At 35.2% G+C, this 57671-nt stretch carries 48 protein-coding genes and 1 rRNA gene (1 of these 49 running past the window's edge); 28 read left to right on the top strand and 21 right to left on the bottom strand.

Annotated features, from left to right (window positions below; genetic code table 11):
• The 6 genes from J3U14_RS04340 to J3U14_RS04315 form a co-directional block, all read left to right on the top strand.
• A protein-coding gene (locus J3U14_RS04340) for an ABC transporter permease (protein ID WP_267350399.1) crosses the window boundary here: on the top strand, window positions 1-424 show its final stretch. Its footprint begins 800 nt before the window's first position; only the last 424 of its 1224 coding nucleotides appear in the window; its start codon lies off the left edge, out of view; the stop codon is at window positions 422-424.
• Complete coding sequence (locus J3U14_RS04335; RefSeq protein ID WP_267350401.1) at window positions 381-1988, top strand: SUMF1/EgtB/PvdO family nonheme iron enzyme; 1608 nt, start codon at window positions 381-383, stop codon at window positions 1986-1988. The genes J3U14_RS04340 and J3U14_RS04335 overlap by 44 nt, the downstream gene beginning before the upstream one ends.
• Window positions 1988-2674, top strand: a complete 687-nt coding sequence (locus tag J3U14_RS04330; RefSeq protein WP_267350403.1) for a hypothetical protein — start codon at window positions 1988-1990, stop codon at window positions 2672-2674. The genes J3U14_RS04335 and J3U14_RS04330 overlap by 1 nt, the downstream gene beginning before the upstream one ends.
• Window positions 2674-3159 (top strand): hypothetical protein, encoded by a 486-nt coding sequence (locus J3U14_RS04325; protein ID WP_267358827.1) that lies wholly within the window; start codon window positions 2674-2676, stop codon window positions 3157-3159. Before J3U14_RS04330 ends, J3U14_RS04325 begins: the two co-directional genes overlap by 1 nt.
• A 65-nt stretch (window positions 3160-3224) precedes the next feature.
• A complete protein-coding gene (locus J3U14_RS04320) occupies window positions 3225-4538 on the top strand; it encodes a vWA domain-containing protein (RefSeq protein ID WP_267350406.1) in 1314 nt (437 codons plus the stop codon).
• A gap of 104 nt (window positions 4539-4642) precedes the next feature.
• On the top strand, window positions 4643-6115 hold the full coding sequence (locus J3U14_RS04315; protein WP_267350408.1) for a VWA domain-containing protein: 1473 nt from the start codon (window positions 4643-4645) through the stop codon (window positions 6113-6115).
• A gap of 103 nt (window positions 6116-6218) precedes the next feature.
• Here the strand turns inward: J3U14_RS04315 and gyrB are convergent, their stop codons facing one another.
• The 7 genes from gyrB to J3U14_RS04280 form a co-directional block, all read right to left on the bottom strand.
• Window positions 6219-8630: a DNA topoisomerase (ATP-hydrolyzing) subunit B gene (gene gyrB / locus J3U14_RS04310; protein ID WP_267350409.1), complete on the bottom strand. Its 2412-nt coding sequence runs from the start codon at window positions 8628-8630 to the stop codon at window positions 6219-6221.
• Between the two features lie 43 nt (window positions 8631-8673).
• Window positions 8674-9747 (bottom strand): DNA replication/repair protein RecF, encoded by a 1074-nt coding sequence (gene recF / locus J3U14_RS04305; protein WP_267350411.1) that lies wholly within the window; start codon window positions 9745-9747, stop codon window positions 8674-8676.
• A 44-nt stretch (window positions 9748-9791) separates the two neighbouring features.
• Window positions 9792-10895 (bottom strand): DNA polymerase III subunit beta, encoded by a 1104-nt coding sequence (gene dnaN, locus J3U14_RS04300; RefSeq protein WP_267350413.1) that lies wholly within the window; start codon window positions 10893-10895, stop codon window positions 9792-9794.
• 16 nt (window positions 10896-10911) lie between these two features.
• Window positions 10912-12270 carry a chromosomal replication initiator protein DnaA gene (dnaA, locus tag J3U14_RS04295; protein WP_267350415.1) on the bottom strand — a complete coding sequence of 453 codons (1359 nt, stop codon included), beginning with the start codon at window positions 12268-12270 and terminating at the stop codon, window positions 10912-10914.
• 152 nt (window positions 12271-12422) lie between these two features.
• Window positions 12423-13520, bottom strand: coding sequence for a porin OmpA (gene ompA / locus J3U14_RS04290; RefSeq protein WP_267350416.1), 1098 nt, complete (start codon window positions 13518-13520; stop codon window positions 12423-12425).
• A 191-nt stretch (window positions 13521-13711) separates the two neighbouring features.
• Window positions 13712-14620: a recombination-associated protein RdgC gene (locus J3U14_RS04285; protein WP_267350418.1), complete on the bottom strand. Its 909-nt coding sequence runs from the start codon at window positions 14618-14620 to the stop codon at window positions 13712-13714.
• 105 nt (window positions 14621-14725) lie between these two features.
• Entirely contained in the window at window positions 14726-15475 is a 750-nt protein-coding gene (locus J3U14_RS04280) for a MipA/OmpV family protein (protein ID WP_267350419.1), read from the bottom strand.
• Window positions 15476-15646: 171 nt separating this feature from the next.
• On the opposite strand from J3U14_RS04280, the gene J3U14_RS04275 reads away from it, so the two are divergent.
• From J3U14_RS04275 to J3U14_RS04265, 3 genes are read left to right on the top strand one after another with little or no spacing between them, the layout of a single operon-like run.
• Complete coding sequence (locus J3U14_RS04275) at window positions 15647-17056, top strand: aspartate aminotransferase family protein (RefSeq protein WP_143425959.1); 1410 nt, start codon at window positions 15647-15649, stop codon at window positions 17054-17056.
• Window positions 17057-17103: 47 nt separating this feature from the next.
• Window positions 17104-18180: a GNAT family N-acetyltransferase gene (locus J3U14_RS04270; protein WP_267350422.1), complete on the top strand. Its 1077-nt coding sequence runs from the start codon at window positions 17104-17106 to the stop codon at window positions 18178-18180.
• On the top strand, window positions 18177-19049 hold the full coding sequence (locus J3U14_RS04265) for an arginase family protein (RefSeq protein WP_267350423.1): 873 nt from the start codon (window positions 18177-18179) through the stop codon (window positions 19047-19049). Before J3U14_RS04270 ends, J3U14_RS04265 begins: the two co-directional genes overlap by 4 nt.
• Window positions 19050-19109: 60 nt before the next feature.
• Here J3U14_RS04265 and J3U14_RS04260 read toward each other — a convergent pair whose 3' ends face one another.
• The 4 genes from J3U14_RS04260 to J3U14_RS04245 are packed head-to-tail and all read right to left on the bottom strand — an operon-like array spanning window position 19110 to window position 21440.
• Window positions 19110-19508 (bottom strand): DMT family transporter, encoded by a 399-nt coding sequence (locus J3U14_RS04260; protein WP_267350424.1) that lies wholly within the window; start codon window positions 19506-19508, stop codon window positions 19110-19112.
• 1 nt (window position 19509) lies between these two features.
• Window positions 19510-19866: an EamA family transporter gene (locus tag J3U14_RS04255; RefSeq protein WP_065558652.1), complete on the bottom strand. Its 357-nt coding sequence runs from the start codon at window positions 19864-19866 to the stop codon at window positions 19510-19512.
• Window positions 19866-20699: an alpha/beta hydrolase gene (locus J3U14_RS04250; RefSeq protein ID WP_267350426.1), complete on the bottom strand. Its 834-nt coding sequence runs from the start codon at window positions 20697-20699 to the stop codon at window positions 19866-19868. Before J3U14_RS04250 ends, J3U14_RS04255 begins: the two co-directional genes overlap by 1 nt.
• 12 nt (window positions 20700-20711) lie before the next feature.
• Window positions 20712-21440, bottom strand: a complete 729-nt coding sequence (locus J3U14_RS04245) for an MtnX-like HAD-IB family phosphatase (RefSeq protein ID WP_081299083.1) — start codon at window positions 21438-21440, stop codon at window positions 20712-20714.
• A gap of 159 nt (window positions 21441-21599) precedes the next feature.
• On the opposite strand from J3U14_RS04245, the gene J3U14_RS04240 reads away from it, so the two are divergent.
• From J3U14_RS04240 to glnS, 3 genes are all read left to right on the top strand, one after another.
• Complete coding sequence (locus J3U14_RS04240; RefSeq protein WP_267350428.1) at window positions 21600-22328, top strand: winged helix-turn-helix domain-containing protein; 729 nt, start codon at window positions 21600-21602, stop codon at window positions 22326-22328.
• Complete coding sequence (locus J3U14_RS04235; RefSeq protein ID WP_267350429.1) at window positions 22325-23668, top strand: ATP-binding protein; 1344 nt, start codon at window positions 22325-22327, stop codon at window positions 23666-23668. Before J3U14_RS04240 ends, J3U14_RS04235 begins: the two co-directional genes overlap by 4 nt.
• Window positions 23669-23836: 168 nt before the next feature.
• Entirely contained in the window at window positions 23837-25513 is a 1677-nt protein-coding gene (gene glnS / locus J3U14_RS04230; RefSeq protein WP_267350431.1) for a glutamine--tRNA ligase, read from the top strand.
• A gap of 50 nt (window positions 25514-25563) precedes the next feature.
• On the opposite strand, the gene J3U14_RS04225 is transcribed toward glnS, so the two are convergent.
• Together J3U14_RS04225 and J3U14_RS04220 are read right to left on the bottom strand one after the other, a co-directional pair.
• A complete protein-coding gene (locus tag J3U14_RS04225; protein WP_267350432.1) occupies window positions 25564-26082 on the bottom strand; it encodes an endonuclease V in 519 nt (172 codons plus the stop codon).
• A 243-nt stretch (window positions 26083-26325) separates the two neighbouring features.
• Entirely contained in the window at window positions 26326-28653 is a 2328-nt protein-coding gene (locus J3U14_RS04220) for a DUF2339 domain-containing protein (RefSeq protein ID WP_267350434.1), read from the bottom strand.
• A gap of 605 nt (window positions 28654-29258) precedes the next feature.
• Between J3U14_RS04220 and purL the strand changes: the two genes are divergently transcribed.
• Window positions 29259-33161 carry a phosphoribosylformylglycinamidine synthase gene (gene purL, locus J3U14_RS04215; protein WP_267350436.1) on the top strand — a complete coding sequence of 1301 codons (3903 nt, stop codon included), beginning with the start codon at window positions 29259-29261 and terminating at the stop codon, window positions 33159-33161.
• Between the two features lie 51 nt (window positions 33162-33212).
• Here purL and J3U14_RS04210 read toward each other — a convergent pair whose 3' ends face one another.
• Both J3U14_RS04210 and aroB read right to left on the bottom strand, forming a co-directional pair.
• The gene (locus J3U14_RS04210) at window positions 33213-34298 is read right to left on the bottom strand and encodes a 3-deoxy-7-phosphoheptulonate synthase (RefSeq protein ID WP_267350438.1); all 1086 of its coding nucleotides are present in this window, start codon (window positions 34296-34298) and stop codon (window positions 33213-33215) included.
• A gap of 470 nt (window positions 34299-34768) precedes the next feature.
• The gene (gene aroB / locus J3U14_RS04205) at window positions 34769-35848 is read right to left on the bottom strand and encodes a 3-dehydroquinate synthase (protein WP_267350439.1); all 1080 of its coding nucleotides are present in this window, start codon (window positions 35846-35848) and stop codon (window positions 34769-34771) included.
• A 120-nt stretch (window positions 35849-35968) separates the two neighbouring features.
• On the opposite strand from aroB, the gene J3U14_RS04200 reads away from it, so the two are divergent.
• Window positions 35969-37570: an NAD+ synthase gene (locus J3U14_RS04200; protein WP_267350441.1), complete on the top strand. Its 1602-nt coding sequence runs from the start codon at window positions 35969-35971 to the stop codon at window positions 37568-37570.
• A gap of 23 nt (window positions 37571-37593) precedes the next feature.
• Window positions 37594-37932 (top strand): nitrogen regulatory protein P-II, encoded by a 339-nt coding sequence (gene glnB / locus J3U14_RS04195; RefSeq protein ID WP_065558663.1) that lies wholly within the window; start codon window positions 37594-37596, stop codon window positions 37930-37932.
• 11 nt (window positions 37933-37943) lie between these two features.
• Here the strand turns inward: glnB and J3U14_RS04190 are convergent, their stop codons facing one another.
• Window positions 37944-38567, bottom strand: coding sequence for a hypothetical protein (locus J3U14_RS04190; protein WP_267350443.1), 624 nt, complete (start codon window positions 38565-38567; stop codon window positions 37944-37946).
• Between the two features lie 342 nt (window positions 38568-38909).
• Here J3U14_RS04190 and J3U14_RS04185 point away from each other — a divergent pair, with 342 nt between their 5' ends.
• Entirely contained in the window at window positions 38910-39524 is a 615-nt protein-coding gene (locus J3U14_RS04185; RefSeq protein ID WP_267350444.1) for a TfoX/Sxy family protein, read from the top strand.
• Window positions 39525-39646: 122 nt separating this feature from the next.
• Here the strand turns inward: J3U14_RS04185 and rhlB are convergent, their stop codons facing one another.
• Window positions 39647-40876: an ATP-dependent RNA helicase RhlB gene (rhlB, locus tag J3U14_RS04180; protein ID WP_267350474.1), complete on the bottom strand. Its 1230-nt coding sequence runs from the start codon at window positions 40874-40876 to the stop codon at window positions 39647-39649.
• A gap of 154 nt (window positions 40877-41030) precedes the next feature.
• On the opposite strand from rhlB, the gene trxA reads away from it, so the two are divergent.
• From trxA to nrdG, 5 genes are all read left to right on the top strand, one after another.
• On the top strand, window positions 41031-41357 hold the full coding sequence (gene trxA, locus J3U14_RS04175; protein WP_267350445.1) for a thioredoxin TrxA: 327 nt from the start codon (window positions 41031-41033) through the stop codon (window positions 41355-41357).
• Between the two features lie 390 nt (window positions 41358-41747).
• The gene (gene rho / locus J3U14_RS04170) at window positions 41748-43010 is read left to right on the top strand and encodes a transcription termination factor Rho (protein ID WP_025314498.1); all 1263 of its coding nucleotides are present in this window, start codon (window positions 41748-41750) and stop codon (window positions 43008-43010) included.
• A gap of 179 nt (window positions 43011-43189) precedes the next feature.
• Window positions 43190-44605: an NADP-dependent phosphogluconate dehydrogenase gene (gene gndA / locus J3U14_RS04165; protein WP_267350448.1), complete on the top strand. Its 1416-nt coding sequence runs from the start codon at window positions 43190-43192 to the stop codon at window positions 44603-44605.
• A 378-nt stretch (window positions 44606-44983) separates the two neighbouring features.
• A complete protein-coding gene (nrdD, locus tag J3U14_RS04160; RefSeq protein WP_267350450.1) occupies window positions 44984-47119 on the top strand; it encodes an anaerobic ribonucleoside-triphosphate reductase in 2136 nt (711 codons plus the stop codon).
• Between the two features lie 17 nt (window positions 47120-47136).
• Window positions 47137-47601 (top strand): anaerobic ribonucleoside-triphosphate reductase-activating protein, encoded by a 465-nt coding sequence (nrdG, locus tag J3U14_RS04155; protein WP_267350452.1) that lies wholly within the window; start codon window positions 47137-47139, stop codon window positions 47599-47601.
• 14 nt (window positions 47602-47615) lie between these two features.
• Here nrdG and can read toward each other — a convergent pair whose 3' ends face one another.
• From can to J3U14_RS04135, 4 genes are all read right to left on the bottom strand, one after another.
• A complete protein-coding gene (can, locus tag J3U14_RS04150; protein ID WP_065558670.1) occupies window positions 47616-48275 on the bottom strand; it encodes a carbonate dehydratase in 660 nt (219 codons plus the stop codon).
• A gap of 80 nt (window positions 48276-48355) precedes the next feature.
• Window positions 48356-49414 (bottom strand): FAD-binding protein, encoded by a 1059-nt coding sequence (locus J3U14_RS04145; protein WP_267350454.1) that lies wholly within the window; start codon window positions 49412-49414, stop codon window positions 48356-48358.
• A 378-nt stretch (window positions 49415-49792) separates the two neighbouring features.
• Window positions 49793-50833, bottom strand: coding sequence for a CobW family GTP-binding protein (locus J3U14_RS04140; protein ID WP_267350455.1), 1041 nt, complete (start codon window positions 50831-50833; stop codon window positions 49793-49795).
• A gap of 16 nt (window positions 50834-50849) precedes the next feature.
• Window positions 50850-51047, bottom strand: coding sequence for a YbdD/YjiX family protein (locus tag J3U14_RS04135; RefSeq protein WP_065558673.1), 198 nt, complete (start codon window positions 51045-51047; stop codon window positions 50850-50852).
• A 306-nt stretch (window positions 51048-51353) separates the two neighbouring features.
• Between J3U14_RS04135 and murA the strand changes: the two genes are divergently transcribed.
• The 7 genes from murA to J3U14_RS04100 form a co-directional block, all read left to right on the top strand.
• Window positions 51354-52613: a UDP-N-acetylglucosamine 1-carboxyvinyltransferase gene (gene murA, locus J3U14_RS04130; RefSeq protein ID WP_267350456.1), complete on the top strand. Its 1260-nt coding sequence runs from the start codon at window positions 51354-51356 to the stop codon at window positions 52611-52613.
• A gap of 50 nt (window positions 52614-52663) precedes the next feature.
• Window positions 52664-53239, top strand: a complete 576-nt coding sequence (locus J3U14_RS04125) for a DJ-1 family glyoxalase III (RefSeq protein WP_267350457.1) — start codon at window positions 52664-52666, stop codon at window positions 53237-53239.
• A gap of 11 nt (window positions 53240-53250) precedes the next feature.
• Window positions 53251-54156, top strand: a complete 906-nt coding sequence (locus tag J3U14_RS04120) for a cation diffusion facilitator family transporter (RefSeq protein WP_267350459.1) — start codon at window positions 53251-53253, stop codon at window positions 54154-54156.
• Between the two features lie 87 nt (window positions 54157-54243).
• Window positions 54244-55206, top strand: coding sequence for a 6-phosphofructokinase (gene pfkA, locus J3U14_RS04115; RefSeq protein WP_220216427.1), 963 nt, complete (start codon window positions 54244-54246; stop codon window positions 55204-55206).
• A 368-nt stretch (window positions 55207-55574) separates the two neighbouring features.
• A complete protein-coding gene (locus tag J3U14_RS04110; protein WP_267350462.1) occupies window positions 55575-55829 on the top strand; it encodes a GNAT family N-acetyltransferase in 255 nt (84 codons plus the stop codon).
• A 118-nt stretch (window positions 55830-55947) separates the two neighbouring features.
• Window positions 55948-57021 carry an acyltransferase family protein gene (locus tag J3U14_RS04105; protein WP_267350464.1) on the top strand — a complete coding sequence of 358 codons (1074 nt, stop codon included), beginning with the start codon at window positions 55948-55950 and terminating at the stop codon, window positions 57019-57021.
• A gap of 588 nt (window positions 57022-57609) precedes the next feature.
• A 16S ribosomal RNA gene (locus tag J3U14_RS04100) occupies window positions 57610-57671 on the top strand; the annotation flags it as partial.

Here is a 57671-nt window from a genome sequence, read left to right as displayed (position 1 = left end):
GCAAGCGATAGATCGGGTTCTCAATTTTATATTTAGTGTCATTGCAATAACGGCTGTATTAGGGTGTATTTTATCTTTTACAGGATCATTTCTATCTAATATTGAACGTAAACGCAAAGATATCGCTTTGATGCGATTACTTGGATTTAAATCTAAAGGGATTATGCTGTATTTAATGACTCAAGCCATGATGCTAAGTTGTTTGGCATTTATCATTTCTTGCCTACTTTTTTTATTTGGCAACTATGCCTTTAATTTTGTGTTAGGTAAAAATTTAGTTTCACATCCAGTAGTTAGCCAATTACAATTTTATCATTTTATTATCGCATTTTTACTTACTTTATTGATATCAGCTATTGTAGTAACGGTAGGAGGTCGACGTGCTGTTAAGATTCAGCCAGCAGAAAGCTTGCGCGAAGTATAATCATAAAAAATGGCATTATTGGGGACTAATCTTAAGTTTTATCCCTTTATGCAGTTATGCTGAGCCTTGGGAGAGTAAGTTTTATAATCCTAAACCTGCCAGTGATGATGTGATTTTGCCGATGCCTTGTGATGGGCGTTTGGTGATGAAAAGGGTATTTACGTCTACCAATAAACCACTTGAGGATGTAAAAGTAATTTTAGGCAGTAATCAAAAAGAGTTAGGTTTTGCTGAATACGCAACACCTAATTATATTTCTGGTAGCTTTTCTAATGAAAACGAAGAAAGGTATTATTTAATCGGTAAATATGAAATTACAGCACTACAATATCAAGCGGTGATGAATGATACTTGTCCAACGGCTAAAGTGAATTTGATTTTCCCTGTGACTAATATTAGTTGGTTTGATGCTATTGCATTTAGTAATAAATATAACCAATGGTTACTGGAAAACCAATCTCAATTAAAAGCGTTGCCAAAAGGCTATGTACGTTTGCCAACGAATACCGAATGGGAGTACGCTGCACGGGGTGGCATGAAAGTCACTGAATCTGAATTTCGCGAGACAGTTTTTCCTATTACGAGTGGTTTGGAAAACTATGCCTGGTTTTCAGGGGCAAAGTCAGCCAATGGAAAATTACAACTTATTGGTCGGTTAGCTCCTAATCCACTGGATCTTTATGATATTTTAGGTAATGCCAGTGAAATGATGTTTGATTCATTTAGAATGAATAAATTAGATCGTTATCATGGACAACCAGGAGGCATGATTATTCGGGGCGGTAGTTATTTGACTCCTGAATCTTCAATAACAACTGCCTTTCGTAGTGAAAAGCCTTACTATGATAATAAAGGTGCTTATCAAAGCAAAGATGTTGGATTTCGTTTAGTGTATACCACTGAAGTTATGCACTCTAAAGTTTCGATTAAAGAATTAGAAAAACAGTGGAACGAACTTGGTAATGAAGTCGAATCGTCAAATGATAACAATGTGGTGAATGAACTGGAAAAAATTACTAAACAAGTTGAAGATGAAAAAACTAAAAAAGAGTTAAATCAACTTAATCTACTTTTACGAAGTGCGAACCAGTCACGGGATGAGCAGCGAGATCGTTCCATTCAATCTGCCTTACAATTGGGGGCTTTTTTATGTGCGAATGTCTCTGATCTTAATGATAAATATGAATATAATCATAATTTATATAATACAATGATTAATGAAATTTGTGATGCAAGCGACTCAAGTGAGCTAGAGAGTACAGATATGTGTTCTAAAACAAAGTTAAATAATTTAAATCAAGTTGTTATTGATTCAAGAAATGCACGCAATTTTATATTAAAATATTATGCTGATACTATTGTTAGCACTGCATCAAATTACGAAAAAAACACAATTAATGAACAAGCTAAAGCAACACAATTTATTTTACAAAGTAGTGGAAAGGCAAATATGAGCGATTATTTAAAGCTCTATTTAAAACATATCAATCAATACATTGTATCGGGTAAAATAGAACAATCAGTTTGGTTACAAACCTGCAATGAAATTAAAGGAAGGAAATAATGAAAAAAATAGTTGTCATAATAACATTATGTTTATCTGTTGTCTTAACTGGATGTCAATCATCAGGGTGGAGAACTAAAGACGTTGATCCTGCATTAACCAATAGTAATACATCTCAATTTTTTAGTAAATCAGCCTGGCAATCGTGTGTCGTTGGTGCAGGATTTTCTGGTCTTAGCTGTATTTTAGTTGGCGGAAAACCGGGTGTTTGTCTGGCTACAGCAGCGGTAGGGTGTGGTGTATTAATGGGCGCTAATTATTATCTTGATTCTAAGCGTGCTGAGTATGCAGATGAAGAAATGCGCATTGATGCTTATATTTATGATATTCAGCAAAATAATATGGAAGTACAAGCTGTCACTCAAAATGCGCAAGCTGTATTGGATAAAAATTTAGCAACTTTGAAAGTGTTAAATAGTCAGATTGAAAATAAAACGTTGAGTAAAAGACAGATTAAAAATGAGTTGAAGCAAATCGATGCAAATATTGCTTACTTAACTGACAAATTAGATCGTATGAAAGGCATTGAAAGTGATTGGGTTATGCTTTCAGCAAGGGAAAAACAATCAGGGATTAATATGTCAAAATTAGATAAACAAATTAATCAGCTTCATAAACAGATAGCATTACTTGAAAAACAAATTAATGTGGTAAGTCAACAACGTTCAGCAGTACAGGTGAGCTAATGATGAAAAAAAGATACCTTATATTATTCAGCCCTATTTTGTTGTTAATGGGCTGTTCAACCACAACCGAACAGTGTGATCCAACGAATACGAATATCGGTTTTTTTGATAAGATAAGTTGTCATTATTCTGGCAACTATCAAGCCCGAATTGATCAAAAACAGCAAATTTTAGAAGATGAAAAAAAGGCAAATCAACAATTTAAAGCGATCTATGCCAATATCGAACGACAGAAAAATGACACTGCCTTAAGTATTAAGCAAAAGCAAGCACAACAACAAAAATTGAAAGATGATTTAACGAGTTTAACCAACGAAATTAAAGAAAAAGCGAAAGATCGCGCAGACTTGCAAGCACAAGTCGATGATATTGAAAAACAACTTAAGCAAGTGAATAATTCAAATTCTTCAGAAATTGAAAAGAAAGTTGAGTTAGATAAATTAAATAAAAAACTTCAACAATTACAGAAAGCTTTGAATATCTAAATTTGCGTATTCATTATATCAATAGTTAGCAAAAGCGATGTTTAACATAAGGAAACAAATTAGCAATGCAACGTATAACCAGAATGTTATTTGATCCTAATGATTTAGATAAAATCTCGTTATTTGATCAATATAATTCAGTTTTACAATTGTTAAAGCCTAATGTTAGCGAACGTAGTTTTTCGATTTTAGCAATACCGAGATTAATTGAAGGCGATCATTGTCTTGGTTGGTATACGCATCTTGAAGGTCAACCCGTTGCCATTGAAGAGATTATTAATGAAGCAGATAAAAAGCAGATTGAAAAAACACTTCAAACGCGTTTAAATGATATTGAAAATACTATCAAAATCAAATCATTAACGGAAGATCAACAAACGCTGATTTCGGCTTGGTTACCGAGAATGAGAAGTTTAGGTAATGTGATTTATGTCATTAATAATGAACCTGTGATTGTTCATCATTTTGATGAGCCAATCCTAACTAATGAAGTGGCTCCAGCCTTTCCTGTCAAGACAACAAAATCATTTTGGCGTAGGTGGTGGTTTTTGACCTTAGCACTTGCTTTTGTCGGGTTACTTGGATATCTATATTATTTATATATAAAAGATAAAGCACCCGTACCTATTGCTGAACTATTACCACCAACGACCTCAAACAATCCCACTTCTGAAGTAATTAGCTGTATTTCACAGGAAGAAATCCAAAAAAACGAGCAAACCTCTAAAATGGTGATGATATTTGATAACTCCGCTTCGATGTATTTAACGCTTACTGAACCTCAAGCAGAAATTGAAAAATATTTGTCAAATGGGATTGATCATCTTACTTTCGAAGAAGCCAAGCAATATGAAGAAAGAATGACCCGATTACCGAATCGACTATCGAGTAGTAAGCAGGTTGCGTTATCCAGTATTGATAAAATACAACCTAATATCAATATTGCTCTTGTCACGTTAAATAGTTGTCCTGTCGCAAAGGCATCTGCATTTTATCATTTTGATAATAGAGAAAAATTGAAGAATGAAATTAATCGTTTAACACCATTAGAATATGATAGTGCTACTCCGTTATATAGTGGTGTAAAGCAAGCCAGTTCAATGCTTGATGGCGTAAATCATGATGATTATATTTTAATTATCAGTGATGGTGACGATAATTGTTCGGAAGATAATATTTGTACTTTAGCCAATGAAATTGCCAACCAACAACCACGTTTAAAAATAAATATAGTGGACATTGTGGGACAGCATAAGATTGATTGTTTAGCGGATAAAACGGGTGGAAAGGTCTATATTGCTAACAATGTCACCGAGCTTGTTGAACAGATGAATAAAGCGGTTTCTGATATGAATATCAGTAAACCTTTGTGTGAATAAGTAGCATTCGAATAGGATATTATTCAGTGATGATCTTTAATATTTGGATGTTCATGTTGAAGCTGAGGTAAAATTAGAATGATCTGTAAGGAAGTTAATTTATCATGCAGCGAATAACACGGCATTGTTTTGATAGCAGTGATTCACAAAAAATCAATTTATTAGAACAATATAATTCATTACTATCGTTATTAAAATCACATCTGACTGAACGGGCTTTTTCTGTCTTCGCTATTCCAAAATTGATAGAAGATGATCATTACATTGCATGGTCTACCAATCTGGAAGGACAACCCATATTATTAAGCGATATCAGTAATGAACTATATCGACAAACGGTAACGATAACGTTACAAACACGTATTATTGATATTGAAAATACCGTTAAATTGATGCCGTTAACCACTGAACAACAAACACTGGTTTCATTTTGGATACCAAGAATTAAAAGTTTAGGTAATTCAATTTTTGTCATTAATGATGAGCCTGTTATTGTTCATACGTTTGAAGATCCTGTTTTACCGCCTAAAGTACCCGAACCCAAGCTTCCAACCAAATCGACTTGGCGTTGGTGGTCTATATTCCTTTTAGCATTGCTATTACTGGCATTAATTGGTGGGCTTTGGTATGTCTTTTATCCATTTAATAAAGATAGTGTGGATGAAGCAAGTCATGTTTCAGCACCAGTAATAACACCTGCTGATGAAGAGAAAAAACCTCAATTAGAGCCAGTTGATGTTCCTATCCAACCTGATCCAGAAGTTAAGCCGGATCACCAACCTGTTGAGCACACAGAAACAGTGGTTGAGGAGAAAAAACTGGAACCTGAAGAAAAGCCTAAACCAAAAGTTAAAAATCCTGCTAACTGTATTACCAAAGAAGAATTGGTCAGTAATCCCAATCCATCTAAAATGGTGATGGTATTTGATAATTCGTTGTCGATGATTGTGACATTAGCAGAGTCACCCGCTGAGGTTGAACAGTATTTTCAGTATTTGGGTTATGGTTTTCCACGCTATATGTCGGAACAAGACAAGCTAAACTACGAAAAACGTATGACTCGATTACCAAGCCGTTTATCAAGTAGCAAAAAGGTTGCTTTAACTAGCATTGATAAAATACAACAAAATATCAATATTTCACTAGTGACCCTAACGGGCTGTCCATCGGCCGAGGTTTCACCTTTTTATAGTTATAAAAACCGTGGAACACTGAAAAATAAAATTAATAAACTGACGCCAACCGCTGCTGGTAGTGGGGGAACACCACTTTATAATGGATTAGAAAAAGCTAGTAATATGCTTGATGGAGTAAAACGAGATGATTATATTTTAATTATCAGTGACGGTGAAGATACCTGTACTCATAAAAATATCTGTACATTAGCTCATCATATTTCAGTCTCAAAACCTCGTTTAAAAATCAATATTGTAGATATTGCTGGTGAACATAAGATTGATTGTGTTGCAAATGCGACAGGGGGCAAGGTATATATAGCTCAGACACCAAAAGATATGATTAAACAGATGAATAAAGCCGTTTCAGATATGAAAATTAATCGCCCTGTATGCCAATAAAGAATAAGACAGATGAATATTCATCGTAGACTATTTTAGCGATGTGTATTAATAAAAAAACCAGACTATTTTGAGTCTGGTTTTTTATTCCAATTTGAGCTAATTAAAAATCTAAGTTAGCTGCTTTAAGAGCATTTTCTTCGATAAATAATCGACGAGGTTCAACTTCATCCCCCATTAGTGTGGTAAATAGTTGATCCGCTTCAATAGCATCTTTAATGGTCACTTGTAACATTCGACGACTGGTTGGATCCATTGTGGTTTCCCATAATTGTTCTGGATTCATTTCACCCAACCCTTTATAACGTTGGATAGTCAGACCACGGCGTGATTCTTTAATTAACCAATCAACGGCTTCTTCAAAAGAACTAACCGGTTGTTTTCGTTCTCCTCTTTGGATATAAGCACTCTCTTCTAAGAGTTCTCTTAACTGTTTACCCAAATGACAAATGTTACGATACTCATTACTGTGAATAAATACCTGATCTAATGCATAGTTATTATCTACTCCATGCGTTCTCACTTTGATGACAGGTACATAAAGTTGTGTTTTTTCATTATATTCAGCTGAATAACGGTAACTACTACCATGTTGTTCTTTATTCGATAAATTGTCGACAATGGTTTTTGCCCAATTTTCGACTAATTGCTTATCTTTAAGTATATTTTCATCTAATACATCATGGTAAACCAGCTCAGACAGTAATGCTTTAGGATAACGGCGTTCCATTTTCGCAATGAGCTTTTCAACTTTTTGATACTCAGCAATCAATCTTTCTAAGGCTTCGCCAGCCAGTGCAGGCGCATGATCGTTAACATGCAATGAAGCATCTTCAAGCGCTAATGCTATTTGGAATTGCGTCATCGCTTCATCATCTTTGATATATTGTTCTTGTTTCCCTTTTTTCACTTTATAGAGTGGTGGTTGCGCAATATAAACATAACCACGTTCGATAATTTCGGGCATTTGACGATAGAAAAAGGTTAATAGCAATGTTCGAATATGTGAACCGTCGACGTCAGCATCGGTCATGATAATAATGCTGTGATATCGCATTTTATCTGGATTATATTCATCACGACCAATTCCACAACCCAATGCCGTAATCAGTGTAGCAACTTCTTGTGAAGAAAGCATTTTATCAAAGCGAGCTTTTTCTACATTCAAGATTTTACCTTTGAGCGGTAAAATGGCTTGGTTTTTGCGGTTTCGTCCCTGTTTTGCAGAACCGCCCGCAGAGTCCCCTTCCACTAAGTAAAGTTCAGATAGGGCAGGGTCTTTTTCTTGGCAATCAGCCAGTTTACCCGGCAAGCCACCTAAATCTAATGCACCTTTACGCCGTGTCATTTCACGCGCTTTACGAGCGGCTTCACGTGCTCTTGCTGCATCAATAATTTTACCTACCACGATTTTTGCATCAGATGGGTTTTCAAGCAGATATTCCGCTAATTTTTCACCCATTACCGATTCAACAGCCGATTTTACTTCTGACGAAACTAGCTTATCTTTAGTTTGAGATGAGAATTTTGGATCAGGTACTTTGACCGATACAACCGCGATGAGTCCTTCACGAGCATCATCACCGGTCGCACTAATTTTCGCTTTTTTGCTGTATCCTTCCGCTTCCATATAATTGTTTAGGGTACGGGTCATTGCTCCACGAAAACCGGCTAAATGGGTACCGCCGTCTCGTTGAGGAATATTATTGGTGAAACAATAAATATTTTCTTGGTAACCGTCGTTCCACTGTAAAGCGATTTCAACACCTATACCGTCTTTTTCCGTACTGAAGTAAAAGATTTTTGGATGAATCGGGTTTTTATTTTTATTCAAGTATTCAACAAAAGCTTGTATCCCACCTTCGTAGTGGTAATGTTCGCTTTTACCGGTACGTTCATCAAGCAATCTGATTGAAACACCTGAATTTAAGAATGATAGCTCACGTAAGCGTTTAGCTAAAACTTCATAAACAAATTCAATATTAGTAAAGGTTTCTGGGCTTGGCCAAAAACGCACATAAGTACCCGACTCACTAGTCTCGCCAATGATTTTTAACGGCTCTTGAGGGACACCTAAATGGTAAACTTGTTGGTGAATTTTTCCTTCACGATAAATGACCAATTCTAATTTATCAGATAGGGCATTAACGACGGAAACACCCACACCATGTAAACCACCAGATACTTTATATGAATTATCATCAAATTTTCCGCCAGCATGTAATACCGTCATAATGACTTCAGCTGCTGAAACTCCTTCTTCTTCATGGATACCGGTTGGAATACCACGACCATCATCTCGTACTGAGACTGAATTATCAGGGTGAATGATCACTTCAATGTGATGACAATAGCCAGCTAATGCTTCGTCAATGGCATTATCAACAACTTCAAAAACCATATGGTGAAGTCCTGTTCCATCATCAGTGTCACCAATATACATACCTGGACGTTTTCGGACAGCATCAAGTCCTTTAAGTACTTTAATGCTAGAAGAATCATAAGAATTTGACATGGATCTCTCGACTTGTTTGATTTATTTATATCATTCTGTATATTTAGGAAATTATACCAGATTTTATGTGAAAAATCTTATCATTTTCGTCAATCATATGGGTTACTTGGTCTTGGCTAACCGCTGTGATAAACACTTGTGAATTCGCCATTTTTAAGCGTTTAGCTAATAACGCTCGTTTATGATGATCTAATTCTGACGCGAAATCATCAATTAAATAGACACAAGGTTGTGCGCTTTGTTTTGAATAATATTCACCTTGCGCAAGGCGTAGTGCACACATCAATAATTTTAATTGTCCCCGTGATAAGAAATCTTCAACAGGTATATTGTCAATACGCAAACGGATATCGGCTTTATGTGGGCCTAATGAAGTATAGTTGAGTAATCTATCTCGTTCATACTGTTTGTGTAATATGTCGCTATAATTAATGTTTTGTTCCCACCCTTGATAATATTGACAATTAAGCAGATATTCTGGCAAAAAGTCATGGCAGGTTTGTATGATTTCGGGAAAAATATACTGTGAATACTCCGAGCGAATTTGACTTATTTTTTCAGCAATGGGAGCCAGCTCTTTATCCCAAGGTAACAGTTGATTATAACTCGTGGATTGTTTTAATAAGGCATTACGTTGCTTAAATAACCGCTTTAAATTGTTCCATAAATGGATAAATTCAGGATAATGATGAAAACACCCCCAATCAATAAAAGCTCGTCGATATTTAGGCCCACCAATAAGTAAATCAAATCCTTCTGGTGTAATTAATTGAATGGGTAAGAGTTTAGCAAGATCGGTTAATCGAAATCCCTCATCACCATCAATTTTAATTCTATTATCATTATTACGTGCTTTGACTAACCCAATGGTTCGGGTTTGTTGATTAGATGATTCAATTTGGCTAAATAACGTTAATTCAGATTGTTCATGCTGAATAATACGATTGGATTGTATATGTCTAAATGCTCGTCCATGACCAAGCATATAGATAGCTTCAAGTAGGCTAGTTTTACCACTACCATTATCGCCAACAATAAAGTTGAAATGGGGGGATAAACACAGCTCGGTATAAGATATATTACGAAAATGATGGATTTTGATCTGTGAAAGAATCATATAAGCTAAGTTATTCCGGCCTAAGCCGGAAAGGTTAAATTTGATTATAAGCGCATTGGCATCACAACATAAATGGCTGACTGATCATTAATGTCTTCAATTTGTACACTTGATGTGGCATCAGTTAAAAGTAGTTGTACACTATCGCACTTCAACGTATTTAATATATCTAATAAATAGGTCACATTAAAGCCAATTTCAAGTTCTGCTGAAGAGTATTTTACATCAACCACTTCTTCTGCTTCTTCTTGTTCTGGGTTATTTGCTGTAATTTTTAATTGGTTGTTGTGAACATGAAGTCGGATACCGCGAAATTTTTCATTGGATAAAATGGCGACACGTGATAACGAATTTCTAAACTCTTCGCACGAAACTTCTAACGGTTTATCGGGATTACGTGGCAATACTCGTTTGTAGTCAGGGAATCTGCCGTCAATCAGTTTTGAGGTGAAGGTAAAATCACCGAGATTAACTCGTAAATTATTATTACCAATTTGTATATTGATAATATCGTCATTATCACTCACCAATTTTGCCAGTTCAATAACGCCTTTTCTTGGTAAAATTACAGAACAAGACGTTGCAATATTTTGACCAATCGGTTGCGAACAAAGAGCAAGTCGATGTCCATCGGTTGCAACAGATTTTAAAAGTCCATCTTCGATTTCAAATAACATACCATTAAGGTAGTATCTTACATCTTGGTTAGCCATCGAAAACTGGACGGCATCGATAAGACGTTTGATTGTTTTTTGTGGTACAGAAAGTTCGACATCGCTTTGCCAGTTTTCTAAGTTAGGAAAATCACTGGCAGGTAGTGTAGATAAGGAAAATTTACTTCGACCAGATTGAATCATCAATCGATTGTCATCAACAGTTATTGAAATCTGAGCATTGTTGGGTAAATTTCGACAAATATCAAGAAACTTTCTCGCTGGGACTGTGGTTGCACCGGGTTCGTTTGCTTCCGTAAGCGGGATATGAGCAATCATCTCTATTTCAAGATCGGTTCCCGTCATGGATAGTGTACTATCACTTACTTGTAACAATAAATTGCCTAAAATTGGTAGCGTCGGGCGACTGCTTAAAGGCGCACTAACAAGTTGCAATGGTTTGATAAGTTTTTCTCGATCAATAATAAATTTCATAATGTTGATTCTTTTATTAAGTTGATAATGTTCGAATTAAATTGGAATAATCCTCTTTAATATCATTGCTTTCTTCTTTTAATTCAGCGATCTTTCTGCATGCATGTAATACAGTCGTATGATCTCTTCCGCCAAAGCCATCACCAATTTCAGGAAGACTTTTATTTGTTAATTCTTTTGCCAATGCCATGGCAACTTGCCGCGGTCTTGCAACAGAACGGGAACGACGTTTAGAAAGTAGATCTGAGACTTTAATTTTATAATACTCTGCAACCGTTTTTTGGATATTATCAATAGTAATTAATTTTTCTTGTAAGGCAAGTAAATCTTTCAGAGCATCTTTAACAAAATCAATCGTAATGGATTTGCCCGTGAAATTTGCATTGGCAATTACCCGATTTAATGCGCCTTCTAGTTCTCGCACATTAGAACGTAATCGTTTAGCAATAAAAAAAGCGACTTCTTCCGGTAATTTTATATTATTTTCTTCGGCTTTTTTCATCAAAATTGCGACTCGTGTTTCAAGTTCTGGTGGTTCAATCGCAATCGTTAAGCCCCAGCCAAAACGTGATTTTAAGCGATCTTCAACACCATCAATTTCTTTGGGATAACGGTCTGAAGTTAAAATAATTTGTTGGTTACCTTCTAATAATGAATTAAAGGTATGGAAGAATTCTTCTTGCGATCGCTCTTTATTGGCAAAGAATTGGATATCATCAATCAGTAATGCATCAACAGAACGATAGTAAATTTTGAACTCTTCTATCGCATTATTTTGCAGTGCCTTTACCATATCTTGAACAAATCGTTCTGAATGCATATAGACTACTTTAGCATTACTTTTGACTTCCATGATTTGATTGCCTACAGCATGTAATAAATGGGTCTTACCTAAACCTGTTGAGCCGTATAAAAATAGTGGGTTATAAGCTTTTCCTGGATTTTGAGCAACCTGTTTGGCAGCAGCTACTGCGAGTTGGTTGGATTTACCTTCAACAAAGCTATTGAATGTATGTTTATGGTTTATTCCCGAGTGATAGGTATGATTATTGTTACTTTCTTTGGTTGTTTTCCAAGCCGGCATTACGTCCGTTTTAGGCTGATTATTTTTAGTTTTTTTTTCCATTGACAATGTTGATCCCACCTCAAGGTATAGCTTTAGGGAATCATCATTGAAAAGTGTATTGATCAATTGAGATATGTTGTTAAGGTATTTATTTTTTACCCAATCTAATACAAATCTGTTTGGTGCATAAATATAGAGTTTGTTATCAATCATTTCCGCTTGCAATGGGCGAATCCATAAATTGAATTCCGTTGTAGGAAGTTCTTCTTGTAGTTGAGAAAGACATTCTTGCCAGATAGCGGTAGGCACAAATCACTCCTTTAATTTTTATTATTAACAGCACATCGTTAATTATAATCTTTTTTGTGGATAATTTATAGAGTTTTAATGTTTATTCACTAACTTATTAGCAATAAAAAAACCCGGATTAACCGGGTTTTTATTGTTTTGGAAATCGAAAATTAGTGAGTTGTTTCTCTAACTTGTTGAAGGTTAGTTGCTTTCACTTCGATTTGTACACGACGATCTGGTGCTAAACATGCTTTTAATGTAGCGCCACGTTTGCCATTACATTCGCTGCCAGTTACTGGTTGAGATTTACCTACACCACGAGCACTGATGATCTCAGATGGAACACCTTTAGATACTAAGTATTTCATCACAGATTGAGCGCGTTGTTCTGAAAGTTTTTGGTTATAGTTTTCTGAACCGATACGGTCAGTATGACCAATTACTACGATCGCAGTTTGAGTAGGGCTAAGTTTGATAAGATCTTGTAATAATCTATCTAACTCTTCACGACCTTTTTCTTTTAAGTCAGCTTTTGCATAGGCAAATAGAACGTCAGCGTTTAAATCGTAAACTCGTTCAGAAGTTTTAACAACAACTGGAGCTTCAACAGCTGGAGAACCTAAACGGTAAGTGATACCTAAGCTTAAAGTTCCTGCATCTGGAGATGCGTCAGTTTTAGTATGGATGTGGTTAACATATTGATACTCTAAACGAGTAGAGAAGTCTTCTGCAAAACGGTAGTCTAAACCTAATGCATAAACTGGAGAAACGTCAGTTTTTGTTCCGCCTTTGCCATAACTTTCTTTAACGTATCCACCGTTTTTCCATTTAGCGATAGTGATCATTGCACCTGCACGACCATAAACATCTAAATCATCAGAGATGAAAGATAATGGATAGCTTAATTTACCAGTTAAAGAAACACCTTGAGCAGAAACTTTACTATGACCTACGTCATAAGTTTTACCTGCATTGTGGTAAGATCTTTTATATTTAGCAGAACCTAACCAATCATAACCTAATTCGAATGCTAAATATGGGTTAGCTTGGAAGCCAAGGAATGCACCACCAGCAACATTACTTTTGTCAGTTGTGCTGATTTTAACATCACGACTAAATGCACGTACTTTACTTTGATCTAAACTATAAAGTTCTGACCAGCCTAATTTACCACCAACGTAAAAAGTGTTGTCTTCATATGCTGCATTTGCCGCAGTAGCTGTTAAGCTCGCAACTGCGATTGCTAGAGCTAATGTTGTTTTTTTCATTTTGTTGCCTCAACTTGAATGTTGTTATAGACGTTGTTTGCTTTCCTTTTAATTAAATTTTACTTTAAATAAAGGATCGATTACTTATTGTTTTTAATTATGATGCACATAATTTGATTTCAATTATAGCATATATTATACGCAGATCTATAATTAATGACACTTTATGTAAAAAAAGTTTACACAATCTTTTAAGTAATTTTATTGATGACGATATAAAAGTCATTGATTGTTGTTGATAATAAGTTCGCCATGATGAAAAAATCGGCTTCTAATTTTTTATCAAATTCATCAGCGCCAATATCCTCATTCTCATCTAAAACACTCGAATCAAATTTTATTCGCTTCAATGTTAAATCATTATTGACGATAAAATTCACACCTCTTTCGTCGATAATTTTCACTTTTGTTATCCATTTTCCCGAATCAAAATGTATCATCATTTCATCACTGGTGATATCTTGATTTTTGCAGCTAATAATCCCGTTTCCTTCAAGTGGATCTTTTAATTCGGCTTGATCACCTAATATAAAAGGTGCAAAGTTCAGTTTTTCTTTGACCCAAGTTGTCATGATTTGCTCAACTGGTTTTTCAATGGAGAGCGGTGTTAATGCAAGAACTCCCAATTCCTTACGTAGAATAGCCAAAATATCTTCTGCTTGCTTAAAACTGCTGGTATCAAGAATAATACGTTTATTTATGGTGTCTATCCATAACCAATAATGATTGTATTTACTAAATGCTCTAGGCATAAGGTCGATCATGACTTCATCTTTTAACGTTGCCTTTTCATTTTTAGTTAACTTTCTACTCAGTGCTTGTTCTTGTTTATCAATTTTTTCAAGTAGAGCTTGTTTGATAACAGGAGCCGGTAAAAGTTTTGTTTCTTTTTTTATACGTAATAAAAGGTGACCTTGCATATCAACAATAAAATCATCGTGATAATTATCATTATAAGGTGAAACCCAACCCATTTTCATGGTATCTATATTTCCACATGGGGTAAAAGGTACCGATTTGATAGCTTTTTCAATAGCGTTTTTGTCAAGTAAAGTGTCATTATTAAGTTGGTAAATAATGGCATTTTTAAACCAAAGCATAATTTTGATTTCCTAAATTTATTTTAATGATATCCAAACTGTATCAGGATTAATTTGATTAAATCGTTTATCTATATTGTATGGGGTAAATAAAAAGTATTGAAATTAAAATTTATAAGAGACTCCCATATAAAATGAGGTTACAGTGCTTTTGTTAACCATTGGGCTATTAGCTGCATCACCGGTTAATTTGTCGACATGCATGCCACCGAACAGATTAAGATGTTCGGTTAATGCATATTGTGCACCTATTTCGATATAGGGTGTGAAAGATCCGTTAGCATGATAATAGCGTAAACCAGAACGAGAAGATTCTTTATGTGATATCCCATAGTAATAATTATTGTGTTTGTTATTTGCCCAGTTGATACCTATTGTTGGAACAATAATTAAATTACCTAGCATAAATGGTACGCTGTAATCGGCATTGACTAAGATGCTATTACTTTTATTTAGCATGTCTGCTCCAATGCTGCTTGAAAAACTGCCCCAATTGGTATCAATAGAGTACTCAAATTCTGCTAATAATGTTGCATGACGGCTATCAAGCCGTTTTAATTGGCGATTATTTGAGTCGTGTGGTTTGAATTCATTATCAAGATAACGAGCACCGATAGATAAACTTTGATTATCGTTATTAAAAACATACACACCAGCCGATAGATCATCGATAAAAAATGTATCATTATCGTAATCGATATGGGGAACTGGATAGTAACTGGAACGATAACCTTTGTAAGGTGAATTTGACCAACCGCCACCAACACCGATAAAAGTAGGATCTGCTAATGCGGTTTCACCAAATCCTAATGCAGATAACGCTAAAATAGGAATTATGCAGTGTGATTTTTTCATAGGGTTTATATCCATTTGGGTAACAATGCTATCCTCTAGCAGAAAATTATTTCGCTGAGTTTGATACTATCGTCACACAATCTATACAGTAATTGTACATTGTAACAAACAATTTTCTTGAATAATAATGCCACATTTTATCGTGTTTGAATATGGATTAGTGAGATAATTATGAGTAAACCAACTTTAGAAATGATTAATAGTCGTCCTGACGATGCAACATTATTAGCTGATGAAGCTAAATATTGCTCTTTTGGTGATACTGTTCATTATGTTGAACCACCAAAGATTTTTGATGGTTGCGAAGGTAGCTACATGTATGATAAAGAAGGTAAAGCTTTCCTTGATTTACAAATGTGGTATTCAGCATGTAATTTTGGCTATGCTAATGAGCGATTAAACAACGTACTTAAAAAGCAAATTGATACTTTACCACAATGTGCTAGCCAATATTTGCATCCAACCAAAATTGAATTAGCTAAAACCATTGCACAAGGTATGGAACAGCGTTTTGGTTATCAAGGACGAGTTCATTTTAACGTTGGTGGATCACAATGTATTGAAGATTCTTTAAAAGTAGTACGTAATGCTACTGGTGGTAAGTCATTAATGTTTGCGTTCCAAGGTGGTTATCATGGTCGTACACTTGGCGCATCTTCAATTACTTCTAGTTATCGTTACCGTCGTCGTTATGGTCATTTCGGTGATCGTGCTATGTTTGTTCCTTTCCCATATCCGTTCCGTCGTCCAAAAGGCATGACCGCAGAAGAGTATGGTGAACACTTAGTTGCTGAGTTTGCACGTCTATTTGAAACTGAATACCACGGTGTATGGGATCCAAAAGTAGGACAAGCTGAATATGCTGCATTTTATGCAGAACCATTACAAGCAACGGGTGGTTATATTGTTCCACCTCGTAACTACTTTAAAGGTTTGAAAAAAGTATTAGATCAATATGGAATTTTATTGGTTGTTGATGAAATCCAAATGGGCTTTTATCGTACGGGTAAACTTTGGTCAATTGAGCATTTTGATGTTAAACCTGATGTGGTTGTCTTTGCCAAAGCGTTAACCAATGGTCTTAATCCACTAGGTGGTTTATGGGCACGTGAAGAGTTGATTAATCCTGAGGTGTTCCCTGTCGGCTCAACGCATTCAACGTTTGCTTCTAATCCATTAGGTACAGCAGTTGGTCTTGAAGTGTTAAAAATGACGTCAGAAACTGATTACGAAACCATGGTTATGGAAAGCGGTGCTTACTTCCTTGAAGGTTTAAAAACACTTGAGAAGAAACATAAAGAGATTGGTGAAGTCGATGGTTTAGGTCTTGCGCTTCGTGCCGAAATCTGTACCGAAGATGGTTTTACTGCTAACAAAGCGTTAGTAGATAAAATGGTGGATATCGGTATGTCAGGTGATCTTGATTGGAAAGGTAATAAAATGGGCTTGGTGCTTGATATCGGTGGTTATTATAAAAACGTGATCACTTTTGCTCCATCGCTACATATTACTCGTCAAGAGATTGATCAAGGTATCGAACTACTTGATCAGTTAATTACCCGAGCGAAAAAAGAACTTTAATTGTTAATTTCTAACCTTCCCGTCAACTCATGTTGGCGGGACTGCACATGATAGCCAATCGTTTAAATATATTTATGAAATACATCAATCAGCTAGAACCAAATGAATTAGTCGACAATTTTTTGACTTATCCACCGCATGATTTTACGGCGTGGCTGAGTGAAAATGGTGTGCCTGCTTTTGCTGCAAAGTTTGATTTATTAACTACTGCTGATGATGATTTTAAGCATAAGATCCAAAAACTCCCTTTTTTTAAAAAATGGCGACATTGGTTACAGCCGAAAACTTGTTTTATAGGAACAACCGTTTCTGAATATGCTCTATTGACCGATCAGGTAGAAGCAGAACAGTTAGCGGATAACATTAAAACCGCATATACAAAAAAGTATCCTTTTGTTATTGTCAAAGATTTGCCTTTATCCTCGCCTTTACTTAGCGAACAAGACAATCATTATTCGAACCAGCTTATTTCGGCATTAAAAACAAGAGGATTTATTGAAGTTGAAGGACAAGCATTAGCTTGGTTACCGATTGATTTTAGTGATTTAAATGATGTTTTTTCACGATTTTCGTCCAGCCGTCGCAAGAATTTTAGACGTAAATTAAAAGCTCGCGAAAAATTAGAGATTAAGGTTTTGCATAGTGGTGATGAGTGCTTTTTTGATGATGAGGTGTTAGATCATTATTACCAACTTTACCTCAATGTGTATCAACAGAGTGAGGTTCATTTTGATTTACTGACCAAACCGTTTTTTATTCAATTGCTGCAAAGTAAATTTATCCAAGCACGCATTTTTACCTATTATCACGATAATGAACTAATTGGCTACAATATCTGCTTTGTCGTAAATAATATGTTGGTCGATAAATATATTGGCTTGGTTTATCCTCAAGCTCGTGACTTTAATCTTTATTTTGTTAGTTGGTTTTTCAATCTGGAGTATGCCATTGAGCAAGGATTTAGTCACTATATTGCGGGTTGGACAGATCCTGAGGTTAAACGATCGTTAGGTGCGCAATTTACTTTAACCAAACATTTGGTTTACATCCGTAACCCATTATTAAGATTTATTTTAAGCAAATTGATTGGTCATTTTGAAAGTGACAAGGAGAAAGTAGCATGACATATCCTATTATACTCAATTTCGATCAGAGTGTAGGCGAGATTAATAATGCTAAAATAATTGATGTAACTCAGTGGCAAGATACGATTCGCTTTGGTTGCTCTGAAAAAAAATTCTGCCAATTTAAAGCTGAATTACAGCAATCCTTACCTGAACATTATGGTACAGTCTTTATGGGAAGTGGTGATTATCACCATATTTCATTGTTGCTTATTGAACGGTTGGCTAAACACTATTCCGCCGATAATCCAATCCAAGTGATTGTGTTTGATAATCATCCTGATAATATGCGCTATTTATTTGGTATTCATTGTGGTTCATGGGTTAGCTATGTGGCAAGTTTACCTTTTGTCAGTCATGTTCATGTGTTAGGTATCACATCTCATGATATTGGACTTTCCCATTTTTGGGAAAATAGATGGAAACCCCTTTTTCAGAAAAAACTGACGTATTGGAGTTTGGATGTCAATGTGTCGTGGGCAAAAAAAATAGGTTTGGGGCAAGCTTTTCGCCATTTTTCTACTCCAGATGATCTGATTGCTAGTTTCTTATCCGAACAATACCATAGCGCCGAACCTGTGTATTTATCGATAGATAAAGATGTATTAAGTGAAAAGGTCATTCACACTAATTGGGATCAAGGTCAATTACAAACTTATCATCTGCTTGATACCATTACTTCGTTAAAGCAACGTATTGTGGCAAGTGATATCACTGGTGAATTGTCAATATGGCAACCCTCTAATTGGTTCAAACGGTTGCTGAGTTCATTAGATAAACAACCCACTATTGAGGCAGATAACTTACACAATTGGCAACAAGCACAACATCAGCTTAATTTAACATTATTAAAAGCTTTATCAGTATAATGACAAGTTTAGAAGCTGTAGCTGATTATTTAAGAAATCAACTACAGTTTGAATTAACTTTTATTGATGATTATCAGCGTTTTGCTTAGCCAATTGGCTTTCCGCTAAAGCTAAAAATAAGATACCTGATACAATAAGAATGGTGCCAATTAACTTATATAATGTGATTGGTTCATGAAACAGCCATATCGAAGCTATCATAACCGTGACAACTTCAAAGTGAGAGGCAGCAAAAGCTGGCCCAACAGGGGCTTTTTTTAATAAAGTCATCCAAGTAAAAAAAGTTAAAACATAACCAGCGATAGAGATGTATATCCATGGATTAGTAAATACCCTGACTAACCAATCAACACTCATTGCTAGTGGTTCGGCATGGATGGCAGTTAATTTAAAGCTACATTGTGCAATAGTATCGAAAAAAAGTAATACCGTAAAACCGATTAAATAGAATCTAGCCATATTAAGACATCCCTACAAAGATTACGCCAGCAGTAATGAGTAACATACCAATGAGTCGGTAAACAGTTAATAGTTCTTTGAAAAGCACTCGACCAACTAACATAATGGTGATGATATTAAATGATGCCAGCAACACCCCTTGAGAAAGCGGAACCAATGTTAAAAATGCTAACCATAATAAAAATTCTGCAACGTAAGAAATTATACCAATCCAGATCCAATGATTTTTAGCCAAATCAACCCAGTAATACCAGCCATCTCGATTATTAGGGGCGGTTGCTGCGTATTTAAAAGCAACTTGCCCTAATGTATCAAAACAGATATTACTAACCCAAAGTATAATCACTAATAGCGACATTATGAATTGGTTCCTTCTGCTATTTCATTGAAGAATGATGCGCACTCTTTAATGACTTCACGACGTTGGCTATCAATTGTAATTAAATGATAACTATCATTAAGTACCACTAATTTTTTTGATCCTGAAACGTGTTTCTCAACTAATTTAGCGTTGGTTTCAATATCAGCTATGTCATCATGACCAGAATGCATAATCAAACACGGTGAAGTCACCTTAGGTAGTGCTTGGCGAACGTTTTTAGCTAACAATTGCATTTCGGCCAGTGCAGGAAAAGGATTTCCAGCAAGTCCGGCAGATGCCGCATCACCACTCAGCATACTTTCCGATACAACGGCTCGGATCCGCTCATCTTTAAGCCCATAAGGTGGCTTTTCGATGAAAGAAACCTTTTGGAAAAGCCCCAGTTTTTTCAAATACACCAGCAAGAAAAAGAATTTTTTAGCCCAAAATGGCATGCTCCAACCATCATAATAAAAAGTTGGTGCTAAAACACCCACACCTTTAATTTGCTCTGGTCTATCTGATGCAAGTTTAAGCGCAAGGAGTGCGCCCATGGATAAACCGGCAACAAAAACATTATCAACATGTTTTGCTAAAAAATCAGCACCATCTTTTACACTTTGATACCAATCTTGCCAAGTGGTTTTACAAAGATCCTCTTCAGTACCACAGTGACCCGCTAATTGTATAGCATACACGGTAAATTCGGCTTTATGTAAACCATTAGCTAAAATACGCATTTCGTTGGGTGTACCTGTTAAGCCATGTATCAAAAGTACACCATTTTTGTTACCCGGTAAAAAATAAGATAAATCTTCAATTGTACTCATTATTATTCCTAATTATTTTACCATCATGACAGGGATAAGAGCATCTTGAGTTTTTTTCAGTGCTGTCGTGACATCGGCAAAACGTTGAATAGCACAGTGTTCAATCTTGTTGGTTTCACAATATTGAATCAATTTGTCTTTTGCAAATACAAAGTCCACATTATGAGATACACAATAATCGGATGTGCCATCACCTACATACAGTATTTGTGGAAAGAATTGTTGTTTTTTAACATGATTACATTTGCAATTTCCACTTTGTTTAATACAGTTTTTATTCGCATAAGGAAACTCAAGACGCCAACTACGCCCATTATCATGCATTAATTTATTGGCATATATCGGGATATGTGTTATACCGTGTCGTTTTAAAACAAATTGAATTGCGTAATCTAACCCATCACTCACAATATGAACTGGGATATTATTCTGTTCAGTATAATCAATGAATGATTTAAACGTTGAATCAATTTCGATTTGTGATAAAACGTGATTGAGTTCATCTAAACTGGCATCCATTAAGGCAATTTGTTTACTCATGCACTCTTGGGAGCCAATTTTACCGTTAACCCATAACTCTTCAAGCTCATCACAACCATCTTGACCAAAATGACTCAGCAATGTATCTGTTACATCTTTGACACTTATGGTGCCATCGAAGTCACACAAAACAATAGGAGTTTGATGTTGTGTATAAGATGGTGTATATAGATGACTAGTAATTGATGAAAAAGTATTCATATTTGAAATAAAAATAGTCTATTTATATATATTGGCGCAAATTTTCTCACAGAGTCGCTTTGAACATTGTAGGCTCTTTGTATATATTTTGTAACGGAGTTAAAATTGTCTGTATAATAAGGATTCTTTTAGCACAATTTACGGTAATGAGAACCTAAGATGAGTGAACGTATTTTAATCATTGAAGATGATCAAAGGTTAGCTAATTTAATAAAAGTTTATCTGGTTCGCCAGGGATATCTTGTTGATTGGCATAATAGTGGTGAAGGTGCAGAAGAAAAAATTCAAGAAATAAATCCCGATTTGGTTATTTTAGATGTGATGCTTCCCGAAAAATCTGGTTTTGATATCTGTCGAGATATACGGACATGGTTTACAAACTATATTCTTATCATGACGGCGAGTGAAGATAATATTGACGAAATTGTCGGTTTGGAATTGGGAGCAGATGACTATCTGGCAAAACCAGTCGAGCCAAGGTTATTATTGGCACGCATTCGAGCTTTACTAAGACGAAAGCAAATTGAATCCGAGAAAGAAGTAAATAAAGATCCCGTCACGGCAACGAATAATAAAACGTTGATTTTTGATAATCTGATTATCGATGATGAAAATCGAAAAGTATTACTTGAAGGTCAAGAAATCGATCTCACCACAGCAGAGTTCGATCTACTTTGGTTGTTGGCGAATAATGCAGGTAAAATTTTATCTCGTGATGATATTTTTTCTCAAGTTCGAGGTATAGATTTTGATGGAACGGATCGTTCTATCGATGCTCGTATTTCTCGATTACGACGTAAGTTACTTGATGATCCTGATAACCCTTCACGTATTAAAACGGTTCGAGGTAAAGGTTATCTATTTATGAGAGAAGGGGATAATCATTGAGACAATTATTAGCAAAACCGCTGTTTTTTAATCGTCGGATTGTGTTTTATCTGGTTATCTTACTTTCACTACAATGTATTATTGCCTATGGTGCACTACTCGTTTTTGATTCTTTGCCTTCTTCATTAACGGATATTCCTGATGACCACATTGTCTTTCGTGAATCACAACGAGGTACGGTCAATCTGATTCGAATGCAAATTAATGAGAATAAAGATCGTCCTCTGCAAGAAGTGGTAGATGAACTGCAACCCTATTTTGGGTATCCGATTGAAGTTTTACCGAGTCATACTTCGTTACCCCATTCCATCAATAAAGAGCTAGCAGAACTTGGATTTGCCTATGATGGTGACAAAGAAGTGGTCTATATTGATTTAAAAGAGGGGCATCTTCTTCAGCTAGGCCCTATTATGATGCGGGATATTCTAGAATCAAACACGATGTCTTTAAGTGTTTTTCTCGTTATTTGGGCGCTTTTTAGTGCAATTGTCTTTTTTATTTTAATCTATTTTGCGTTTAGTGCTGTTTGGAAGGATTTGGTTAGCATTAGACAGACAGCCGAACAGCTTGGTCAAGGAAACCTTAAAGCGCGCACTGAAAATGTTAAAGGCTGGTTATTTAAACCGTTAGCAAATGTGTTAAATAATATGGGAACACACATTGAGCATTTAGTTAGCACTAATCAAACCATTTCGCATGCAATGGCGCATGAACTTCGTACGCCACTGGCTCGTATGCGATTTGAGCTCAGTATGCTCGAAGAATGTGATGATGTACAAGAAAAGTTATTGCTGCAAAAAGGAATGAGCGATGATATTAATGAACTTGAAACGCTCATTAATGCCAGTTTAAGTTACTTTAAAATGCAGCAAAGTAATATTGAGTTAAATTTAACGTCGGTATCACTCAAGCAGTGGGCGGAAAAAGTTTGTCAATCTCTCGAATTATTCAAACCTAAAGGATTTGAGTTAGTTTGTCACAGTCAAGACGTAAAAGCGCTTATTGATACTAATCTGGTTGAAACCATAGTTAAGAATTTATTACTTAATGCGTTCAAATATGCAACGCATAAAGCGGTTTTAAATATTACAAAACAGAACAATCGAGTTATTATAGAGATTGATGACGATGGTCCCGGTATCCCGTTTGATGCACGTGAAAAAATTTTTATGCCTTTTGCAAGGCTTGATACCAGTCGAACTCGTTCAACAGGTGGATATGGTCTTGGATTAGCTTATGTAAAATTAATGGCAGAGTTTCATAATGGGAAAGCATTTGTTGTCACTAGCCCTTTAGGCGGTGCAAGATTTGTTGTTTCAATAAAGTCTGGTGAAGAATAATTTTATTGGGAATTCGTTTTTAGAAAACAGAAAAGCATATCAATTCAAATCATGCTGTTTTTTCATTTCAGAAAAACAAAAAATTTGTTATATTCTCAAGTCAAATGAGATAAGTAACCAAACTAATAGTTAAAATTTTGTATTAGTTAACAACAATCAGAGGTTTTTATGAGCGGTTCACTACCGACCGAGACAGAGACACGTCCAACTAACTTTATACGTCAAATTATCGATGCAGATCTTGCAGCAGGAAAATATAAAACGACGCATACACGTTTTCCTCCAGAACCAAATGGTTATTTGCATATTGGTCATGCCAAATCAATTTGCTTAAATTTTGGGATTGCTCAGGATTATCAAGGTAAATGTAATTTACGTTTTGATGATACTAATCCTGTTAAAGAAGATGTCGAATATGTTGAATCGATAAAAGAAGATGTTCGTTGGTTAGGGTTTGAGTGGGATGGTGAAATTTGTTACTCATCTGATTATTTTGACCGATTATATGAATATGCGATTGAGTTAATCAATAAAGGATTAGCCTATGTTGATGAGCTTTCGCCTGATGAAATTCGTGAATATCGTGGCACGTTGAAAGAACCGGGTAAAAATAGTCCTTATCGTGATCGTAGCATTGATGAAAATTTAGCATTATTTATTCAAATGAAAGAAGGTAAATTTGCTGAAGGTAAAGCATGTTTAAGAGCAAAAATTGATATGGCTTCACCTTTCATTGTTATGCGTGACCCGGTGTTATATCGTATTAAATTTGCAGAACATCACCAAACAGGCAATAAATGGTGTATTTATCCAATGTACGATTTTACCCACTGTATATCTGATGCGATTGAAAATATTACTCACTCACTCTGTACGCTTGAATTTCAAGACAATCGTCGTTTATATGACTGGGTATTAGATAACATAACGATTGAAGCTCGCCCACATCAATATGAGTTTTCTCGATTAAATTTAGAGTATGCTATTACCTCTAAACGGAAATTAAATTTACTCGTATCAGAAAAAATCGTTGATGGTTGGAATGATCCTCGGATGCCAACTATTTCGGGTCTCCGTCGTCGAGGTTATACGCCTGCTTCAATTCGAGAGTTTTGCCGTCGAATTGGTGTGACGAAACAAGAAAACACGGTAGAGATGAGTACGCTTGAATTTTGTATCCGTGAAGATCTTAACGAAAACGCGCCGCGAGCGATGGCTGTTCTTGATCCTGTTAAAGTGGTAATTGAAAACTATTCTGAAACAATTGATGAAGTTCTCAACGTACCTAATCACCCAAATCGTCCTGAACTTGGTCATCGTGAAGTGCCATTCACTCGTGAGCTCTATATCGATCGTGCTGATTTTAGAGAAGAAGCTAACAAAAATTACAAACGCTTAGTATTGGGTAAAGAAGTACGCTTACGAAATGCTTATGTCATTCGTGCTGATCGGGTTGAAAAGGATTCACAAGGCAATATTCAAACGATTTATTGTAGTTATGACCCTGCCACTTTAAATAAAAATCCGGAAGATGGACGTAAAATTAAAGGCGTTATTCATTGGGTTTCAGCCAAATTTGGTAAACCAGCAGAAATTCGTCTTTATGATCGTTTATTTAATACGCCTAATCCTGGGGCAGCAGACGATTTTTTATCAACCATTAACCCAAGCTCTTTAATCGTTAAACAGGGTTTTGTTGAGCCAAGTTTACAAAATGCTGAAGTTGGACATGCTTATCAATTTGAACGTGAAGGATACTTCTGTTTAGATAGTAAATATGCAACCGATGACAATTTAGTATTCAACCGAACGGTTGGGTTAAGAGATAGTTGGAACGAAGCTTAAATTGACCAGATTTGCCGATATCATGTCGGCAAATCACTTTTTAAATGTGATTACTCACCGATTTTAAACAATTTTGTTTGTTGATCTAAATAACTGAGGATATCTGGCATTCGGTATTTACCTGCCATTGATTGTATATTTTTAGCAGCACTCGTTAGCGTTACCCCAACTGAGGTTACATAAAGCGGATGTTTACTATGACCTCGGACAACTTCCATTAAATATTCACTATTTCCAGCAAAAGGTTTTTTAGCAACGCCGATAATAGGTACTTTTTTATTTAAAGCATTATATAAATGCCCACCCAAACCTATTTTACCCCCATTTAAATGCACATAACCATCAATGACAATTGTTGAAATGTTGCTAAGATCAACTTTATTGAGCAGGGATAAAATGCAAGGTAATTCACGTTGATAAAATTGACCAGATTGATAAGGTGCAACATTATCTTGATAGTCAGTGATTATATTTTGAATGTCAGATTTTGAATCGCACCAATGATTAAATAACACCCCCACTGTTTTTGCTCGAGTATCGATATAATAAACATCAATTGCAAGTATCATATTAAATTCCGTTTCGATAAAACTTATTGATCATTAAATCAATATACTGAGATTAATTTAGTAAAACAAGTCAGTATTTTTAATAATTGGAGTGATTAATTTGATTAAATTTTGTTTTTTTAACATTATAAATAACTTAATTTTTATACTTCATTTTATATTCATAATGAGAAATAGCTATGTAAATAGAAATAATAATCTAACATATAGGGTTAGTTAACCCTATGTTAAATATATAATTTACTATTTATTAGCCTCATTATTCTCAACCTTTATTTTTGGCGGTAATGGTGCTAAATAACCGATGACTAGCATCAGTATTGCTATAGCAATAAATGCAAATGCTTTCAATAATCCCTCAAGTTCAACGCTATCAATCAAAATTAACTTGATTACGACAATAGTTTGGAGTGTTACTCCTGTAAACCATGTAATACGTTGTTGATAACGATGACCAATAGTGACTAAGACAACGGCAACAAGCGTCCATAAAAGTGAAATTGTTGCTTGAATGATTTTGGAATTCCATAATTGATAAAACGACCAAGGTATATCAAGCCATTGACTTAAGCATCTCAAAATCATACTGTTAGTCCATAAACAAGCCATGACAATTAATAGTATGGTAGCAAAATTAGGCAATTTTTGTTTAATGTTAGACAGACTAATTTTCTGATCATCAAATTGTATGAAATAAGCGCTGAATTTTATCCAAATTCGAATCATGAGTAAGGCAAAAATTGCACTCAATTCAAGCGGATTGAATATTGGTATATAAGGCCAATTGATTATTTGACCACTATAAAAGATAAATGTGAATAATTTCACAAATAAAGAAATTATGATAGGGGCTAAACCTATTAACCAATAAGTTTTACTAATCGCAAAATGAGTTAATAATCTTTTTTTAACAAGAAGATAAAATAATAATACAATACCGCTATCCAGGAAGAATAATGTACCGTATTCAATAGTCTCTAAGCCTAGTGGTAATAAACTTAAACAATTCTTAATTTCAAAGAATAACCAATCTAAAGTCATCAAAAACAAACTAATATGCAGGATTAAATAAAAATAATTTTGAACCTTAATTAATCTGTCTTTGATGATATACAAATAAAAATAGCAACTCAAAAAGGCGACTGCCCAAACCATGTTCCAGTTAGTCGTCAATAAATTCGTATTAAACAAGAACGTTTCATTGATTAATAGTAAAAATAACATGATCGGCCAGAGCAGTAAAACAGCAAATTTGAGCATAGTCCATTTTAGTTTTTGACCGATGTAATACCAGACCCATGTAGCAATTAGGAAAGCTAAGAGTAAAATTGGTAGTTTATGTGTTATTTGGTTAATTCTTATAATACTATATAGAATCCAGATTACCCAAGCGTGGCTAGCCAATACAAAAAAAACGATTTTGAAAATGTTACCCAAATTATTTTGATTACAGTAATAGTGCCAAATAAGAGCATTAATTAGTAAAATCAGGCTAATCAATCCTAAAAAGAGTATATTTTCTGTGACGGTAAAGACTAAATTAGGCAAATTATTACAGAAGTATAGCAAACTAAATGCATTAATGAATGCCCCTAGCATGGCAAATTTGAACTGTCTGTTATTGAGCATTACCCAACTTAATGCAGTGCCTTCAAAAAACCAAATTAATACTGTCCATTCAAGATTAAACCAAAGAGCAATCGCTAATGTAATAAAAGAGAGTCCTATTGCAATACCAAACAATGAACTTGTTCTTGATGTAAATCGATTATAATGTAACGTGATAAAAAATATTGTTAAATAAAATATTCCAAATCCTAACGAAGAAAATGTCGGTCCAAGCGACCATTGTCGCGTAATAGCATATTGCAACATAAAGGCAGTTATAGGGGTGCCAAAAAATAAAATAATATCAATAATATGTGGATGATTTTTTTTATTAGTTTTAGGGCCAGCTAATGAGGTAGCTAAAATGCCATAGATTATCATGTTAACGATGATAAAAAACTGGCATTCAGTATAAAACTCGGGGCGAAAATTAATTATTCCCCATAATGAGGTAATTACAAAAGTAAATACAAATCCTATTAAGTTAAGTATTCGCCATGATTGCCAAATACTAATTACTAAAATTGCACTCGAAATGACGGAATAATAACTGAATAATGTAATGTGATTATCTGAATTTGTTGATAACAATATCGGGGCTAGATAGCCACCAATACTGGCAATAATTGCCAAACTCATTGCGCGTTGTAAAACAGCGAATAAAACGCTCACTGAACAGAGGGTGATTAATAAAATAATAGCAACTAAGAATGGAATAAGTGCATAAAGTCTACAGGCTGCAAATATAGTTAAATATAAAATACCTACAGAACCGCCTTGTAATATTAGGGCATATATCCGTTTTTTTGTGCGTAAATACCAACCAAACACAAATAATACTAAACCTAAGATCAGTGCACCAACGATACGAACATTAGGTAAGATTAATTGATTTTCAATACTATACTTAAATAAATATGAAAGACCAAAAAATAGGATAATAATGCCAACTTTAGCTATCAAATTGCCTTGAAAAAGCCAGGTAAAAAACGAATTGATAACACTGGGGGTTTTGCCTTGTTTGGTTGATTGATTTCTTGATTGTGAGCTTTCCCATTGTTGATGTTGTGATGTTTGGATTGACGTTACAGGTTGAATATTCGTTAGTTGTAGTTGCGAAACATTGGTGTTTTCTGATTGCTCAACATATTCAGATTTTTTTTCAGCGATTTTTACATCCTGTTCAATAGTGGCTTTGAGGTTGGAATGAACAAGATCAGATTCTACCGACTTAGTATTGTTTTCTGTTAATTCATAACGTTGAATTTTTTTTTTAGCTCATTAATTTGAGATTGTAAATTGTCTAAGGTTGAATTTAAACACGAACTGATTATTATCACTATTGAGATCAGTACAATGAAAATCAATAGTATTGTAAATGTGCTTATCATATTTCTTATATTTCCGAGATATTATTTTATTAGTTATGGTATATTATATGTAATCGATAACAAATAACAAGGTGAATTACAACACAATAAATGTTTTAAAGATAGCCACATTGTTTACTTTCTTTTATACTATTACTCTATTTTTTACCTATTTTTGGCTTAAAAAGAGTAATTAGCATGAAAATTTTAGCTGGTTCTTCTGCTGTATCTGCATTTCGTATTCATAAACTTCTCTCTGCTTGTTCTGAACAATCTATCCCTATTATGAGTGTTGAAGCACAATATTTGCATTTTATTGATTTGAAAGGTGAATTAACTTCTGCCCAGCAGCTAACCCTTGAGAAATTATTACAATACGGGCCGAAATCGGCTCAGATCACTATTTCGAACAAATCAAACAAAACGCTTTTTTTAGTTATACCAAGAATAGGGACAATTTCACCATGGTCATCAAAAGCCACCGATATAGCGCATAATTGTGGTTTACGACAAATTCAACGCATTGAGCGAGGCATTGCTTATTATATTCAAACGAGTTCACCGTTGACTGATATACAAAAAAATGATTTTTTGGCATTCATTCATGATCGAATGATGGAAACAGTTTTGACTTGTCTGGAACAAGCAGAACAGTTATTTAAAGTCGAACAACCTGTTCCTGTGACTACTATTGATTTGTTAGGTCAGGGGCGTAAGGCATTAGAAGCGGCAAATATTAAATTAGGCTTAGCGTTAGCGTCAGATGAAATAGATTATTTAATTGAAAACTTCCAAAAACTCAATCGTAATCCAACGGATGTCGAGCTTTATATGTTTGCCCAAGCAAATTCAGAACATTGTCGACACAAAATTTTTAATGCCGATTGGATTATAGATGGTGAAAAACAGCCTAAATCGCTGTTTAAAATGATTAAAAATACTTATGAAAAGACACCCGATTATGTTTCTTCTGCATATAAAGATAATGCGGCGGTGATGGATGGCTCTCAAGTTGGACGTTTTTTCGCTGATAGTGGTAATCAAACCTACAGTTATCATCAGGAATATGCCGATATTTTGATGAAGGTTGAAACACATAATCATCCCACAGCGATATCACCTTGGCCAGGCGCAGCAACGGGTAGTGGGGGGGAAATTCGTGATGAAGGCGCAACCGGACGAGGCGCAAAACCGAAAGCGGGTTTAGTCGGATTTTCAGTTTCCAATTTGCGTATCCCCCATTTTGAGCAACCGTGGGAACACGATTTTGGTAAACCTGACCGAATTGTCAGTGCGTTAGATATTATGCTCGATGGCCCATTAGGTGGTGCTGCATTTAATAATGAATTTGGTCGCCCTGCGCTATTGGGGTATTTTCGTACCTATGAAGAATACGTTAATAGCCACAATGGTTATGAGCTTCGTGGTTATCATAAACCAATAATGCTTGCCGGAGGCATGGGCAATATTCGTCGAGAACATATTCAAAAAGGTGAGTTTCCTGCTGGCTCTAAGTTAATTGTGTTAGGCGGTCCGGCAATGAATATTGGTTTAGGAGGAGGTGCGGCATCTTCAATGACATCGGGACAATCTGATGCAGATTTAGATTTTGCATCAGTGCAGCGTGATAATCCCGAAATGGAGCGTCGTTGTCAGGAAGTCATCGATCGGTGTTGGCAACTTGGCAAAAATAATCCTATTTTATTTATTCACGATGTTGGGGCTGGTGGTCTCTCAAATGCAATGCCAGAGCTGGTCAGTGATGGTGGCTGTGGTGGTCAATTTGAATTACGGAAAATTTTAAGTGATGAACCCGGAATGTCACCGCTAGAGATTTGGTGTAATGAATCACAAGAACGTTATGTTCTCGCCATTCACCCAGATAGTCTTGATGTATTTAATGAACTTTGTCAACGTGAACGCGCACCGTATGCGGTAATTGGTGAAGCTACGTTTGATAAAACGGTGACACTACATGATGAGTATTTTAATAATAATCCGATCGATTTACCTTTAGATGTTTTATTGGGTAAAACACCTAAAATGTTAAGAGAAGTCAAAACACAACAAGCACATGGCGATAATTTTTCAACGGCTGATATCAATTTATATGATGCGGTTAAACGGGTTTTACATTTACCGACCGTTGCTGAAAAAACGTTTTTAATTACTATCGGTGATCGCACTGTTACTGGTATGGTTGCACGAGACCAAATGATTGGACCATGGCAAGTACCGGTCGCTGATTGTGCTGTGACAACGGCGAGTTTAGATAGTTATTATGGTGAAGCCATGTCAATGGGGGAACGGGCACCGGTTGCTTTACTTAACTTTGCTGCCTCGGCAAGACTTGCCGTGGGTGAAGCCATTACCAATATAGCGGCAACTAACATTGGCGATATCAAGCGAATTAAGCTTTCAGCTAACTGGATGGCTGCAGCAGGCCACCCAGGTGAAGATGCTGGACTTTATCATGCCGTAAAAGCAATTGGTGAAGAATTATGCCCAATATTAGGGTTGGCCATTCCAGTTGGTAAAGACTCCATGTCGATGAAAACCACATGGCAACAAAATGGTGAACAACAATCGGTAACCTCACCATTATCGTTAGTCATTTCAGCTTTTGTTCGTGTTGAAGATGTTCGTAAAACAGTAACTCCCCAATTACGAGTTGATGTTGATAATACTTTATTACTTGTTGATCTTTCCAAAGGTCATCAAGCACTGGGTGCGACTGCATTGGCACAGGTTTATCGTCACTTAGGGCAAAAAACAGCTGATGTACATGATGCTAAAGAGCTTTTAGCTTTTTATCGGGCTATCCAAACGCTTATCAATCAAGATGCGTTACTTGCTTACCATGATCGCTCAGATGGCGGATTAATTATCACATTAGCTGAAATGGCTTTTGCCAGTCATTGTGGGATTGATGTTGATATTGCAGCATTAGGTCACGATATGATTGCCACCCTGTTTAATGAAGAACTGGGTGCTGTCATTCAGGTGGCAAACGAGCATCTGGAAAGTGTCATGGCATGTTTTAATCAATATGGATTGTCACATACCGTTCATGTGCTTGGTGAAGCAAAGACGGGGCAACAATTTATTATTCGCAACAACTCAGCTGTAGTTTACAGTGAATCACGTACCACGTTACGAACATGGTGGGCTGAAACCACCTGGCAGATGCAACGTCTACGTGATAATCCACAATGTGCAGATCAAGAACATCAAGCGAAACAAAACGAAAGTGATCCTGGTTTAAGTGTAAAACTTACCTTTGATCCTCAGAATGATATTGCTGCTCCTTATATAGTTAAAGGCGTTAAACCCAAAGTCGCCATTTTACGTGAACAGGGCGTTAATTCCCATGTTGAGATGGCTGCTGCATTTGACAGAGCGGGGTTTGATGCCATTGATGTGCATATGACGGATTTATTAAAAGGTCGTGTATCATTGAGTCAATTTAGTACATTGGTTGCTTGTGGTGGTTTCTCTTATGGTGATGTTTTAGGTGCAGGTGAAGGTTGGGCAAAATCAATATTGTTTAACGAAAAAGTTCGACAAGAGTTTGAAACATTCTTTCAACGTGATAACACTTTATCATTAGGCGTCTGTAATGGTTGTCAAATGATGTCAAATTTGAAGGATTTGATCCCTGGTGCAGAATTATGGCCTCGTTTTGTTCGTAATGTATCGGAACGTTTTGAAGCTCGCTTTAGCTTGGTACAAATTCAACAAAGCCCTTCTTTACTATTAAGTGATATGGCAGGTTCGCATATGCCAATCGCAGTTTCACATGGTGAAGGACAAGTTGAAACGCGTGATCAAGCGCATCTAAATGCGTTAGAAGCATCAGGTTTAATTGCTGTTCGTTATATCGATCATTTTGGACAAGTGACCGAGCAATATCCGGCTAATCCTAACGGTTCACCAAATGGAATAACTGCTGTCACATCACAAGATGGTCGAGCAACGATTATGATGCCTCACCCTGAACGAGTGTTTCGAACGGTAACCAATTCATGGCATCCCGAAAATTGGGGAGAAGATAGTCCTTGGATGCGTATTTTCCGTAATGCACGTAAGCAACTAGGCTAAAAAAATCGCCGGCAAATTGTCGGCGATAGCATTTTATCTAAACTAACATATTTATGATTGTAGTGACTGTTTTTGTCGCTTAAGTAATGGTTTTCCTAAAAGAGTATTCATTTTTCGTAACAGCTGATCGGTTGTTTCCCAATTAATACAAGCATCCGTCACCGATACACCATATTTAAAGTTTTCTTTTGGTTGCTCGGAAGATTGATTGCCTTCGTTTAAATTACTTTCAATCATCACACCAATAATAGCATTATTACCTTGTTCAATTTGGTCAATGATTGAGTTCGCAACAATGGGTTGATTTCGATAATCTTTATTAGAATTAGCATGGCTGCAATCAATCATAAGATTAGGTAGTAAGCCTGCTTTTTGCATTTGGATCTCACAGAGTGCAACATTTTCAGCATCAAAATTAGGTGCTTTACCACCTCGTAAAATGACATGTCCATTTGGATTGCCAAGTGTTTGAAGTACGGTAACTTGTCCTTGCTGATTAATCCCGACAAAACGGTGTGCCATAGAAGCCGATTTCATCGCATTTATAGCGACATCTAAGCTACCATCAGTCCCATTTTTAAAACCAACAGGCATTGAAAGACCCGATGCCATTTCACGATGAGTTTGTGATTCTGTTGTTCTTGCCCCAATTGCAGCCCAACTAATTAAATCACCAATATATTGCGGTGTGTTGGGATCGAGAGCTTCGGTCGCGATTGGTAACCCAATTTTGATAATATCAAGTAATAATTTACGTGCTTTTTTTAGACCAAATTCAATATCAAACGAACTATCCATATGCGGATCATTGATCATACCTTTCCAACCAACAGTGGTTCGTGGTTTTTCAAAATAGACACGCATAACAATAAATAGATTATCTTTAACTTCGTCAGCTAGTGTTTTTAACTTTTGTGCATATTCAATGGCAGCATCAGTATCATGAATAGAGCAAGGGCCGCATACAATTAATAAGCGGTGATCTCGGCGTTCTAAAATATCAACTATGGTTTGACGTGATGATGCAATTTGGGTTTCTAACTCAGGTGATAAAGGGTAAAGCGCTTTTATTTCTTCAGGGGTAATTAACATGTGCTCATCTCGAATTCGGACATTATTGAGTGTATCTTTTAACATTTTGCATTCCTTATGAGAGTCATTTAAATATTTTATATGTAAAATATTTATTACATAAACGGACAATATGTAAACACAAAAATACAATGTAGTAAACTAAATTTTTTAAATCTTAAATAATAAAGATTGTTTTATGTGTTGTATCTATAAATTATCTGTTTTTTATAGATTACAATGAATAGATGGATAATGTTATTTTAACTGTAATTAATTTTTTACAACCTATATAGATTAATCGATATAGGTGTAATGACACAGGCTTTAAAACCTGCTGTTAATGTTTTGAATAATTGCAGGAGGGAAGTGATATTTCATTTATATTAATAAATTTTAAGGGGGAATATATTCGGTAATAAATCTCATTTTTATAAATAGGCGCTAATAAAACCTGATAGTGACTTAATCGCTCAATATTATTCGTGCATGGATTAATAACGATAAAAACGTCACTATTAGTTAATTAGTACAATTTAAGTTCGCGCTATCGATTGTATGACTACATTTTTATCAATTCCATCAATCACTTCAGCATGACCAATCTGGGTTGGAATCACTAATCTCAGTTTGCCTGATAAGACTTTTTTGTCACGGAGCATGTGTGGTATATAAGATTCAATCGACATTTGTGTTGGTCTAACAACGGGTAGATTGGCTTTTATAAGTAAATTTTTAATGCGATCGACTTCTGTCACTGAAAGTTTACCCAGTATGGATGCAGTATGCGCAGCCATGACCATTCCCACACTGACAGCTTCACCATGTAGCCAATTGCCATAGCCAAGTTCGGCTTCGATCGCATGTCCATAAGTATGACCAAGGTTTAGTATTGCTCGCATATCTTGCTCGGTTTCATCTGCGGCTACCACTTGGGCTTTAAGCTCACAGCATCGATAAATACAGTAACTTAGTGCATTTACATCTAAATTGAGTAAATCATTAATATGCAGCTCTAACCAATTAAAAAAATCACTATCTAAAATAATGCCATACTTAATCACTTCTGCTAAACCTGCCGAAAGTTCACGCTGTGGTAGCGTTTTTAGACAATGAAGATCAATGACAACTGCTTGCGGCTGATAAAATGCGCCGATCATATTTTTGCCCAATGGGTGATTAATCGCGGTTTTACCCCCTACCGATGAATCAACTTGGGAAAGTAACGTCGTGGGTACTTGGATGAATTGAATACCACGTTGATAAGCTGAAGCTGCAAATCCTGCTACATCACCAATCACGCCACCACCTAATGCAATCAGGATTGAATTACGGGTATGGTTATTGGCAAGTAACGCCGTTAACATCTTGTTCCATGTTTCCATCGTTTTGTATTGTTCACCGTCAGGAACAATAACACAATCCGTTTCAATGCCATGCGTTTTAAGCATGTCGATTAGATTTTGCAAATAAAGTGGTGCAATGGTTTCATTTGTTGCAATCATTACCCGTTGACCTGCTTGAAGTTTAAAATGTTCAAATTCATTAAGAAGGTTTTCACCAATAGTGATGGGATAGCTACGTTTTGCTAGTGCCACATTTAGAATTTTTTGCATAATTATTTCCAAACAAGTTCAAGTCGAGTTAATGTTGCATGTTAGCGATAAAAATGTGGCAGTGCAACATAGAATCATTTAAACTTATCGGCAATTTTGTTTTATGAAATTAAATTTTATATGGCTATATCTATTGTTTTAGCACAAAAAAATTGGCGTGTGGGTGATATAGAAGGCAATACTGAGCAGATCATTGAACTGATCAAGCGCCATTCATGCCACGACCTGATTATATTCTCTGAACTGGCTTTATGTGGTTATCCACCAGAGGATCTTATTTTCCGCTCCGATTTTAAAGCTCGTTGCCAAAAAGCATTATTGTCTATTCAAGATGCAAGCAAGCAGTGTGCTGTTATAGTAGGTCATCCATCTTGGCAAAATGGAGAAATCTATAATTCACTTTCATTTTTTTCTGAAGGAAAACAGTTGGCTTGTTATCATAAGCAACTATTGCCAAACTATGATGTCTTTGATGAAAAGCGCTATTTTACAGCCGGAAATCAAAGCGGTGTTGTCTCTTTCAAAGGAAAGAAAATAGGTTTATTGATTTGCGAAGATCTTTGGCAAAATGATCCTATCGATCAGCTTAGTGAACAAAAAGTTGATTTGGTGATCACAATAAATGCTTCTCCTTATGATTATCAAAAACAGAAAAATCGTCAAGCATTGATCCAAGATCATGCTACACGAACACAACTACCGATTGTTTATGTTAATCAAATTGGAGGGCAAGATGAGTTAATCTTTGACGGCGGTTCGTTTGTTTGCAATGAAAAAGGTGAGATTGTTTGTCAACTTAATCATTTTGAAGAACAAATTACTCATTTTGAATTTGGTCTCGATCATCCAGCATTGGAAATTCGTCAGAATCATGATTTAGCTTCTGTTTATGATGCGTTAGTGCTTGCGACACGTGATTATATTACGAAAAATGGTTTTCAAGGCGCAGTATTAGGGCTTTCAGGAGGGATTGATTCTGCTTTAACACTCGCCATTGCGGTTGATGCGCTAGGTAAAGATAAAGTACAAGCGGTAATGATGCCGTTTCGATATACTGCTGATATCAGTATCGCTGACGCTAAAGAAGAAGCCGAAATTTTAGGTGTAGAATTTGATATTGTATCAATAGAACCAATGTTTGATGCATTTATGTCGTCTTTAAGTCCAATGTTTGCCGGTACACAAAAAGATACTACTGAAGAGAATTTACAAGCCCGTTGTCGGGGTGTCATTTTAATGGCACTTTCTAATAAACGTCGCAGACTGGTGTTAACAACGGGTAATAAAAGTGAAATGTCGGTCGGTTATGCCACGCTTTATGGGGACATGGCAGGCGGATTTGATGTACTTAAAGATGTACCTAAAACCTTGGTTTTTGCATTATCCAAATATCGAAATACACGATCTTATGTTATTCCAGAACGCGTCATTACGCGTCCGCCTTCTGCCGAACTTGCACCTGATCAGAAAGATGAAGATAGTTTACCTCCTTATGATATTTTAGACGGTATTTTAAAAGGCTATGTTGAGCAGGATCTTTCCGTTGCAGAACTGGTTGAGCAAGGCTATGATGAATCAACAGTAAGACGAGTCATAAAATTAGTTGATATTAATGAATATAAACGACGCCAATCAGCAGTAGGACCTAAAATTACGGCACGTAACTTTGGTAAAGGCAGACGCTATCCGATTACTTCTGCTTTTGGATTTAAGAATTGGTAATATCGAATAAAAGGCAAATAGAGATGAAAAAAATTGAAGCGATTATCAAACCCTTTAAATTAGATGACATTCGAGAGGCGCTTGCTGATCAAGGTATTACTGGTATGACGGTGACCGAAGTTAAAGGTTTTGGTCGCCAAAAAGGACATACCGAGCTTTATCGTGGTGCTGAATATATGGTGGATTTTTTACCCAAAGTAAAAATTGAACTGATAGTTCCTGATGATATTTTGGAAATGTGTATTGAAACAATTATGAAAACAGCACAAACAGGAAAAATTGGGGATGGTAAGATTTTTGTGTATAACGTAGAACAAGTAATACGTATTCGAACGGGTGAAATGGACGAGTTAGCAATTTAATTCATCAAATGTTACTGGATATCAGGGCGTTCTCGCCTAAGCAGTTCAGATGTGACGGCGCCTTGAATCGAACACATAAGTAAAGTCATACTGCCGTTTTTCTCAAGTAATAACAATTTTTCAATCGTATTTGGTGCAGGAATCGTTTTCACACCAACAACAGTACCTGTATTAGTATGCCAAACTTGATTATCATCATTGAGGCTCCGAATTTTAGGATTGGCAATATAAAGCTGGTTATCTTCCATGTTTTTCCAGTTGAGATAATTTAATGTATTTTTGATCTGATTAATATCATTATCAATGATGAATCCCCAAAAATAATATTTGCCAATTTTACCTAAATCCATTGCACTGTCATAGTAACCTTTTATGGTTAAATTTTTGTATTTGATAGGCAGCGAAAAATACATAAAATTTTTACCCGTATCAAATCGATTAGTGACAGGAATATAAGCCAGATTACCGTCAAAAATTTGGACATTGGTAAAACGTTTTAACTCATCTTTATTGCTATAAACAGTATTGAAAAAATTTGGATTACACAGGACGAACGAATCTATTAGTGGTTGTCGATCAGCAGATGCCACAAACGAAAAAAATAGAGAAAATAAACCAAAAATTTTTTTAATCATGATAATGGATAAAGACAAAATGAATTTAATAAAATCTACTGGAACAGATTGTATAATTATTAAGTCAGAATAACAATCTTTAAGCTACTTTTCTTTTGGAATTCTGGGGCGAAATACACCTAAAATTTACAATTGCAACACTTTTTTTGATATTTGTCAGTAATAACAATAAATCTTTCGATAATTAATAACTTTTGTCTAATTATGGAAGACAGATCGCAATAATGATTAATGGATACGAAAATTAGTTGGAGTATTGAGTAAAATACGATAGTTTTGATTTGATTATTAAGTTGGTTAAGTGATTTAGTACAGAATTAAGTAAAAAAATGGAAATAAAATATGAGTTCAACCTTTGCAAATCAAATATTAACAAAATTCTCTGGCTTTAGTGGCATTTCAATTAAAACCTTTTTTGGTGGGTTCAGCATTAGTAGCGATACAACAATGTTTGGATGGATAAGTCAAACGGATTTTTATTTAAGAGGACATACATCATACCGTTCATTCTTTATTGAACAAGGTATGCAACCGCTAACGTTATCATCAGGTGTTTTAACCAAATTACTTGATTATTATAAAGTTAAGGATGAGTGGCTCAATGATCTGCCAAAACTACATTCATTGGCTAAAATGGCAATTGAATATGCTAAACAAGAAAAACATGAAAAAAACGAAATAAAAACGAATCGAATAAAAGAGCTACCCAATATGACATTGTCATTAGAACGATTATTGTGTAGTGTAGGAATTAAAGATGTCGAGACTTATCGTAAAATAGGTTATTTAGAAACCTATCATAAAATTAAGTCTAAAAAAGCTGAAATCTCTAAAAATATTCTTTTTGTCTTATATGGTTCATTGCATCGATGCCATGTTGCATCATTATCAAAAACGACTAAAAATGCAATAGAGACTGCATATCAAGCTTTTTTAAAGCAACGAAAAAAAGACTAACATTTCAATCGTCATTTTTGGGTGTTAATTGCACAAATAAAATAATCACTATAGTTATCTAAAAAGCATTCCTGTTTAATGATAATTTTAGATAACTATATTTATGATGATCAAAAGATCAGTTATGAAGATGATCTTCTTCTAGGTGGACGTCTAAACGCTTTTGGCGCTGGTAAGTCAGTCAACAAGGCCGAAGGATCATATTGACTAACAGGGATTGCATGCGCAATGGCTTTTTCAATGGCTGGCAAATTTTGTGAGTATCGTTCACAAGCTAAAGAAATTGAATTACCTTCAGCACCTGCTCGTCCAGTACGACCAATACGGTGACGGTAATCATCGCAATCATCAGGGAGATCATAGTTAAAAACATGTGTTACATTCGGAATATGTAATCCCCGTGCTGCAACATCTGTTGCAACGAGAATATCAATATCACCTCGCGTGAATTGTTCCAAAATAGATAAACGTTTTTTCTGAGCAATATCACCCGTTAATAACCCAACTCGATGACCATCAGCAACTAAATGACGCCAGATTTTTTCACATGCAATTTTAGTATTCGCAAATATGATACAACGCTCAGGCCATTCTTCTTCAATAAGTGTTTGCAATAAAGCTAATTTATCTTCATTGGAAGGGAAAAATAGTTCTTCTTTAATACGATGCCCGATTTTCTGTTCTGGTTCCACTTCAACATATTGAGGATTATTCATATGCTCAAAAGCAAGTTCACGCACATTATGTGTTAATGTTGCAGAAAATAACATCGTTAAGCGTTTTTCGGGTGGTGTCATATGTTTAAAAATCCAACGTACATCTCGAATAAAACCGAGATCAAACATACGATCTGCTTCGTCTAGAACCACAACTTGAATTGATTCTAAATTGATATATTTTTGTTTAGCATAATCAATTAAGCGACCTGTTGTTGCAATTAAAATATCTACACCTGCGGATAACATTTTTAATTGTTTATCATAGCCATCACCACCATAGGCTAATCCCAATTTTAGTCCGGTTTCTTTAGATAATAACTCTGCATCATGATAAATTTGCACAACTAATTCACGCGTTGGGGCAATAATGATAGCCCTAGGTTGATTCGCTTTATGATCTGGCAAGGGTTGATGATTCAACAAGTAGTTAAATGTTGATGCCAAAAACGCCATTGTTTTGCCTGTTCCAGTTTGTCCTTGACCGGCGATATCAATTCCTTTTGTAGTAAAGGGTAAAGCTTGTTCTTGAATTGGAGTACAATAAACAAACCCTTTTTTCTCAAGTGCTTTAATCACTAATGGATGAAGCGGAAATTGATTAAATGTTGTTTTTGTTAGATAAGATTGAATCATTGTGGTTTTAAGTTTAATTATCGGAATAGTGGGATTATAACATATTAAACTTACGGTCATCACTAATAATTATACCCTATTATAATAATTACTAGCGAAGAAAACGAAAATATCCTAATATAAAACCATGTAATTCTATATTTGGAGAAAATAAATGAGCAATAATATTGTTTCTCTTTCTGAAACTACTTTTGATAATACAATCAAAGAAGCAACAAAACCTGTATTGGTTGATTTTTGGGCTGAATGGTGTGGGCCGTGTAAAATGTTAGCCCCAATTTTAGAAGAAGTTGCCCAAGAATATAGTGATAAAATTGTGATTGCAAAATTAGATGTGCAAGAAAACCCAAATATTGCACCGAAATTTGGTATTAGAGGCATCCCAACACTATTGATTTTTAAAAATGGTCAAGTGGTTGCAACTCAAGTTGGTGTATTGTCTAAAGCTCAACTTAAAAGTTTCATTGATGAACAACTTTAATGTTGTTTTAGATTTTTCGAATAAATTAATTTTAGTACCTAAAGCATAAAAAGAGTAATTAAATTGCGTATTACTCTTTTACTCATTTACTTATTGTAATAATAATATTTACAAATTTATTAAAACAAACTGAATTTATTATAGACATATTACTGTTTTTAGTGTAAATTGCTAGCTCTTACGAAGACCCCTTTCTACAATTCATTGTTTTTCTTGATAAAGTGGTGAAAATTCTATATTCAGATATTAAATTATCATTAAAAGCTTCATAACAGATTGAATTTGTGTATTGTCAGAGAGAGAATTTTTTTTATAAGTAAATGAAACGAATATACAAAAATAACATTAATTGCAAACATATCAATTTTATCCTCAAGAATTTTTAAAATTATGAATTTAACTGAATTAAAAAACACATCTGTTTCCGAGCTAGTAGCGCTTGGTGAAAAAACAATGGGGCTAGAAAATCTTGCCCGTCTTAGAAAACAAGACATTATCTTTGCAATCCTTAAACAACATGCCAAAAGCGGTGAAGATATTTTTGGTGATGGTGTGCTTGAAATTTTGCAAGATGGATTCGGATTTTTACGCTCAGCTGATAGCTCTTATTTAGCGGGGCCGGATGATATTTATGTCTCACCAAGTCAAATTAGACGATTCAATTTAAGGACTGGTGATACCATAGCAGGTAAAATCAGACCGCCTAAGGAAGGCGAGCGTTATTTTGCTTTGTTAAAAGTGAATGAAGTCAATCACGACAAGCCTGAAGATGCCCGCAATAAAATTCTTTTCGAAAACTTAACTCCACTTCATCCTAATTCTCGTTTACGTATGGAACGTGGGAATGGATCAACTGAAGATATCACCGCCAGAGTACTTGATTTAGCTTCGCCAATTGGTAAAGGTCAACGTGGTTTAATCGTTGCTCCGCCGAAAGCGGGTAAAACAATGTTGTTGCAAAATATTGCTCAAAGCTTAGCAGTTAATCACCCTGAGTGTGAACTGGTCGTATTGATGATTGATGAACGTCCAGAAGAAGTTACCGAAATGCAACGTTTAGTTAAGGGTGAAGTGGTAGCATCAACCTTTGACGAACCAGCAGCAAGACATGTTCAAGTTGCTGAAATGGTTATTGAGCGAGCAAAACGCTTAGTTGAACATAAAAAAGATGTCATTATTTTGTTAGACTCTATTACGCGTTTAGCTCGAGCTTATAACACAGTGGTTCCGTCATCGGGTAAAGTATTAACCGGTGGTGTAGATGCCAATGCGTTACATCGTCCAAAACGCTTTTTTGGTGCTGCTCGTAATGTCGAAGAGGGTGGGAGTTTAACGATTATTGCTACTGCGTTGATTGACACAGGTTCAAAAATGGACGAAGTCATTTACGAAGAGTTTAAAGGTACGGGTAATATGGAAGTGCATTTATCTCGTAAAATTGCTGAGCGTCGTGTATTCCCGGCTATTGATTTTAACCGTTCAGGTACGCGTAAAGAAGATTTAATGACTTCACCAGATGAACTACAAAAAATGTGGATCTTACGCAAGATTCTTAACCCTATGGGTGAAATCGATGCAATGGAGTTTTTAATTGATAAACTTGCCATGACTAAAACGAATGACGAGTTTTTTGAAATGATGAAACGCTCATGATTTTTAGGGTAGAGATGTTAAACCAGTAAAGTTATAAAAATGCCGTATTCTATGCTGATACGGCATTTTTTGTGGCAAATATAGCATAATTTTATTTTATAAAACTTATTTAAAGTTTTGGATGTTGTTAAAAAACCTTATTAGAAAGGTTATATAAGATTAAATAAAGGAGCCAAATCATGTCTAAACAACAAATCGGTGTTATTGGAATGGCGGTCATGGGGCGTAACCTTGCGCTCAATATTGAAAGTCGTGGGTTTTCTGTTGCTATTTACAACCGTTCTAAAGATAAAACAGAGCAAGTTGTCGCCGAGCATTCCGATAAACAATTGGTTCCTTACTTTACGATTGAAGATTTTGTTAATTCTTTGGAAAAACCACGTCGTATATTAATTATGGTTCAAGCTGGTAAAGGGACTGATGCGGTGATTGATGAGTTACGTCCTTTACTCGATAAAGGCGATATAATCATTGATGGTGGTAATGCTTATTTTGAAGATACGATTCGCCGTAATAAAACACTCTCTGAAGAAGGATTTAACTTTATTGGTGCTGGTGTTTCTGGTGGTGAAGAAGGTGCACTAAAAGGCCCTTCGATTATGCCAGGCGGTCAAAAAGAAGCATACGAATTAGTTGCCCCAATCTTGGAAAAAATTGCCGCTAAAGTAAATGGCGAGCCTTGTGTCACCTATATCGGACCAGATGGGGCAGGTCATTACGTCAAAATGGCTCATAACGGTATTGAATATGGCGACATGCAATTAATTGCTGAAAGTTATTCTTTATTAAAACACGCAGTAGGTTTAAATAATGACGAGCTTGCTCAAGTTTTTACTGAATGGAACAAAGGTGAATTAGATAGTTATCTCATCGAAATTACGGCTGATATCTTTAAACATAAAGATAAAGACGGTAATTATTTAGTGGATGTGATTCTTGATGCAGCGGGTAATAAAGGAACGGGTAAATGGACTAGTCAAAGTGCTTTAGATTTAGGTGAACCCTTATCATTAATTACTGAGTCAGTATTTGCACGCTACCTTTCAGCAATTAAAGAGCAACGTGTTGTGGCATCTAAAGTTTTAAGCGGACCGAAGCAGGTTGCTTATTCGGGAGATAAACAAGCGTTAATTGAAAAAATCCGTAAAGCACTTTATATGGGTAAAATTATCTCTTATGCTCAAGGTTTCGCTCAATTAAAAGCCGCTTCTCATCAATATCAATGGAACTTGAATTATGGTGAAATTGCGAAAATCTTTAGAGCAGGTTGTATTATTCGTGCTCAGTTCTTACAAAAAATCACTGATGCCTATGCGGCGAATAACGAGATTGATAATTTATTACTCGCTCCATACTTTACGCAAACCGTTGAAGCTTATCAACAATCACTGCGTGATGTTGTGTCTTTAGCTGTACAACAAGGGATTGCTGTGCCGACATTATCTGCCGCTATAGCATATTATGATAGCTATCGTTCAGCAGTATTACCAGCTAATCTAATTCAAGCACAACGAGATTATTTTGGTGCTCATACTTATAAACGTACCGACAAAGAAGGTGTTTTCCACACGGACTGGTTGAATAATGAGTCATAAAATATAAAAAATCACTCCTGTTTGACAAAATAAAGTGCAAGTGAGTCTTGCACTTTTTCTTTGTGCTTGAAATTTCTTTGCAAAACAACCTTTCTTATCTTTAGGCTTTACATATCAAAAGACTTGTCGTACTTGGCTTGAAGCGTGTCAAGTAATTTAATTTCGTAAAATATCTAGAAAAACACAATATATGGTGTATAATCTCAATATATCTACTATATATAGTATTATTTAAGCTATGTGAAAATCTCTGTCTATCTCAAAAAACACTTAATATTCTTACGAGAAACGAATAATTCTTAATAATTACAATGAATATTAATATGTGAACTAAACCTTGCCCCAGCGCTAATTATTAATGAATATTGAGGAGTATATATGCCTGTAGTTATCAAACGCGATGGTTGTCAAACTGCATTCAATGAGACTCGAATTAAAGATGCTATAGTTAAAGCTGCGGTTGCAGCGAATGTTAATGACCCGGATTATTGTGCTGACGTTGCTCGTATGGTGACCAACCAGATGAGCGAGCGCGAAAGCGTTGATATCAACGAAATTCAAAATGCTGTTGAAAATCAATTAATGTCAGGCCCTTATAAAAAATTAGCGAGAACTTATATCGAATATCGTCACGACCGTGATCGTGCTCGGGAAGAACGTAGTCGTTTAAATCAAGATATTCGTGGGCTAATTGAACAAAGTAATGTGGCTATTTTGAACGAAAATGCCAATAAAGATAGTAAAGTGATTCCAACTCAGCGTGATTTACTGGCAGGCATTGTGGCAAAGCATTATGCCAAACAGTATTTGTTACCAAAAGATGTTTCTCGTGCTCATGATATTGGTGAAATCCATTATCATGATTTAGATTATGCGCCTTTCTTTCCAATGTTTAACTGCATGTTAATTGATTTAGATGGAATGTTAACCAATGGTTTTAAAATGGGAAACGCTGAAATTGAACCACCAAAATCTATTGCAACTGCCACTGCGGTCACCGCACAAATAATTGCTCAAGTTGCAAGTCATATCTATGGTGGAACAACAATCAATCGCATTGATGAAATATTAGCGAAATTTGTAACCATCAGTTATCAAAAACATAAACAGATTGCTGAAGAATGGCATATTCCTAATCCTGAAGCTTATGCAGAAAGTCGAACACAAAAAGAGTGTTATGATGCGTTTCAATCGCTTGAATATGAAGTCAACACCTTACACACCGCTAATGGTCAAACCCCTTTTGTAACGTTTGGCTTTGGTTTAGGTACCAGTTGGGAATCACGTTTAATTCAAGAATCCATTTTAAAAGTACGAATTAAAGGTTTAGGTAAAAATCACAAAACCGCAGTTTTTCCTAAACTTGTTTTTGCTATTAAAGATGGTATTAATCGTCAACCTGATGACAAAAATTACGATATTAAACAACTTGCATTAGAGTGTGCAAGTAAACGCATGTACCCTGATATTTTAAACTACGATAAAGTTGTTGAAGTGACTGGTTCATTCAAAACACCTATGGGATGTCGAAGCTTCTTAGGTGTTTATGAAGAAGACGGTGAACAACTTCATGACGGTCGTAATAATTTAGGTGTGATTAGTTTAAACTTGCCACGTATTGCCATTGAAGCAAAAGGTAATGAAGCAAGCTTTTGGGAACTTTTAGATAAACGTTTAACGCTTTGCAAAAAAGCCCTGATGACACGTATTGCCCGTCTGGATGGCGTTAAAGCACGTGTTGCACCAATTTTATATATGGAAGGGGCATGTGGCGTAAGACTAAAAGAAGATGATAGTGTATCTGAAATTTTCAAAAATGGTCGAGCTTCAATTTCGCTTGGTTATATTGGACTTCATGAAACTTTAAATGCGTTATATGGCAATCAAACACATCCTTTTGATAGCGAAATTTTACGAGAAAAAGGTGTAGCTATTGTTGAACATTTACGTAAAGCGGTTGAGCAATGGAAAGAGGAAACCGGTTACGGATTTAGTTTGTACAGTACACCAAGTGAAAACTTATGTGACCGTTTTTGCCGTCTTGATACAGCTGAATTTGGTGTTATACCAGGAGTGACAGATAAAGGTTACTATACCAATAGTTTCCATTTAGACGTTGAGAAAAAGGTCAATCCGTACGAAAAGATTGAGTTTGAAAAAGCGTATCCTGCGGTGGCAAATGGTGGGTTTATCTGTTACGGTGAATATCCAAATATGATTAACAATGTTAAAGCGTTAGAAGATGTTTGGGATTATAGCTATTCTCGAGTACCTTACTATGGTACTAATACGCCAATTGATGAATGTTATGAATGTGGTTATACCGGTGAATTTTCATGTACCAGCAAAGGGTTTGTTTGCCCAAGTTGTGGTAATCATGATTCGGCTAAAGTCTCAGTAACTCGCCGTGTTTGTGGGTATTTAGGTAGTCCCGATGCACGTCCATTTAATGCAGGTAAACAAGAAGAAGTTAAACGTCGTGTTAAACATTTGGATAATGGGCAAATTGGTTAAAAAATTATTACCTATTTATGAACTATCATCGTTACTATCCTGTTGATGTTGTAAATGGTGAAGGTACTCGATGTACGCTTTTTGTTGCTGGCTGCGTTCATCAATGTCGTGGCTGCTACAATAAAAGTACATGGTCATTAGATTCGGGTTTACCATTTACACAGTCAATAGAAGATCAAATCATCAAAGATTTACAAGATACAGAAATAAAACGTCAAGGATTATCGCTTTCTGGCGGTGATCCTTTGCATCCTCAAAATGTGCCAACAATTTTAAAATTGGTCAAACGTGTAAAAACAGAATGTGATAACAAAGATATTTGGCTTTGGACAGGCTATAAACTTGATGAGTTAACACCCGAACAACAGGCTGTTATCCCGTATATTGATGTCTTAATTGATGGCAAATTTGTTCAAGAACAAGCCGATCCAAAGTTATTATGGCGAGGAAGCAGTAATCAAATTATCTACCGCTTCAAATAAATTTTAGCCAATAATTATTGATCTTTGTGTAAATTTAAAAGATAAGAAATCGCTTCCCGATAATTAATTTCAAGATTTTCGCTACTTGATGAAGTAATATGCAAATCGGTAATCTTACCATTATCAATGCCATACACCCAACCATGCAAATTGACTTTTTGACCGCGTTGCCATGCTGATTGAATAATGGTTGAATGACCTAAATTATAAACCTGTTCAATAACATTTAATTCGCATAATATATCCATGCGAAGTTCTGGCGCAAATTTACCAAGTAGTGAACTATTTCGAAACCATAGGTCACGAATATGTAACAACCAATTATTGATTAAACCGAGATCTGGATTTTCGACTGCAGCTCGAATGCCCCCACAGTCTAAATGACCACAAACGATAATATCTTCAATTTTTAGCACATCAACAGCATATTGCACGACCGATAAACAGTTAAGATCTGTGTGAATTACTTGATTACCGACATTTCTATGGACAAACATCTCTCCTGGTTTGAGTTTGATCAGTTTTTCTGCTGGAACACGGCTATCCGAACAGCCGATCCATAAAAATTTAGGGTTTTGTTTAACTGCAAGTTGTTTAAAAAATTCAGGGTCTTCCTGCTCAATCTTTTCTGACCATTCGTGATTAAAACGAATTAAATCGTTTACGTCAAACATAATAATTATTTCCTAATTTATTTCATCGATATGATTAAACTAATTTATTATTTAATTAACAGTATGCAGTCTAATATAATTTATTCCATATTTATATGCTGAATTTTACTTTTCATGATTAATTTACGCCAAAAAGGGGTAGTTAATATTTTGGCTTTGACTATTTTACTGTATAGCTTTAATCGTAACGGCAAAGTTTTAAAATAATATCGTTTATTTGGATCGGGATCAGTGCTATTTAAGATCTTACTTAAAATCTCGGCGCTATCAAGCGCATAACTAATGCCCTCTAAAGAACTGGCACTAATAAATCCTGCTGCTTCACCGATTAAAAAAATGTTCTCGTTTCCTGTATAAAAATCACGAAAGCGGTTTGGATAAATCACTAAGCATTTTTCTGTCTTATGAGGTTCTCCGAAAATAAATCCTTGCTGAGCTAATTTTTTTTTCAGATTTTCAAAATGTTGATTGGCTGTTTTTTTGGGAAATGCGCCACCAAAAATAAATGACCCGTCTTTTGAAATGCTCCAAGCATAACAATTGGTTGATTGATTATCAAAAATACAAGAATAAAAAGGATGGGGATGCTTTTCTGCAAACCATTGTTGTATAGCAACATACTGTCTTATTGAATGGGAAGGATAGCGCATTCGTCTGACTAGTGAATTTGCGCCATCTGCGCCAACAACATAACGAGTTGTGATTTTATGCTCTATGTTATTTTCATCAAGATAAGTAATTTGATAACCTTCTATAATACGCATTACTTCTTTACATAATGCATTGTGATGCACTTCAACAGAGGGTGGAATCAGTGATTTCAACCATAAATCGAATTTATGCCGATCGAAACTAACATAAGTACGTTGATAATTACGAATAAGATTAGTCTGTAGATCATAAGTTTTTACGCTGAAAATTTGCGGATCAGACAAAATATCAGTAGGTAAATTCAGTTTTTGCCGAATAAATGATTTTTGTGCATCATTAGCGAGTAATCCACCACAAGGTTTATGAAAACCTGCATTACCGGATTGATGTTTTTTATCAAATGCAATAATTTTAAATGATGGGCTAAGTAAACGTGCTAAGGTACTGCCTGCAGGTCCAAGACCTACAATTGCGATATCATAATCCATACTATTAAGTCAGTTATCCTATAAATAATAAATTGGGTCTATGTTATCATATTTGGATTTAATATTACTATTATGTATGCGGTTTAGGATATGTGATTTGTCTTCAAATGATCGGTAAATAGACCTTTTTGTAAAAAAGCTAGTTCAGTTCAGCTAATCTAAAAATTTATGTTGAAAGCAAGTTATATTTTTTTGCTTTGATTAGAGGGAACAAATGAATTAAAAAAGTCTCCGATTAATTGAAAAAATGGATTTTTATTACATAAAAGTCAATAAAATTTAACCGTTATTAAATGGCAATAAAGAAGAGTGAAAACCAGATAATTTTTTAATAACGGAATAAATTGATGTAATAACCTATTGAATGTAAGTTAACGATTATATTTCCATGGTTTTTAAAAATGCCTGATTCAACTCGTCAAAAGGTAAGGGGCGACTGATAACGATTAACTTCGACACTTTCTCTTGTTCATTTTGCCAAGGCGAACCATAATCAAATCCGACTACTTTATGAACGCCTTGCACTATTAAACGTTGAGCATTCCCTTTGATAGCCAGTACACCTTTATAACGCAACATGTCATTACCATATTGCTCAACAAGTTGTTCCATAAATGAACCTATCTTTTTTAAATTAAGTTGTTTTGCTTCGAAAAGATAGGAACAGATTTCATCATTTTTAAGTGAATGAGATTTTTTTAACGGAATGAGTTTAAAGCCTGATTGGTGTTTTGGGCTTGTGTCAATGACAAACAAGCCTCGATTAATGGTGAGTTCATCACTCAAATCGAATGCGTGAATATCTAGCCATGAGGATTTTGGAAGTTGACCATTAACCGCTTCAATTATCATTGCCTTATGATTAATATGGTGAAGTCGGTTTATAACGTGATTTTTTTGTTCTTCATCAACACAATCTGTTTTTGTTAAAATAATGCGATCTGCAAAACCGATCTGTGAAAGGGCGACTCGATGATCATCAAGATGTGTTAGTATGTGTTTAGCATCGACTAAAGTGACTATTGCATCTAATTGAATCGTTTCCCGAATCAATTCATCAATAAAAAATGTTTGTATGATTGGCGCAGGATCAGCAAGGCCTGTCGTTTCAATAATAAGACGATCGAACTGTAATTCACCTGCGATGCGTTTAGCGTGCAGTTGATGTAGTGCCTCAGTTAGTTCGCCTTGAATGGTACAACAAATACAACCATTAGTAATTTCGACAATTTGAATATCCGTGCTGACATTAAGCAAATTACTGTCAATATTCACCAGCCCGTATTCATTTTCGATAATAATTGTTTTTTCGTTGCGGTTATTTTCTAATAAATAATTAATTAGTGTTGTTTTTCCTGCACCAAGAAAACCTGTTAATATCGTGACAGGAAGTAAAGAAGAATTAATTTGCTCAGTCATGACATATTCTTAATTGTTAACAACATTTAAACCCACCTTTGCCTGAATAACGTGCTTCTTGGCGTTCTTTAAAAAACTCTTCATAAGTCATTGGCGTTTGTTCTGGATGGGTCAACTTCATATGTTGAACATAAGTATCATAATCGGGAATACCAACCATTAACTTAGCGGCTTGTCCAAGGTACTTACCAGCTTTTGCGAGTGAATCAAACATGTGTTTTCTCTTAAATAAAATTGTTTTTTGTGTTTTTTGTTAAGTAATAATATCACGCTAAATATGACAAATTTAATGGTGATTACTCTAAATAACAGTACTTAACTATAAGGTGCTTGTTTATTTGAGTCAATCATTGTTTAGCAGGGATTTTATCAATTCATAAACAATATGGGAAAGTTTTTAACAAATCCCTTTTGAAAATAATGATAAGGTTGGTTTTTTTGAATATCTTATAAAATTCATTTATCTATTAGCAAATAACTTTTATAATATTTGCCAATTTATCAAACATAAGAGTTAACAATGGAAAAGTTTCACGTTACAGGTCCAACCTCACTTAATGGCGAAGTCGTTATTTCTGGCGCTAAAAATGCAGCGCTTCCAATTTTATTTGCAGCGATTTTAGCTGAAAAACCAGTTGAACTTCAAAATGTGCCTAAATTGAAAGATATTGATACGACTTTAGAATTATTAAGTCAGTTAGGTGTCAAATGTCAACGTAATGGTTCGATTCATCTTGATGCGCGTCATCTCGATAACTATTGTGCTCCTTATGAACTTGTTAAAACAATGCGTGCATCAATTTGGGCTTTAGGACCGTTGGTTGCGCGCTTTGGACAAGGGCAAGTTTCGTTACCGGGTGGTTGTGCTATTGGCGCCAGACCTGTTGATTTACATATCACTGGCCTACAACAATTAGGCGCAACAATTACCTTAGATGAGGGCTACGTTAAGGCTTCGGTTGAAGGACGATTAAAAGGTGCTCATATTGTAATGGATAAAGTAAGTGTTGGCGCTACCGTCACTATTATGTCTGCTGCCACCTTAGCAGAGGGTAAAACGATTATTGAAAATGCAGCTTGTGAACCAGAAATAGTTGATACAGCCAAATTTTTAAATATGTTAGGGGCAAAAATTAAGGGGGCAGGAACTGTTCGTATCGAGATTGAAGGTGTTGAGCGTTTAGGCGGTGGCGTACACGAGATTGTTTCAGACCGAATTGAAACTGGTACTTTCCTTGTTGCAGCGGCAATATCCAAAGGTAAAATTACATGTCGTAAAACCGATCCAACGCTACTTGATGCCGTCATTGCTAAGTTGAAAGAAGCTGGTGCAAAAATTGAAACCGGCAAAGATTGGATATGTTTGGATATGGAAGGTAAACGTGCTAAGGCGGTCAATATACATACCGCACCACATCCTGGCTTTCCAACAGATATGCAAGCTCAATTTTCTCTATTAAATATGGTTGCACAAGGAACGGGAATTATTAAAGAAACGATTTTCGAAAATCGATTTATGCATGTACCTGAGCTTGTGCGTATGGGTGCCAGAGCTGAAATTGAAGGTAATACATTAATTACGCACGGTGTTGAAAAACTAAGTGGAACGCAAGTCATGGCAACTGATTTACGCGCTTCAGCAAGTTTAGTTCTTGCGGGCTGTATCGCTGAAGGTTCAACTATTGTTGATCGTATTTACCATATCGACCGTGGTTATGATAATATAGAAGATAAATTGAGAAAATTAGGCGCTAAAATTGAAAGGATTAAAGTAAATTAATCCTATCAAGTCTTTGTGATAACGGTTGATATGTTAAAAGGAGAACAATAATGACTAAACAAGCATTAGTATTCTTATCTGAAGGTTGTGAAGAAACTGAGGCCGTTACCACTATTGACTTATTGACCCGTGCAGGTATAAAAGTTATTACTGCAAGTATTTCTCATTCACGTGAAGTTGCGTGTTCTCGTGGGGTAACTATCCTTGCACAAAAAGTATTTTCCGAAATTAAACACACTGATTTTGATGTGGTTATCTTGCCGGGTGGTTTAAAAGGTGCGGAAAATTTTCGTGATTGTCCTGAATTAATCGAAAAATTAAAACAAACACATCAATCAGGTAATATTGTTGCGGCCATTTGTGCATCTCCTGCAATGGTTTTACAATATCATCATTTATTCCCTCATGCTTATATGACTGGTTATCCAACAACTAAAGATGCATTTAAACATTGGAAAGCCGAAAGAGTATACTTTGACGAACAATATAAAATCATTACTAGCCAAGGTCCTGCGACTTCAATTGATTTTGCTTTAAAAATTATTGATGCTTTATTAGGTAAAAATAAAGCGGCTGAAGTTGCTGAACAGTTAGTACTACCATCAGGAATTGAATCCTATCAATAAATAGGTATCAAATGTCAAATTCACATTTGTACGAAAAATTAGTTAAAAAAGCGACATTAAGTGCCGTCTTAATTTCTATTTTCTTAATTACTATCAAATTAGTTACGTGTTGGTTCACAGGTTCAATTAGTTTATTTGCTTCACTGCTTGATTCAAGTATAGATTTAATCGCATCCGGTCTAAATTTCTTTCTTGTGAGATATGCATTAAAACCTGCTGATGATGATCATACTTTTGGTCATGGTAAAGCAGAATCACTTGCTGCTTTAGCACAAAGTACGTTTATTATTGGATCAGCGACAATTTTGCTTCTTTCCAGCATTAAATCAATCGTTCATCCTACAGCACTTGAGGTTCCATTATTTGGTATCATCGTGTCTGTCATTTCGACAGTCATTACTTGTGTCTTAGTGTTATATCAACGATATGTGATAAAAATTACGCAAAGCAAAGCAGTGAAAGCAGACATGCTTCATTACTCTTCGGATATGTTTATGAATGTCGCAGTAGTAATCGCACTCTGTTTAAGTTGGTATGGCATTACTTATGCAGATGCTGTATTTGCTTTTTTTATCGCTTTATTCATTTGCTATAATGCTTACCATATTGCCTACAATGCTATACAAGATTTGCTTGATCGCGCATTGCCTGATAGTGACAACCAAAAAATAGCAGAAATTGTGGCATCATTTCCACAAGTACATGGTTTTCATGATTTAAAAACCAGACAAGCAGGACCTGTAAAATTTATTCAATTACACATTGAACTTGATGATAACATGCCATTAGTAAAAGCGCATGCCATAACCGATGCGGTTGAAAAACATCTTGCTAATGAATTTGCGCCTGCCACAGTCATTATTCATCAAGATCCTATATCGGTTGTTCCTGCTGAAAAAATGAGTGATAAATTATAACCAAAAATAGCTTTTATATTCTATTGTTAGATATCTGTTAAAACTCTATAATAGTTAAAAGTTAATTATTATTTGGAGTTATGTTGTATGATAAAAAAAATTGGTATCTTAACCAGTGGTGGTGATGCGCCAGGGATGAATGCTGCGATTCGTGGTGTGGTTAGAACGGCATTAACGGAAGGATTGGATGTTTTTGGTATTCATGATGGATATTTAGGGCTTTGTGAAGATCGAATTACTCAATTAGATCGTGCTAGTGTGTCAGATATTATTACACGAGGCGGTACATTTTTAGGTTCAGCGAGATTTCCTGAATTTAAAGATAAAGAGGTGAGAAAAAAAGCAATAGCGAATCTGCAAAAACACCAAATCGATGCATTAGTAGTCATTGGCGGTGACGGTTCTTATATGGGAGCAATGCGATTAACTGAAGAAGGATTCCCTTGTATTGGTTTACCCGGCACAATTGATAATGACATTCGTGGCACGGATTATACAATTGGCTATTTTACTGCACTTAGCACCGCCGTCGAAGCTATCGATAGATTGCGTGATACTTGTTCTTCTCATCATCGTATTTCAGTGATTGAGATTATGGGACGTGATTGTGGTGATTTAACTTTAAATGCAGCTGTGGCTGGCGGTTGTGAATTCATGATTATCCCTGAAGTTTCTTATACTAAAGAAGACTTAATTGAAGAAATTAAACTCGGTTTTGCTAAGGGTAAAAAACATGCTATTGTAACTGTTACTGAGCATATGTGTGATGTTAATCAGCTTGCAGCTGATATTGAAGCTGCTGTACATCATGAAACTCGAGCTACTGTGCTTGGTCATGTTCAACGAGGTGGTTCACCGGTTCCTTACGATCGTATTTTAGGTTCTCGTATGGGGGCTTTCGCTGTCGAGTTGTTGCTACAAGGTCATGCTGGACGCTGTGTAGGTGTACAAAATGGTAAATTAGTTCATCACGACATCATAGAAGCAATTAATACAATGAAACGTCCGTTTGATATGGAATTATATAATGTTGCTAAACGTCTATTTTAGAATGTACAGTAATCTTTAAAAATATCAACAAATGGTAAATCAAATGAAGGTGAATAATTGAATATAATGGGAATATTACGTTTATATCAAAAGTTCACCTATGAAATATAAAATGATGTGTTAATGGATCAAGTTAATTACCGTTCTACTTTTTAAATTTATATGATTTAAAAAATTTCAATATAAATTCAACAAAGTTAATATTATCCATAAATAATCGATAAAAATCATGTTAACGAAGGGTCGTTAACTCCGAAAAGAATAACTGCAAAATCTAAATAAAATTCCTTAATATAAATAAGTTGGTAACATCATAAACAAATAATTTTACACTCTATACTTATTATCCCAAATGTAAGGAGAAGCGTATGTCACTTATCTATAAAGAAGACCCAGAAAGATTTTATATTCTTGATAATGATAAAGAAATAGCAGAAATGACATTTTCTCGTATTGGTCAAGACAAAGCGACAATTAATCACACTTTTGTGGATTCAAGTTATCGTGGTCATGGTTTGGCTGATAAATTACTCGATCTTACTGTCAAAAAATTAACTGAAGAACATCGAGAAATCATTCCTATCTGTTCGTTTGCTGCAAAGAAATTAAATAGAGAACATTAATACAATCTAACATTTCTTTGATAACTGTTTATCTTCGTTTTTATAAATACTTATTATTGTCGTTTAATTATATGATACAGTATAGAGAATTATATATTTTCTATCATTACTATTAAAAATGACAACTGTAAAAGCTCAAAAAATTCACTCCATCCACGTATTACGCGGCGTTGCAATTATGATGATTGTCTTCAGTCATTGCTTAGGTGTATTTATCAATAATAAAACCTTAATTGAAAATAGTTATCTTTACTCGTTTTTAAATTTATTTGCTTTTAATTTCACAACTTTTTTTGTGTTAATTGCAGGATTTCTATTTCAACATTTAACTTACAAATATAATACAAAAACATATTACTTATCCAAATTTAAAACGGTTGTCTGTCCTTATATCTCTGTATCTATATTTTGTTTTCTTTTTTTTCATTATCAACAATTATCACAATTGCCGTTTTTTTCTGTTACGCAAACGAGTGTTATAAGTCAGATTACTATCATGATGCTAACCGGTTCGCAGTTATTACCGCTCTGGTTCATCCCAATGATTATCATTATTTATATCATGGCGCCTCTGTTTTATAAGTTATCACAAAAGAATTTGATTGTTGCCGGTCTGATATGTATGTTTTGGGTTGTTATGTTCACAAAACCTGACTTTACTAAACCCCTACTAAATTTATTACATTATGGCCCTGTCTATTTAATCGGAATGATGACTAGACAACATTATGAAACAATCATCAAAGCAATTAAAAATAACTTATATCTGATTATGGCTTTTTTAGGATTGTGCTTTTTTGTCACTTTTGTTGGGCGTTATGTTGATAATCTTGGTGTCGAAAAACTTTGGCTTGATACGTTGCAAAAAATTATCCTATTTATGTTAGCACTCTATTTTTTAGATAGATTGAATCATAAAACGAATGACGGGATGGTTTATAAATTTTTCTCATTTATGGCTAATATAAGTTTTCCAATTTATTTTATTCATCAAATAATCATTATTGAGCTTTTAAAATTAATTCAAGTTTCACAACTGGGCAGTATTCTTAAAACAGAAAATGGTGAATTAGCTGCAATTGTTGCAGTTTGTTTATTAATATTCACATTGGCGTTCAGTGTGCTGGTTGCTTGTATAATAAAATTTATATTAAAAGATAAATCAGTTTATGTCATAGGTAGTATTCGCTAACGTTAACTTTAATTAAGCTTGGATAAAAAAATTATGGGTTTAAAAAATAAAAAGGATTGCCACAACAGTTTTTTTAAATAAGAAGCATTAAGTAAAGTAATTATTGTTGCTATGGTAAGGTGAATGAATAGAAATGTAATGATAATTATCTAGCAAATTGTTTTTGCAAGACCTTATCAGTTTGGTTTGTTTTATGTCAAAAATTTATCGTAAATGGCTTTGAATAAATATGAAACAAACGCACAAAAATTTGAAATAATTGCTTGCATGATTTTTTTAAGGCTCTATAATGCGCATCCACTGACACGGCGTCAGCGAAAGCAGGCGGAACAAGAGGTTAGTGAGCAGGATCAAAAATTTTGAAAAAAGATCTTGACGAATAAAAAGGTGTAGCGTAGTATACGCAGCCCTTGAGACAGTAAAAGCGAAAAAAAACTGTCAGCTCTTTAAAAAGAAGAAACAGACAATCTGTGTGGGCACTTGCGAGACGAAAGAATAAAGTCTACGGACTGAAAAAATTAAGTCTTGATAAGTGACACTGAAGATTCATTTGAATATGTCAGAGACAGTTATTGAGCATCAAACTTTAAATTGAAGAGTTTGATCATGGCTCAGATTGAACGCTGGCGGCAGGCTTAACACATGCAAGT

Source organism: Gilliamella sp. B3801 (genome assembly GCF_026536645.1).
Classification (GTDB): Bacteria; Pseudomonadota; Gammaproteobacteria; order Enterobacterales; family Orbaceae; genus Gilliamella; species Gilliamella apicola_I.
This window is presented reverse-complemented; position numbering and strand designations above follow the sequence as displayed.

Coding starts and splice junctions, on each gene's coding strand:
- J3U14_RS04330 (WP_267350403.1), top strand. CDS start 1,988: ATGAAAAAAATAGTTGTCATAATAACATTATGTTTATCTGTTGTCTTA.
- J3U14_RS04325 (WP_267358827.1), top strand. CDS start 2,674: ATGATGAAAAAAAGATACCTTATATTATTCAGCCCTATTTTGTTGTTA.
- J3U14_RS04320 (WP_267350406.1), top strand. CDS start 3,225: ATGCAACGTATAACCAGAATGTTATTTGATCCTAATGATTTAGATAAA.
- J3U14_RS04315 (WP_267350408.1), top strand. CDS start 4,643: ATGCAGCGAATAACACGGCATTGTTTTGATAGCAGTGATTCACAAAAA.
- gyrB (WP_267350409.1), bottom strand. CDS start 8,630: ATGTCAAATTCTTATGATTCTTCTAGCATTAAAGTACTTAAAGGACTT.
- recF (WP_267350411.1), bottom strand. CDS start 9,747: ATGATTCTTTCACAGATCAAAATCCATCATTTTCGTAATATATCTTAT.
- dnaN (WP_267350413.1), bottom strand. CDS start 10,895: ATGAAATTTATTATTGATCGAGAAAAACTTATCAAACCATTGCAACTT.
- ompA (WP_267350416.1), bottom strand. CDS start 13,520: ATGAAAAAAACAACATTAGCTCTAGCAATCGCAGTTGCGAGCTTAACA.
- J3U14_RS04285 (WP_267350418.1), bottom strand. CDS start 14,620: ATGCTTTGGTTTAAAAATGCCATTATTTACCAACTTAATAATGACACT.
- J3U14_RS04280 (WP_267350419.1), bottom strand. CDS start 15,475: ATGAAAAAATCACACTGCATAATTCCTATTTTAGCGTTATCTGCATTA.
- J3U14_RS04275 (WP_143425959.1), top strand. CDS start 15,647: ATGAGTAAACCAACTTTAGAAATGATTAATAGTCGTCCTGACGATGCA.
- J3U14_RS04270 (WP_267350422.1), top strand. CDS start 17,104: ATGATAGCCAATCGTTTAAATATATTTATGAAATACATCAATCAGCTA.
- J3U14_RS04265 (WP_267350423.1), top strand. CDS start 18,177: ATGACATATCCTATTATACTCAATTTCGATCAGAGTGTAGGCGAGATT.
- J3U14_RS04260 (WP_267350424.1), bottom strand. CDS start 19,508: ATGGCTAGATTCTATTTAATCGGTTTTACGGTATTACTTTTTTTCGAT.
- J3U14_RS04255 (WP_065558652.1), bottom strand. CDS start 19,866: ATGTCGCTATTAGTGATTATACTTTGGGTTAGTAATATCTGTTTTGAT.
- J3U14_RS04250 (WP_267350426.1), bottom strand. CDS start 20,699: ATGAGTACAATTGAAGATTTATCTTATTTTTTACCGGGTAACAAAAAT.
- J3U14_RS04245 (WP_081299083.1), bottom strand. CDS start 21,440: ATGAATACTTTTTCATCAATTACTAGTCATCTATATACACCATCTTAT.
- J3U14_RS04240 (WP_267350428.1), top strand. CDS start 21,600: ATGAGTGAACGTATTTTAATCATTGAAGATGATCAAAGGTTAGCTAAT.
- glnS (WP_267350431.1), top strand. CDS start 23,837: ATGAGCGGTTCACTACCGACCGAGACAGAGACACGTCCAACTAACTTT.
- J3U14_RS04225 (WP_267350432.1), bottom strand. CDS start 26,082: ATGATACTTGCAATTGATGTTTATTATATCGATACTCGAGCAAAAACA.
- purL (WP_267350436.1), top strand. CDS start 29,259: ATGAAAATTTTAGCTGGTTCTTCTGCTGTATCTGCATTTCGTATTCAT.
- J3U14_RS04210 (WP_267350438.1), bottom strand. CDS start 34,298: ATGTTAAAAGATACACTCAATAATGTCCGAATTCGAGATGAGCACATG.
- aroB (WP_267350439.1), bottom strand. CDS start 35,848: ATGCAAAAAATTCTAAATGTGGCACTAGCAAAACGTAGCTATCCCATC.
- J3U14_RS04200 (WP_267350441.1), top strand. CDS start 35,969: ATGGCTATATCTATTGTTTTAGCACAAAAAAATTGGCGTGTGGGTGAT.
- glnB (WP_065558663.1), top strand. CDS start 37,594: ATGAAAAAAATTGAAGCGATTATCAAACCCTTTAAATTAGATGACATT.
- J3U14_RS04190 (WP_267350443.1), bottom strand. CDS start 38,567: ATGATTAAAAAAATTTTTGGTTTATTTTCTCTATTTTTTTCGTTTGTG.
- J3U14_RS04185 (WP_267350444.1), top strand. CDS start 38,910: ATGAGTTCAACCTTTGCAAATCAAATATTAACAAAATTCTCTGGCTTT.
- rhlB (WP_267350474.1), bottom strand. CDS start 40,876: ATGATTCAATCTTATCTAACAAAAACAACATTTAATCAATTTCCGCTT.
- trxA (WP_267350445.1), top strand. CDS start 41,031: ATGAGCAATAATATTGTTTCTCTTTCTGAAACTACTTTTGATAATACA.
- rho (WP_025314498.1), top strand. CDS start 41,748: ATGAATTTAACTGAATTAAAAAACACATCTGTTTCCGAGCTAGTAGCG.
- gndA (WP_267350448.1), top strand. CDS start 43,190: ATGTCTAAACAACAAATCGGTGTTATTGGAATGGCGGTCATGGGGCGT.
- nrdD (WP_267350450.1), top strand. CDS start 44,984: ATGCCTGTAGTTATCAAACGCGATGGTTGTCAAACTGCATTCAATGAG.
- nrdG (WP_267350452.1), top strand. CDS start 47,137: ATGAACTATCATCGTTACTATCCTGTTGATGTTGTAAATGGTGAAGGT.
- can (WP_065558670.1), bottom strand. CDS start 48,275: ATGTTTGACGTAAACGATTTAATTCGTTTTAATCACGAATGGTCAGAA.
- J3U14_RS04145 (WP_267350454.1), bottom strand. CDS start 49,414: ATGGATTATGATATCGCAATTGTAGGTCTTGGACCTGCAGGCAGTACC.
- J3U14_RS04140 (WP_267350455.1), bottom strand. CDS start 50,833: ATGACTGAGCAAATTAATTCTTCTTTACTTCCTGTCACGATATTAACA.
- J3U14_RS04135 (WP_065558673.1), bottom strand. CDS start 51,047: ATGTTTGATTCACTCGCAAAAGCTGGTAAGTACCTTGGACAAGCCGCT.
- murA (WP_267350456.1), top strand. CDS start 51,354: ATGGAAAAGTTTCACGTTACAGGTCCAACCTCACTTAATGGCGAAGTC.
- J3U14_RS04125 (WP_267350457.1), top strand. CDS start 52,664: ATGACTAAACAAGCATTAGTATTCTTATCTGAAGGTTGTGAAGAAACT.
- J3U14_RS04120 (WP_267350459.1), top strand. CDS start 53,251: ATGTCAAATTCACATTTGTACGAAAAATTAGTTAAAAAAGCGACATTA.
- pfkA (WP_220216427.1), top strand. CDS start 54,244: ATGATAAAAAAAATTGGTATCTTAACCAGTGGTGGTGATGCGCCAGGG.
- J3U14_RS04110 (WP_267350462.1), top strand. CDS start 55,575: ATGTCACTTATCTATAAAGAAGACCCAGAAAGATTTTATATTCTTGAT.
- J3U14_RS04105 (WP_267350464.1), top strand. CDS start 55,948: ATGACAACTGTAAAAGCTCAAAAAATTCACTCCATCCACGTATTACGC.